Annotated in this window: 40 protein-coding genes (2 of these 40 only partly in view); 18 read left to right on the plus strand and 22 right to left on the minus strand. The window is 43.0% G+C overall.

Features of this window, described 5'->3' with window-relative positions:
* Both IPZ60_RS03945 and IPZ60_RS03950 read left to right on the plus strand, forming a co-directional pair.
* Positions 1–1,997, plus strand: the 3' portion of a protein-coding gene (locus IPZ60_RS03945) for a hypothetical protein (protein WP_194196561.1). 259 nt of this gene lie to the left of the window's left edge; only the last 1,997 of its 2,256 coding nucleotides appear in the window; its start codon lies beyond the left edge, outside the window; the stop codon is at positions 1,995–1,997.
* A gap of 3 nt (positions 1,998–2,000) precedes the next feature.
* Positions 2,001–3,422 carry a reverse transcriptase family protein gene (locus tag IPZ60_RS03950; RefSeq protein WP_194196562.1) on the plus strand — a complete coding sequence of 474 codons (1,422 nt, stop codon included), beginning with the start codon at positions 2,001–2,003 and terminating at the stop codon, positions 3,420–3,422.
* 93 nt (positions 3,423–3,515) lie between these two features.
* On the opposite strand, the gene uvrA is transcribed toward IPZ60_RS03950, so the two are convergent.
* The 5 genes from uvrA to yghU all read right to left on the minus strand — a co-directional run bounded on the left by uvrA (position 3,516) and on the right by yghU (position 12,529).
* On the minus strand, positions 3,516–6,083 hold the full coding sequence (gene uvrA / locus IPZ60_RS03955) for an excinuclease ABC subunit UvrA (protein ID WP_194196563.1): 2,568 nt from the start codon (positions 6,081–6,083) through the stop codon (positions 3,516–3,518).
* A gap of 247 nt (positions 6,084–6,330) precedes the next feature.
* The gene (locus tag IPZ60_RS03960; protein WP_194196564.1) at positions 6,331–7,575 is read right to left on the minus strand and encodes a DUF819 domain-containing protein; all 1,245 of its coding nucleotides are present in this window, start codon (positions 7,573–7,575) and stop codon (positions 6,331–6,333) included.
* Positions 7,576–7,843: 268 nt separating this feature from the next.
* Positions 7,844–9,502, minus strand: a complete 1,659-nt coding sequence (locus tag IPZ60_RS03965; RefSeq protein WP_194196565.1) for a DEAD/DEAH box helicase — start codon at positions 9,500–9,502, stop codon at positions 7,844–7,846.
* A 583-nt stretch (positions 9,503–10,085) separates the two neighbouring features.
* Positions 10,086–11,357: a DUF1176 domain-containing protein gene (locus tag IPZ60_RS03970; RefSeq protein WP_194196566.1), complete on the minus strand. Its 1,272-nt coding sequence runs from the start codon at positions 11,355–11,357 to the stop codon at positions 10,086–10,088.
* Positions 11,358–11,707: 350 nt separating this feature from the next.
* Complete coding sequence (gene yghU / locus IPZ60_RS03975; protein WP_194196567.1) at positions 11,708–12,529, minus strand: glutathione-dependent disulfide-bond oxidoreductase; 822 nt, start codon at positions 12,527–12,529, stop codon at positions 11,708–11,710.
* 222 nt (positions 12,530–12,751) lie between these two features.
* Between yghU and IPZ60_RS03980 the strand changes: the two genes are divergently transcribed.
* Positions 12,752–14,128: a DHA2 family efflux MFS transporter permease subunit gene (locus tag IPZ60_RS03980; RefSeq protein ID WP_194196568.1), complete on the plus strand. Its 1,377-nt coding sequence runs from the start codon at positions 12,752–12,754 to the stop codon at positions 14,126–14,128.
* A 120-nt stretch (positions 14,129–14,248) separates the two neighbouring features.
* Here IPZ60_RS03980 and bfr (IPZ60_RS03985) read toward each other — a convergent pair whose 3' ends face one another.
* The 3 genes from bfr (IPZ60_RS03985) to IPZ60_RS03995 all read right to left on the minus strand — a co-directional run bounded on the left by bfr (IPZ60_RS03985) (position 14,249) and on the right by IPZ60_RS03995 (position 15,871).
* Positions 14,249–14,731, minus strand: coding sequence for a bacterioferritin (gene bfr / locus IPZ60_RS03985; protein ID WP_194196569.1), 483 nt, complete (start codon positions 14,729–14,731; stop codon positions 14,249–14,251).
* Positions 14,732–14,808: 77 nt separating this feature from the next.
* On the minus strand, positions 14,809–15,297 hold the full coding sequence (bfr, locus tag IPZ60_RS03990; protein ID WP_194196570.1) for a bacterioferritin: 489 nt from the start codon (positions 15,295–15,297) through the stop codon (positions 14,809–14,811).
* A 382-nt stretch (positions 15,298–15,679) separates the two neighbouring features.
* Positions 15,680–15,871, minus strand: a complete 192-nt coding sequence (locus IPZ60_RS03995; protein WP_110923492.1) for a bacterioferritin-associated ferredoxin — start codon at positions 15,869–15,871, stop codon at positions 15,680–15,682.
* 325 nt (positions 15,872–16,196) lie between these two features.
* Between IPZ60_RS03995 and IPZ60_RS04000 the strand changes: the two genes are divergently transcribed.
* On the plus strand, positions 16,197–16,520 hold the full coding sequence (locus IPZ60_RS04000; protein ID WP_194196571.1) for a helix-turn-helix transcriptional regulator: 324 nt from the start codon (positions 16,197–16,199) through the stop codon (positions 16,518–16,520).
* A 162-nt stretch (positions 16,521–16,682) separates the two neighbouring features.
* Here IPZ60_RS04000 and IPZ60_RS04005 read toward each other — a convergent pair whose 3' ends face one another.
* The 6 genes from IPZ60_RS04005 to sat form a co-directional block, all read right to left on the minus strand.
* On the minus strand, positions 16,683–17,405 hold the full coding sequence (locus tag IPZ60_RS04005) for a sulfate/molybdate ABC transporter ATP-binding protein (RefSeq protein WP_194196572.1): 723 nt from the start codon (positions 17,403–17,405) through the stop codon (positions 16,683–16,685).
* Between the two features lie 38 nt (positions 17,406–17,443).
* Positions 17,444–18,382: a sulfate ABC transporter permease subunit CysW gene (gene cysW, locus IPZ60_RS04010; protein WP_194196573.1), complete on the minus strand. Its 939-nt coding sequence runs from the start codon at positions 18,380–18,382 to the stop codon at positions 17,444–17,446.
* Position 18,383: 1 nt separating this feature from the next.
* On the minus strand, positions 18,384–19,268 hold the full coding sequence (gene cysT, locus IPZ60_RS04015) for a sulfate ABC transporter permease subunit CysT (RefSeq protein WP_194196574.1): 885 nt from the start codon (positions 19,266–19,268) through the stop codon (positions 18,384–18,386).
* Between the two features lie 210 nt (positions 19,269–19,478).
* Positions 19,479–20,564: a sulfate ABC transporter substrate-binding protein gene (locus IPZ60_RS04020; RefSeq protein WP_194196575.1), complete on the minus strand. Its 1,086-nt coding sequence runs from the start codon at positions 20,562–20,564 to the stop codon at positions 19,479–19,481.
* Positions 20,565–20,814: 250 nt separating this feature from the next.
* The gene (locus IPZ60_RS04025; RefSeq protein WP_194196576.1) at positions 20,815–21,900 is read right to left on the minus strand and encodes a sulfate ABC transporter substrate-binding protein; all 1,086 of its coding nucleotides are present in this window, start codon (positions 21,898–21,900) and stop codon (positions 20,815–20,817) included.
* 456 nt (positions 21,901–22,356) lie between these two features.
* The gene (gene sat / locus IPZ60_RS04030; RefSeq protein WP_194196577.1) at positions 22,357–23,610 is read right to left on the minus strand and encodes a sulfate adenylyltransferase; all 1,254 of its coding nucleotides are present in this window, start codon (positions 23,608–23,610) and stop codon (positions 22,357–22,359) included.
* Positions 23,611–23,961: 351 nt separating this feature from the next.
* On the opposite strand from sat, the gene IPZ60_RS04035 reads away from it, so the two are divergent.
* From IPZ60_RS04035 to IPZ60_RS04065, 7 genes are all read left to right on the plus strand, one after another.
* Positions 23,962–25,647, plus strand: coding sequence for a nitrite/sulfite reductase (locus IPZ60_RS04035; protein WP_194196578.1), 1,686 nt, complete (start codon positions 23,962–23,964; stop codon positions 25,645–25,647).
* Positions 25,640–26,236: a DUF934 domain-containing protein gene (locus tag IPZ60_RS04040; RefSeq protein WP_194196579.1), complete on the plus strand. Its 597-nt coding sequence runs from the start codon at positions 25,640–25,642 to the stop codon at positions 26,234–26,236. The genes IPZ60_RS04035 and IPZ60_RS04040 overlap by 8 nt, the downstream gene beginning before the upstream one ends.
* 71 nt (positions 26,237–26,307) lie before the next feature.
* The gene (locus tag IPZ60_RS04045; RefSeq protein WP_194196580.1) at positions 26,308–26,946 is read left to right on the plus strand and encodes a phosphoadenosine phosphosulfate reductase family protein; all 639 of its coding nucleotides are present in this window, start codon (positions 26,308–26,310) and stop codon (positions 26,944–26,946) included.
* A 357-nt stretch (positions 26,947–27,303) separates the two neighbouring features.
* The gene (locus IPZ60_RS04050) at positions 27,304–28,254 is read left to right on the plus strand and encodes an acetyltransferase (protein WP_194196581.1); all 951 of its coding nucleotides are present in this window, start codon (positions 27,304–27,306) and stop codon (positions 28,252–28,254) included.
* A gap of 271 nt (positions 28,255–28,525) precedes the next feature.
* Positions 28,526–30,163 carry a siroheme synthase CysG gene (gene cysG, locus IPZ60_RS04055; RefSeq protein WP_194196582.1) on the plus strand — a complete coding sequence of 546 codons (1,638 nt, stop codon included), beginning with the start codon at positions 28,526–28,528 and terminating at the stop codon, positions 30,161–30,163.
* Between the two features lie 144 nt (positions 30,164–30,307).
* Positions 30,308–31,885 carry an exonuclease SbcCD subunit D C-terminal domain-containing protein gene (locus IPZ60_RS04060; RefSeq protein WP_227669214.1) on the plus strand — a complete coding sequence of 526 codons (1,578 nt, stop codon included), beginning with the start codon at positions 30,308–30,310 and terminating at the stop codon, positions 31,883–31,885.
* A 93-nt stretch (positions 31,886–31,978) separates the two neighbouring features.
* The gene (locus IPZ60_RS04065) at positions 31,979–35,899 is read left to right on the plus strand and encodes an AAA family ATPase (protein WP_194196583.1); all 3,921 of its coding nucleotides are present in this window, start codon (positions 31,979–31,981) and stop codon (positions 35,897–35,899) included.
* 156 nt (positions 35,900–36,055) lie between these two features.
* Here the strand turns inward: IPZ60_RS04065 and IPZ60_RS04070 are convergent, their stop codons facing one another.
* Positions 36,056–40,903 (minus strand): NAD-glutamate dehydrogenase, encoded by a 4,848-nt coding sequence (locus tag IPZ60_RS04070; protein WP_194196584.1) that lies wholly within the window; start codon positions 40,901–40,903, stop codon positions 36,056–36,058.
* Positions 40,904–41,373: 470 nt separating this feature from the next.
* Here IPZ60_RS04070 and purD point away from each other — a divergent pair, with 470 nt between their 5' ends.
* Together purD and IPZ60_RS04080 are read left to right on the plus strand one after the other, a co-directional pair.
* The gene (gene purD / locus IPZ60_RS04075; RefSeq protein ID WP_194196822.1) at positions 41,374–42,702 is read left to right on the plus strand and encodes a phosphoribosylamine--glycine ligase; all 1,329 of its coding nucleotides are present in this window, start codon (positions 41,374–41,376) and stop codon (positions 42,700–42,702) included.
* 339 nt (positions 42,703–43,041) lie between these two features.
* Positions 43,042–44,436: an AarF/ABC1/UbiB kinase family protein gene (locus tag IPZ60_RS04080; RefSeq protein WP_194196585.1), complete on the plus strand. Its 1,395-nt coding sequence runs from the start codon at positions 43,042–43,044 to the stop codon at positions 44,434–44,436.
* A 139-nt stretch (positions 44,437–44,575) separates the two neighbouring features.
* Here the strand turns inward: IPZ60_RS04080 and IPZ60_RS04085 are convergent, their stop codons facing one another.
* Positions 44,576–45,253, minus strand: coding sequence for an SAM-dependent methyltransferase (locus IPZ60_RS04085; protein ID WP_194196586.1), 678 nt, complete (start codon positions 45,251–45,253; stop codon positions 44,576–44,578).
* A 191-nt stretch (positions 45,254–45,444) separates the two neighbouring features.
* Between IPZ60_RS04085 and IPZ60_RS04090 the strand changes: the two genes are divergently transcribed.
* Both IPZ60_RS04090 and IPZ60_RS04095 read left to right on the plus strand, forming a co-directional pair.
* Positions 45,445–45,636, plus strand: coding sequence for a DNA gyrase inhibitor YacG (locus IPZ60_RS04090; protein ID WP_110923510.1), 192 nt, complete (start codon positions 45,445–45,447; stop codon positions 45,634–45,636).
* Between the two features lie 47 nt (positions 45,637–45,683).
* Complete coding sequence (locus IPZ60_RS04095) at positions 45,684–46,865, plus strand: aspartate aminotransferase family protein (protein ID WP_194196587.1); 1,182 nt, start codon at positions 45,684–45,686, stop codon at positions 46,863–46,865.
* A gap of 244 nt (positions 46,866–47,109) precedes the next feature.
* Here IPZ60_RS04095 and IPZ60_RS04100 read toward each other — a convergent pair whose 3' ends face one another.
* The 6 genes from IPZ60_RS04100 to IPZ60_RS04125 all read right to left on the minus strand — a co-directional run bounded on the left by IPZ60_RS04100 (position 47,110) and on the right by IPZ60_RS04125 (position 55,840).
* Positions 47,110–48,009 (minus strand): LysR family transcriptional regulator, encoded by a 900-nt coding sequence (locus IPZ60_RS04100; protein WP_194196588.1) that lies wholly within the window; start codon positions 48,007–48,009, stop codon positions 47,110–47,112.
* A 234-nt stretch (positions 48,010–48,243) separates the two neighbouring features.
* Positions 48,244–50,148: a DNA polymerase III subunit gamma/tau gene (dnaX, locus tag IPZ60_RS04105; protein WP_194196589.1), complete on the minus strand. Its 1,905-nt coding sequence runs from the start codon at positions 50,146–50,148 to the stop codon at positions 48,244–48,246.
* Between the two features lie 69 nt (positions 50,149–50,217).
* Positions 50,218–51,480, minus strand: a complete 1,263-nt coding sequence (locus IPZ60_RS04110; RefSeq protein ID WP_194196590.1) for a hypothetical protein — start codon at positions 51,478–51,480, stop codon at positions 50,218–50,220.
* A gap of 116 nt (positions 51,481–51,596) precedes the next feature.
* Positions 51,597–53,144 (minus strand): lysine--tRNA ligase, encoded by a 1,548-nt coding sequence (lysS, locus tag IPZ60_RS04115; RefSeq protein WP_194196591.1) that lies wholly within the window; start codon positions 53,142–53,144, stop codon positions 51,597–51,599.
* Between the two features lie 192 nt (positions 53,145–53,336).
* On the minus strand, positions 53,337–54,431 hold the full coding sequence (gene prfA, locus IPZ60_RS04120) for a peptide chain release factor 1 (RefSeq protein WP_194196592.1): 1,095 nt from the start codon (positions 54,429–54,431) through the stop codon (positions 53,337–53,339).
* Between the two features lie 263 nt (positions 54,432–54,694).
* Complete coding sequence (locus IPZ60_RS04125; RefSeq protein WP_194196593.1) at positions 54,695–55,840, minus strand: beta-ketoacyl-ACP synthase III; 1,146 nt, start codon at positions 55,838–55,840, stop codon at positions 54,695–54,697.
* Between the two features lie 278 nt (positions 55,841–56,118).
* Here IPZ60_RS04125 and pnuC point away from each other — a divergent pair, with 278 nt between their 5' ends.
* The 3 genes in view from pnuC to IPZ60_RS04140 are tightly spaced (at most 53 nt apart) and all read left to right on the plus strand, a layout consistent with a single transcriptional unit that may run on beyond the window.
* On the plus strand, positions 56,119–56,886 hold the full coding sequence (gene pnuC, locus IPZ60_RS04130; protein WP_194196594.1) for a nicotinamide riboside transporter PnuC: 768 nt from the start codon (positions 56,119–56,121) through the stop codon (positions 56,884–56,886).
* Positions 56,825–57,448, plus strand: coding sequence for an AAA family ATPase (locus IPZ60_RS04135; protein ID WP_194196595.1), 624 nt, complete (start codon positions 56,825–56,827; stop codon positions 57,446–57,448). The genes pnuC and IPZ60_RS04135 overlap by 62 nt, the downstream gene beginning before the upstream one ends.
* Before the next feature lie 53 nt (positions 57,449–57,501).
* On the plus strand, positions 57,502–57,671 hold the 5' end (the start) of the coding sequence (locus IPZ60_RS04140; RefSeq protein ID WP_194196596.1) for a TIGR00645 family protein. Its footprint extends 355 nt past the window's final position; the window shows 170 of its 525 coding nt (coding positions 1–170); its start codon is at positions 57,502–57,504; its stop codon lies off the right edge, out of view.

A 57,671-nucleotide genomic window follows, 5' to 3' on the forward strand; every position in this document is an offset into this window, starting at 1 on the left:
CATTGTTTGATGTGGTGAGTAGTGACTACCGTTATGTGCCAAAAGACCGCTCAGCATATACGGTATTTATGCAGATGCGCCGTGCTAGCAGCAATAAAAACCTATTTACCGCACAACGTGATTATTTCACGTGGCTATTCGATAACGACCCACTCGCCTTTTGTATTTTAGATCCGATTATTCAGGTGCACGAGCAAGGCGTTAGCTTTGAGGTATTTAGCCGTGATGAAGGCTGCTATGCTCAATTGACATTGACCAATGAGATTTTTGAGCAAAGTACCAAACCTACCATTGGTACCACAAACATTGATTACAGCGCGGCTCTATTTAACGGTATTGAAAAAATTCGCGACCATCAACAAACGATATTAGACATTGGTCATGAAGCGGTCGGCTTACAGCTACTCGAAACCATACCAGAAACAGATGTAGCAGATACTGATAGCGATGTAGCCAACCCTAGCGTAAAAGAGCAGATCATAGAAAAACGTATCAATGTACCAAAAAGTTGGATCAGAGCGCTGTTACAAGTACAGTCTGCAGGCCAATTACCACAAGATACTATTCATCTTGATCCAATCGCATTGTATAACGTATTGTTTGAGCTACGTATGCATGCTGATATCAAAGGTAAGCGCCGTGGTCTACTCATCGAGCTCAGGCCTCAGCAGCTGCCAGTGATTATACTAGAGCCTTTTGACATCACCGTTACCAGCCAAGTGAGTCAACAGCAAAAACCCTATCAAGGGCAACAAGCAAAACTAATTCGCTTGTGGGGTCGCAGGCGTCTGAGTCTACTAAAACGTCTGTTACCACATACTGATAGCGTGTCCGTATCACTACTGGGTCAAGGTATGCCAAGCTACTGGACGCTAAAAGGCAAAGGCTTCCACTTCACCTTTGCTATGACCGGCTTTAGCCAAGCCAATTGGTCACAGTCATTAAACTTTGATTTGTTGCTACCCAAGCGCCCATTGCACAATACATTAGCTGCTAGTGAAGAAAACCTTTCAGACAGCCATAACGATAGTAACGATAGTAACGATGACAATAATGGCTTGTCTGTATTAATTAAAACACTGGCGAGCACCCCTAGTACTTTAGACGATTTGGTAAAGTCGCTGTCAGCAGATGCTTTATTGAAATCTGTGCCTGTTTCCCACTCACAAGTGCAGCAATGGTTACTATCAGGTACGCAGCAAGGGTTGATTCGCTTTGAGATGGCGACACAGCTGTATCATTACCGACCTTTGACTCAAGTGCCGCTTGAAATGGCGCAGTTCGCTTATCACAACGAAGCAGAAAAGCAGGCTTTTGATTTGATTGGCCGTACAGATGCTGTGCAGAAATTCACAGTCGAGACTGTCGCTGTCAAAGGTATCACTATCCGTGCAGATATTCATGTCGAGGAAGACAGGCGCACTTATCACAGCCAGCTGCAATTAGGCGACGAAGGACTGGTGACCAAAGCAGAGTGTAGCTGCCCGCAATACTTGCAACATCGTCTTACTCATGGTGTGTGTGCGCATCTTATCGCGCTGCGCCTTAGATACAACCAGTACGACCCTAATAACACGAGCAATGATAGCTGGCATGATACTCGAGTCTTGAGTAAACGCGTGCCAAGCAAGCGTCTTAATAACCCTAAGAACACTCAAGCAAACGTACAAGAAAGTGCAAAAATAAAATCAGCTAATAGCTCGCTTATGGCATTACCTTCTGCAGCGACGCTTGATTTGACTGCCCTAGCTCAACCAGCTGCTCATCCACATACGAATGAAAACGGTAAGGCGCAGGATTTAGCAGCGCAAGAGAGTTCTATTGCTTATGTTTACATCACTATTGCTCATAAGAAAATCACCATCGAACAAACAATAAGTGGCAAAGATACGCGCCAACAACTGGCGTTTAATCAACCTGCTCAAGCCAAATCCGCTTTTTTACAACATATTGCCAGATTTGAAGCCAAAGGCTTTATCGAAAACCAAGGGATGTAATGTATGACCACTCAAATAGCAAACAATAATGATTACATCAGTCCTGAGCCAACACCCACTCCTTTTGAGCGTCAGTGGCAACAGCTATGGCAAGACATTGAGCAGGCAGGTGGACGTTACCAATATGTGCAACAGCAACTGGTCAGTCAAGGATTTATGGTTGATCGCAAACCTGTCGATAACATGAGTCCAAAAGAACGTGAGCGCTATAAAAAAGCCTTAAAAAAGGAAGCCGCTGAAGAAAAAAGTCTCAAAAAGGCTGCTTGGCAAGCATATAAAGCGCATCACATGGTTTATCTTGGTCGTCATGTATATTGGTCAGATGATACCAGTACTGATAAGTGGGATGTCAAAGACGCCGCCAATCGTCTTATCGAAAACAAATTACCACTGTTAAATAAACACAACGAACTCGCAGAGGCTGTGAACCTTACTATCCCGCAATTAAAGGGACTTTGCTATCAAAGAGAGGTCGCCACCAATCTGTCTTATTCGCATTTTACGATTGCCAAACGCAATGGGACAGCGCGTCAAATATGGTCGCCGATACCGCGTTTAAAGTTTGTACAACGCTGGATTTTGCACAATATTTTGAATAACTTAACAACGCATGGTGCCGCTCATGGCTTCGTACGTGGCAAATCTATCGTGACCAACGCAGCGGTACATAGCAACAGCGAGTTACTTATCAAGTTGGATGTTAAAGACTTCTTTCCTAGTGTCAGCTGGCGCCGTGTCAAAGGTGTGTTCCGTCATGCCGGCTATCCAGAGCAGATTTCTACCTTATTGTCATTACTCTGTACCGAATCGCCTCGTCAAGTGGTGCAGCAAGATGGCAAAACTTATTACGTGGCGCTAGGAGACAGAGCATTGCCACAAGGTGCCCCTACTAGCCCTGCGTTAACGAACATCGTCTGCTTAAATTTGGATCGTCGTTTAACAGGACTGGCTGACAAAATCGGCCTGCGTTATAGTCGCTATGCAGATGATTTGACCTTTAGTATGCCCGCTGTTGCAGACACCAAAACTAAATCAAAAGTTAAAACTAGCACCACAAAAAAACAAACCGATACGCAGCACAATAAACTGATTGGGCAACTATTAGGATCAGTTCATAAGATATTACGCGAAGAAGGTTTTGTATTAAACGATGATAAAACGCGTGTGATTCGTAAAGGCAATCAGCACAACGTTACTGGCATGGTGGTGAATGGCGACGGTGTCCCAAGGGTCTCCCGCCAAATCAAACGCATGTTACGTGCAGCGCTTCATAATTTAGAGGCAGGCGGCAAATTACGTGCTGATGAGACTTTAAATACGCTGTCAGGATATGCCGCTTGGATAGCCTCGGCAGAGCCAGATTTGGGACATAGTTATCTAGATAGAATTGAGCGTTTACAAGTGAAGCAAGAAACATCTGCATAAATATTTATTTATATTTATAAAAAATGAGTATTAGAGAATTCCATTTCTAATACTCATTCAAGTGAAGCATGTTAGCGCAGAATTATATTTTAATTAGACTAATAAGAACGGTGCAGTACGGCTTTCTTTTGATTGGGCAACGTCATATGGCGTACCTTGAGCGACGATTAGCCCGCCAGCATCCCCTGCCCCTGGTCCGATATCAATGATCCAGTCACTATTGCTCGCCACTTGCATGTCATGTTCAACCATGATGACAGTATTGCCCGCATCGACAAGACCGTTTAACTGGGCCATGAGCATGGTCACATCAGCAGGATGTAGACCTGTAGTTGGCTCATCCAATATGTATAGCGTGTTGCCTCGTTGCACACGCTGCAGCTCAGTGGCAAGCTTAATCCGTTGCGCTTCACCGCCTGATAGTTCGGTGGCAGACTGACCCAAACGTAAGTAACCAAGTCCAACTTGTAGTAACGCCTCTAATGCACGCAAAATAGGCGCTTCATCGACGAAAAATTTGTATGCTGCTTCCACTGTTAAGTTCAAGACTTCAGCGATGTTTTTATCTCGATAAGTGATTGCTAGTGTATCATCGTCATAGCGTTGCCCATGACATACCTGACAAGGCGCATAGACGCTTGGCAAAAACAACAGCTCAACACTGACAAACCCTAAACCTTCGCAATTTGGGCAGCGGCCTTTGGTAGTATTAAACGAAAACCTGCCAGCATCATAGCCTTGCGCTTTTGCTTGCTTGATCGCTGCAAACAGCTTACGTACATCGTCAAACAAACCAGTATAGGTTGCCAAATTAGAGCGCGGTGTACGACCAATTGCTTTTTGATTGATATTAATGAGACGACGGACGTGCTCCATGCCAGCGACAATTTCACCGCCAGTTACTGACTCGAGCTCCTGCTCAAGTAAGTCCGCCTCACCGACAGGCGCTTCTGTGACTGTCTTTTGACCCAATGCTTCACTGATAAGCTCTACCAACGCTTGGCTGACGAGGCTTGATTTTCCTGAGCCTGATACCCCTGTGACGCTGGTCATCACCCCAAGCGGAAACTCAACGTCTAATCCTGTGATATTGTTTCGCTCAATGTTGGCAAGCTTGAGCCACTCTGTCGGCTGTCTTGTACTATATTTTGACTGTGCGTTAGACGTAGCATTGGCAAAGAGATATTGGCCAGTATGCGACTGTTTAACCTCACGAAGGCCCTCTATAGGACCACTATAGACAATCTCGCCGCCATGCGTGCCTGCCTTTGGCCCAACATCGACTATCCAGTCAGCATGTCTAATGACACTCACGTCATGCTCAACGACAAACACCGAGTTACCAGCCGCGATTAGCTCATCCAACGCCCCTAGCAATGCTTGAGTATCAGCAGGATGCAGACCTGCCGATGGCTCATCAAGGACATATACCACGCCAAACAGCTGCGAGCGAATTTGAGTGGCTAATCGCAGTCGCTGTAGCTCACCAGGAGAGAGTGTTGGTGTGGTACGCTCAAGCGAGAGATAGCCTAGCCCTAACCTTGTCAGCGCTTCAACACGTGACAAAATATCACTGGCAATACGTTGGGCAACGATGGCTTTTTCGCGGTTTGGTGTCTCATTAGCTACCTTGGTACGTGCGGGTTTTTCCAGTTTTTGTGCCATTTCAGTCAGTGTTAGCTGTGATAACTCACCGATATCAAGTCCTGCAAACTTAACCGATAGCGATTCTTTCTTTAGTTTTTTACCATGACATTCTGGGCACTCAGATATCTGCATAAATTGCGAGACGCGCTTTTTGGTACGTGGGCTTTGGGTCGTGGCAAAAGAGTGCAAAATGAAGTTTTTGGCACTGGTAAAAGTACCCATGTAGTTTGGCTTTTCGCCTTTAGCGATCGCATCGCGCGTTTGCTCAATGTTGTATTCAGGATAGACAGGCACCGTCGGCGTATCATCCGTAAACAAAATCCAGTCGCGTGTTTTTTTCGGTAATGTACGCCATGGTTTATCAATATCATAGCCCAATGTAGTCAATATACGGCTAAGGTTTTGACCTTGCCACGCTGGTGGCCATGCTGCAATCGCACGCTCACGGATGGTTTTGGTGTTATCTGGCACCAGCAGCTCTTCAGTGACCTCAAATACGCGGCCAATACCTGAACAAGTCGGGCAAGCACCATCTGGCGTATTGGGAGAGAACGCATCTGCGTATAGAATCTCTTGATCTGCCGGATACTCTCCTGCTCGTGAGTACAGCATACGCAAACCATTAGATATCGTCGTCACGCTACCCACGGACGAGCGCACTGAAGGCGTACCCCGCTTTTGCTGCAAAGCAACTGCTGGTGGCAACCCTTCTATACTATCGACATCTGGCTCATCAACCTGATCGATCAAGCGTCTAGCATAAGGCGATACAGAATCAAGATAACGGCGTTGTGACTCAGCAAACAATGTACCAAATGCCAGTGACGACTTTCCTGAGCCTGATATACCAGTAAAGACCACTAAGGCATTGCGAGGTAAATCAACATCAACGTTCTTTAGGTTGTGAACGCGTGCACCTCTTACTTGAATGTTTTCTTGGTCAGGGTTATAAAGAGTGTTTCTCACTGCGCTTGTTTTACTTGTTTTTTCTTCTAATTTTTTTGGGTTCGCCATAACGTTATTGTTCCTATCAAATCGTTGTTTATTCCTAACGTGCCTAGTTTTATTTAATTAGTTGTCTTTATTCAATTAGCAGAAAGGTTAACATGTACTAATGCAAGGCTATGGCTAGGCTTACGTATCAATAGCATAGATAGACAAAACGATAACTCAAGTCACCCAATCATTAATAATAAAAAACCCGCATCAACGCGGGTTTTGTTTAGCAAAAAATACTATCAGGATAATAATGACTTGGAGATTAAGACACCACCAAGCGCATCAATTGGGTACTGATATAGCCACCAAATGTCCCTACTGCATAACCTAAAATACCTAAGAATACCCCGACAGGAGCCAGTGACGGATGAAACGCCGTTGCCACAATTGGCGCAGAGGATGCACCGCCAGTATTAGCATTGGAGCCAACCGCCAAAAAGAAAAACGGTGCTCGAATGAGTCGAGCGACAGCAAAGATAATCACGACGTGAATACTCATCCATAACAGACCGATTAGTAATAGTCGCCATTGCGAGACGATACCGGCCAGATTAATTTGCATACCAATAGCAGCAATCAATATAAAGATAAATACGGTGCCGATTTTTGATGCACCCACATGGTCAAGCCGACGAATCTTAGTAAACGAAAAGATAACACCTATTAAAGTGATAATTACCACCATCCAAAAAAATGAGCTGGCAAAGCTATACTGAACTGCCCATTTGTATGGGGCAAAAAATCCTGCAATTTGACCACCGATAAAGTGCGCCACCCCTACCATAGCAAAGCATAAACCAAACATCACCATCAAGTCATTTAAAGTTGCTGGTCGCTCATTATCACGCTCATAATTTTCAACAGCTTTAACCACTTTATCAATACTGCTGGTATCCGCCCGCAAAAATCGATCTATTTTCTCGCTGTGTTTAGCCATGACTAAGATAGCCAATAACCATAATGAAGCATTGGTGGTATCGACCAAAATCATCATGCCAAATAAATCATCACTAACCCCAAACAGCTCTTTCATCGCGGCTTGATTGGCCGCCCCGCCGATCCAACTACCCGCCACCGCTGAAAATCCGCGCCATAGCGTGTCATCTGTGAACATGCCAGGCGATATCCATTTAGCGACGCCCAGACTAATAGGACCACTGATGATAATGGCGATACTGGCCGCGAAAAACATCGCAATCGCTTTCCAACCCAGGCCCAATATTTTGGGCACATCCATCGACAAGGTCATCAGTAGTAAACTTGCTGGTAGCAGATAAGTGGCAGTAAATCCGTAAATCTGTGAGCCAATACCATCAGCGAAGACGCCTAAGCTATTCAGCGTCGCAGGTATAAAGCAGCACAGTACAATACCTGGCAGTACAGCATAAAACCGTTGCCAAAACCTACCGGGTAGACTTTGTGTATAAAACACCAAGCCGATAATGGCCATAATGATGCCAAAGGCCAATGGCAGACTATCAATGGCTAAATGAGAAATGTCGGGCATCCAATGACTCCAGTGCGCACGATAAAAACTTGTCAGTATAGAGAAGGCAAAAAAAACGTGCAAGCCACTATCGAATACAAAGCTAACTTTTACTCTGTTAGCTAAGTTAATCCTATTAATTATGCTCGAAGAGTATTAAGGCGGACAAAAACAAAGTTAGCAGACACAAAAAAGCCAGATAACAAGTATCTGGCTTTTCAATGCTAGGTTATACGATTAAATTAAGTGATTTTATTAAAATCATTATTAGCCGTTAACGATAGCGTTATTACGAGTTGTTACCACGGTTGCCGCCGTTTGGACGACCTTGGCCACGGCTGTCAGAACGACCAGCTGGACGACCTTGGCTGCCGCTTGGACGACCGCGACCAGTTGCAGCGCGCTCACCACGTGGAACGCCAGTGCTATCACCACGGCTAGGGCCACCAGTACGCTTGCCTTGATAAGGCTTGCCACCTGAACGCTCATTTGGCTTACCAGACGTGTCACGTGGCTTACCTTGATAACCGCTGTCATTGCTAGCGCGTTGACCAGTTGATGAGCTGTCGCTTGAACGACCACGAGCATTAGCAGGATTACCTTGATAACCACCGCTTGAACGACCACGGCCTTGACCATTACCACCGCCGTTAGAGCGACCACGACCACGGCCACGACCATTACCTTTGTTTTCGCTAGGTACGTATGTTTTCTTAGGTTCCATACCTTCGATGATGCATACTTCCATTTTGCGATCTAAATAACGGTTGATAGCGTTTAGCTGTGGACGGTCATCCATGCTACATAAGCTGATAGCAATACCAGTACGACCAGCACGACCACAACGACCGATACGATGGACGTAATCTTCAGTTTGGCGTGGAAGATCATAGTTGATAACGTGCGAGATTGCTGGGATGTCTAGACCACGAGCAGCAACGTCAGTCGCTACTAGGATTTTAACTTTACCATTACGCAAATCTTGAACGATACGGTTACGCTTGCTTTGTGGCAAGTCACCATGTAGGAAGCTTGCTTTATGACCAGCTTCTTGTAACTGTTTTGCTAGTTTTTCAGTGCTACGTTTGGTAGCAGCAAAGATAATGATCTGTTCCATATCTTGCTGGCAAACGATTTTGTCAAGTAAACGGTTTTTGTGATCAAAATCATCACAGTAGTACACTTTTTCTTCGATGTGTGCAGATTCTACTTTGATTGATACACGCTCAGGGTTCTTAGTGAAACTGGCAGCGATTTTACCTACTGGGCCATCCCAAGTTGCAGAACACATGATGGTTTGACGATCAGTAGGAGCAGCGCGCAAGATGTCACTGATGTCATCAGCAAAACCCATGTCTAGCATGCGGTCAGCTTCATCAAGTACCAATACTTCTAGGCTTGATAGATCAACACGACCAGCATTGATATGGTCAAGTAAACGACCAGGAGTTGCAACGATAACTTGAACGCCTTTTTTCAAAGCAGTGATCTGACCATTGTACGGTGCGCCGCCAACTAGTGGTACACAGAACAGACCGCGCATATCTTTAGAGTATGTACGAACGCTGTCATGTACTTGCTGAGCAAGTTCACGCGTTGGCGTTAGGATAAGTGCTTTGGTTAATTTGTCAAAGCTAGTAGCGCGGCTTAAACGATCAAGTACTGGGATAACGAAAGCGGCAGTTTTACCACTACCCGTTTGCGCTGACAATAGAAGGTCACGACCTGCTAGAGCAAAAGGAATAGCTTGTGCTTGGATAGGCGTTGGGTTGGTGTAACCACTGCGATCAAGTGCAGTTAGAATAGGCTTAGCGATGCCAAGATCAGTAAAAGTAACTTGATTTTCGTCAACAGCGTCAGTAGTAGCCGCTTGAGTGTCAGTGTTTGGGGTGTCAGTGCTTTCGATGATACCGTTTTCAGCGGCGATTGCAGATAAGATGTCAGTCATAGTAATCCTTGGTAAGTATAAGTTGCTGTAAATTCAGCAAACTTGATGCATACCACTGATAACCGTTCATCACGCTGCCTTTATTAAAGAATCACCGGACCACTGTAAGAGTGTCGATGATCAGAAACCCAGCCAATAGAGCTGTTGTTTCTACAATAAATGCGTTCGTGCTGTCTGACGTATTTTGGTGGTAGTGCCGAGTGTCTTATCCTTGCTTGATATACGCGCATTATCGATGCTTTGTCTAAAGCAGATAAAGGCAAACAGCAACCAATCTAATCCATACTCATGGAACAGTAGATAAGATATGAGTCAAAAATAACGGATATTTTAAAAGGTTATTTAAGTACACAAAATCATCGGCAACAATTACTTATGGTCATCCTAGACCCAAAATCGCAGGCGATGTTATCAATCTCATAATTCACGAAAGCTATAAGCTAACGTGGCGACGTAGTATATCATAATAAAAGTACAGTTGTACCTTTTATTTGATAATGATAGAAATAATCTTGGCTTAGTCTGCAAGGTTAACTTTTAACCATGTATGTTAGCCATGTTTAATATACGCTAAATGTATGACTTATTGTGCTGTTTTAACGTCAGTGACATAGGTCGGTAGTTGCCATGCCCCACCAACTTCAATCATGCGGCACAGCCCAGTACTGCTCTGATTGCTTTTTTCAAACGATTTTCCTGTCCATATCCAATCAGTCTTAGTTAAGCAGTCACCGATACCACGACCTTTTTGTACTGAAGTGACTATACCTTTATCGTAGTCAGTAGCGTTGGTCGTTACCAGTGTTGGATTGTAAGGTTTGGTGTCATTGATGACCCAGGCACCCGCCCCTGTATTATAAGCACTCGTCCAGCAGTCATGCTGTGCTATCAATTTCGAGCTGTTCAGGCGACTAACTCGCCATGGTGATTTATCTGACAAATTTGGGCAGTCACCATCGACATCTTTGATAGTGCCTTTCATCAGTGCGGCCAATTGCGACGACTTCATGACAAACTTTTTCTTATCATTCACGGCGGCATTTGGTTTAGGCGCGACAAAACGTAGGATAGGCGCCGCTTTAGGTGCTAATACTCCGCTATTAGGTTTAACTGCACTGGCATGATCAATAAAAGCGCTCGATGTCCCTACTCGCCCCTGTGCTTCGTCCGCTTTGAGCATAACGGCACTAGCGCCTTTATCAGATAGCTGCCAACGTGAGTTGCGCAGTACCAGTTCGATATTGCTTGATTTGGTCAGCGCCTCTAACAGCGCGGTTACTTGCGCTTTAGTCAGTTCGGCACTACCAGCTGTGGCCGAAAACGGCTGAGTTTCACCATAGTCTTTATCATTAATAAACAATGATATACGGTGACGGTTACCCAATTTCATCAAGGCTTTAGAAGAGCTCTCTTTGGCCCCGCCAATTTTTACTTTGCCATCCACGCTTGCATTCGCACCTGCACGGCGTGTGAGTAATACAGATATAGGGAATTCGCTATTGTTTTCTGCTTGATAGCCTGCCAGTCGGCACGTACGGGTATTGTCACAAGCAACCTGCCAATCTTGGCTGGTCAGCTCAACGCCTGAATGTGCCATACTTGCTGTACTAAATAAAGTGGTGCTGATAGCAGCAAGTAAAGATAATCGTATTTTATTTTTTATCATTAATAAGGGTGTCTTTTTTGTTTTTTTAGAATTAAGTCTTAGACGAGTGGTATCGTTCGGGCGTGAGTATGGAGAGACGTCTATATGTCGATGGTCCTGCGCGGCCTTGATCTGAGAATAGCAAACAGCAAAGCGATCAGGGCTTGTCTGTAGTGATATATCTATCAGCTTACGGTTATCGTCATTCATAGTCATTACTCATCAATAGAAGCAGTACAAATATCTACCCACTAGGGCAGTGTCTGCTATCTTAACGTATCAATGTTTCTATCTGTTATACTAATGTACTATTATGTAAACGGGCAAGTATATGATTATTTTAATATAACCATATATAAATACAGAATAACTGCGAGTTGAATGGTTATAAATGTCTATAAAATAAGGCTGATAAGCAATCTGCTTATCAGCCTTTTGGTTATTAATATATGTATTGTTCAGCTATAGTCAAACTCTAAAAAAGGTACAAGGTAGCCGACTTTAGATTGTACATATAGGAAGGCTAACGCCGTAGCAGTTTAGTCGCTCTCTGATTATAGTTAGCCCATTGATTGCAGTGGCAACTCTACAGCACGCTTAATCGCTGGTCGCTCAGCAATAGCTTCTGCCCAACGTTTTACGTGAGTATAATCATCTACTTGTAAAAACTCTGCTGCGTCATAAAGCTTACCAAGCACTAGCTGACCATACCATGACCAAATGAGCATATCCGCGATATTGTAATCCGCATCATCGTTACCACACATGTACTTATTGTCTTTTAAGTGGATATTAAGTACATCAAGCTGACGTTTGGCTTCCATCGTATAGCGGTTGATTGGGTACTCTAATGGTTCGGGCGCATAAGCATAGAAATGTCCAAAGCCGCCGCCGAGAAACGGCGCACTACCCATCTGCCACATCACCCAAGATAGGCAGTCGGCGCGCGCTTTGCCAGCCGATAAAGGGATAAATTTGCCAAACTTTTCTGCTAAATACATTAAGATGGCACCAGACTCAAAGATCGCAATAGGCTCACCGTCGTTTCTGTTAGAATGATCGACCAAAGCTGGGATTTTTGAGTTGGGGTTTATGGTCACAAAGCCAGAGCCAAATTGCTCGCCCTCAGAAATGTCAACTTTATACGCATCGTACTCAGCGCCTTTGACACCAATTTCGGCCAGCTCTTCTAGTAGCATGTTTACCTTGACGCCATTTGGTGTATTCAATGAATACAACTGTAGTGGCGCATTGCCTACTGGTAGCTCTTTATTAAAACGTGCGCCAGCTGTCGGGCTATTGATATTAGCGAACTTACCACCGCTTTCTTTATCTTGCGTCCAAATTTTTGGTGGTACATATTTATTATTATCCTGACTCATCATTTATCCTCAGTTTATTTTTATGGATATAGCGAGTGTTTACTATAACGAGAACCACTCCCTACATTAAAGTCCTCTCTTGTAATCAATGTAATTGCGGTTAGGTTTTTTATTTTTCCACTTTGACAGCGCACCGTTACCTTGAGTCACTTTTATTATAGTGCTCTAGTCGTTAATATACTTTTTTGCTTGTTTTATAATCAGATATCCAATGAGATTTACATGGTAACGCTAACTCCAACGCAAGATAAATACTTACCTTATGTGCTAGCGGTAGCGCTGTTCATGCAGATTTTGGACGCTACTATTTTAAACACGTCCTTACCGCAAATGGCACAGGCGTTGGGTGAATCGCCACTGAAGATGCAATGGGCAGTGATCAGTTATGCCTTGACCTTGGCTATATTCATTCCCATCAGTGGTTTTTTGGCGGACAAATATGGCACACGTCGGGTATTTCTATCGGCCATTATCATTTTTTGTATTGGCTCGTTGCTGTGTGCCGCCTCACCTACGCTAGATTTTTTGATTGGCTCACGCATCGTTCAGGGTATTGGCGGCGCGATGATGACGCCTGTGGCTCGTTTGATACTGGTTAAGTCTTATCCTCGCAACAAGCTCTTGACTGTGATGAACTTTGCGGTGATACCGGCATTGGTCGCGCCGTTAGTTGGCCCAGTATTGGGTGGTTATATCGTACAATATGCCAGCTGGCATTGGATATTTTTGATTAATATTCCGATGGGTATCGTCGGTTTTATCATGGGCAAAAAGCTAGTGCCTGCATTATTTGAAGATACCAAGCGTCTTGATTGGACAGGGTTTTTATTGTTTGCGGCAGCCGCTTGTGGATTTACGCTAGCGGTAGAGTTCGGCTCACAGGCAGGACGAGAGCTTTATGGATTGTTCTGTGGTCTGGGTGCGGGCCTGCTGATAGGGGCTTATATCTGGCATGCCAAAAAGCGTGATGCACCGCTGTTTCCTTTGAGCCTATTTGATATCCGTACCTTCCGCATTGGTATTACGGGTAACTTATTCACGCGACTCGGTATCAGTGCGGTTCCGTTCCTGCTACCGCTACTATTACAGGTGGTGTTTGAGTACTCACCTTCACAGGCAGGCTGGTTGCTTGCACCTATCGCTGTAGGTGCCATCGGCATCAAACCATGGGTGAGTAAAATCATTCAGCGTTACAGCTATCGCACCGTATTGGTTTATAACACCTTTTTTATGGGTTCTCTTATCATTGTGTTGGCACAGTTCAATGACGCATCACAATGGCTGTGGTTCATACCCATCTTGACTGTCATGGGGGCTTGTAATTCTATGCAGTTCAGCGCGATGAATACCATTACTATTGGCGATTTGCATGGTACACAGACCAGTAGTGGCAACAGCCTCATGGCGGTTAATCAGCAATTGGCAATTAGCTTCGGTATTGCTTTTGGTGCAGCAGTACTTAACTTGCTGCGGGAGAGGTTTGAGCTAGATACCTTAGCCGCATTCCAGACCACCTATTGGATACTTGGTATTCTAACCATACTCTCAGGATTGTACTTTTTACGTCTAAAGCCTGAAGATGGTCGCGGTCTATATTAGAGTATGCCGAATAGAGTCTGTCGAATTTTAGACATAAAAATGCCAGCGTATGTTTTGGTTTGTGACCAATCATAGGCTGGCAAGTTTAGAAAATATGATCTATTTATCTATCACATCATCTTATGGCGCGTCATCATCACTCATTTGTGATTGGATGTATCGTTCTATCCCAACAGTCTTAATCAAATCTTCTTGTGTGTCTAACCAGTCTTCATACTCTTCATTGCCATCTTTTAAGATGACCAATAACTGGCGAGATACGTAGTCAGATTTTGTCTCACATAACGTGATAGCGTCTGTGATAATTGCAAATTTTTGCTTTTCTAAACGCAAATTGCAGTCAATCATTTCAGGCACATCTTCAGCGATGAACATCTTGCCATAATCTTGCAAATTCGGTAAACCGCCTAGCAATAAAATCCGTGCAATCAAATCATCAGACCATTTCATCTCGGCGATAGACTGCTTATAAAAGCTTTCATTAAGGGCTTCTAATCCCCAATGACGTGCAATGCGAGCATGTAAAAAGTACTGATTAATAGCAATCAGCGACTGTCCAAGTACTTTATTTAAAGCACGAATGACCTCTTTATCCCCTTTCATTATCTCTCTCCTTATTCATTTATTATTTAAGCTAAATATTATTCATCTAATTATCTAGGACACACCCTAGCATAATGTTAGATGAGATTAGGAGTGACTTCAGCCATTTGGCTTTGTAGATAATTTGGCAGACCAATCATATCAATTAGGCGCAGTTGTTGCTCAAGCCAATGAGCATGGTCTTCTTCAGTGTCTTTTAGTTGCTCAACCAGCATCTCACGTGTGACATAGTCATGCTCTGCTTCACAGATAGCAATGCCATCCTTTAAGTGCTGCTGTACTTGATACTCTAGGTTAAGGTCAAGTTGAAGCATTTCGGGAACAGTAGCGCCGATATTTATTGCATCAACCGTCATTTTAGGCGTGCCACCTAACATTAGGATACGGCGAATAATGGCTTGGGCATGCAATGTTTCATCAGCCATCTCATGATGGATACGGTCATACAACTTGCCATAATGCCACTCAGCATACATTTCTGAATGAATAAAATACTGATCACGAGCGGCAAGCTCACCACCTAACAAAAAATTCAAATAATCAATGACTTTTGGGCTACCTATCATAACTTATACTCCCCTATTTATACTTTACTGCTCACAGTGCATTCATAATTACCCATATAAGGATAGTGTTATTAGCAAACTGAGTAGTAGATATCAAAACCAACAAAATGCCTTACAGCGTCAGACATATATAGTAGCATACCGGCTCTGATATCGCTTGTAACGTTAGGAACTAAGAATAAGATGCTAATTGAGAATAATAATTAGCTAGCGTCAATCCTGACTATTAAAGGCGACTGAGGTCAATAAAATAGGTGTATTGGCGAAGTTATAAGGACGCTTGCAACTTACTCTTTATATATAATGGTTAAAGAGTAAGTGAAGTATGTTGGATATTTTGTGTGAGGCTAAAGCTCATTGTTGTTTTAAAGATTGATGGTGCTTAAACGGCGTAAGCTAAGACATCAAGTTTAGCATGGTGCTCTTCTAGGTAATCATTGACCATAGGTTCGCAGCAACCACAGCAAGTCGCTACATCAAGCGTGTCTTTCAAACCATCAAGCGTATCAATGCCTGAAGCAATAGCTGCTTTAATTTGCTTTTCTTTTACGTCATTGCAGATGCATACGTACATGAACTAACTCCTACGAATATCGCTATTCAATAACTACTGGCTAATCATTTTTACTGCTTGACCTATAATAACGATAACTATTATCATTTTCAATAGTATTTGACATATTTTAATCACAAAGATGTTTTTTTAAGGGTCGGCTTGACTTGGCAAGAATATTGCATATATTAATCTATGTAAGCGAATATAAATATTTATGTTATGATATAGATGAATGGTAGTAAATTTACGATAAACTGTAATTTAGTTTACTTTTTAATCGATTTTTTAGATAACTACTGCTATATTGACCATCTATCAACAATAACCCCATAGGGATTATTTTATGTCTGATAATAATTTTACGATAAGACCGATTGAATTGTTTAAAGTTCTATCTGATCCAACGCGTTTAAAAATATTTCAAATTTTATTTAACAAAGAATCACGTTGTGTCGGAGAGCTAGTAGAAATATTAGATCAACCTCAACCAACAATATCGCGTCATTTAAATCATTTGAAAAAATTAGGTATTTTAAACTGTGTACGCGATGGTACCTGGATGTGGTATGAAGTTGCCGATGATTTGCCAGAATGGTGCCAAGAGGTTCTAGAGATTACTTATAAGCAAATATCTACCAATGATATTGCTCTGCCAAAAGCAGGCTAGACATAAGTGATATCGATAAAACATAAGGCATCGACTAACGCAAAAAAGACCTATTTATCATAGGTCTTTTTTATGTCTGCTAACAATGTGACTATGAGAATGTGGCGGTAATAATATAACTCTAGCAATGTGACTTTAGTAACGTGGCTATGCCATATTCAATTATGTCAGATCTAAAAATTCACTAATAAAGGCACTGGCTGGCTGGTGTATCAGCTCTTCTGATGTCCCTACCTGCTCTACTCGACCCTGATTCATGACTACAATCTCATCAGATACTGCGCGTGCTTCTTCTTGATCATGTGTGACCATGATACTAGTGATACCCAGCTCATGATGGATATTTTTCAACCAAGTGCGTAGCTCTTTTCTCACCTTGGCATCTAGTGCACCGAACGGCTCATCAAGTAATAATAATTTTGGCTTGACCGCGAGCGCTCGTGCTAGCGCAATGCGCTGACGCTGGCCGCCTGATAGCTGATGTGGATATGCATTGGCAATCTGGGGCAACTGTACGAGCTCTAACAGCTCGGCCACACGTTTATTGATGTCAGCTTTACTTGGTCGCTCATGCTTTGGCAGCAACGTTAGACCAAAAGCGACATTATCAGCGATGTTTTTGTGACGAAATAAGGCATAGTGCTGAAACATGAAGCCAATATGACGTTTTTGCACAGGCGTATTGGTCACATCCAGTTCATCAAACAATATTTGCCCTGAGTCAGCATATTCAAGACCAGCGATGATACGCAATAGCGTCGTTTTACCACAGCCTGAAGGCCCTAGTAAGGTGGTCAGTTTGCCGGTAGGTACTGTGATATTGATATTGTCTAAGGCGGTAAAATTACCGAATTTTTTATTAACGCTGCGAATCTCGATGCTCATAATAGTATCTCTTATTATATCTTTTGTCGTATCGTGACTTATTTATCACTGCTATTTTTAGTCGTAGCAACCGTAGTATTGGCACTCACTGATAGCTCAGGTATATTGGCCAGTCGCTCAGATTTAGCAAATTTACGCTCTTGTAGCTTCGTCATGACTTGCTGAATGAGTAGCGTCACGAGAGCCAATGCAGCAAGTAAGCTAGATAAGGCAAAAGCGGCGGTAAAGTTATAATCGTTATAAGCAATCTCGACTAATAGCGGCATGGTATTGGTCTCACCGCGAATGTGACCTGATACCACACTGACAGCACCAAACTCACCCATCGCCCGCGCATTGGTCAAAATCAAGCCATATAACAGTGCCCACTTGATATTTGGCAAGGTCACATGCCAAAAAGTCTGCCAACCAGTCGCGCCCAACGTTAAGGCTGCTTGCTCCTCACTGTCGCCTTGGGTCTGCATAAGCGGTATCAGCTCACGTGCCACAAACGGAAAGGTGACAAATAATGTTGCCAAGACAATACCAGGAACGGCGTAAATCACTTGGAAACCCATGCTCTCAAGCCAGCCACCAATGGTAGAGTTAAGCCCGAACAGCAATATGAACATCAGGCCTGCGACCACTGGTGATACCGAAAATGGCAAATCAAGTAACGTAGTGACCAACTGCTTACCTTTAAACTGATAGCGGGTGACCAACCATGCAATCGCGATGCCCATCACCATATTAATCGGCAAGACGATGGCAGCGGTAATTAGTGTCAGTTTGATGGCTTGTAGCGCTTCTGGATCGACCAGTGAAGCAACATACAACTGCCAGCCACCTTTAAAGGCTTCATAGAACACTGCTAGCAAAGGTATTACTAGCATTATCATCATGAACAGTACAGCGATACCGATAAAGGTGCGGCGTATCCATGGCGTATCTTTGGTTGCCGCATTACTTTGGTAGTCGTAGCTATTGGATATTTGCATGTTAGCGAGCTCCTACACGGCGCGACAGCTTCCACTGCACAATATTAATGGTTAATAAAATTACAAACGAGATGAGCAGCATAAATAGCGCGACCGCAGAGGCGCCTTGAATGTCAAACTGCTCAAGCTTACTGATAATAATCAGCGGTAAAATCTCAGACTGCATCGGGATATTGCCCGCGATAAAAATAACTGAGCCATACTCACCCGTCGCACGGGCGAACATCATACCCGCACCCATTAATAGTGCTGGTAGCAGCTCTGGTAATATTACTTTACGGAAGGTGGTGAAACGATTGGCACCCAATACGGCTGCCGCCTCTTCAAACTCAACTGATAGCTCAGCGAGTACTGGCTGCACGGCACGGACGATAAAGGGGAAGCTGACCACGACCAGCGCCAACCAAATACCTATCGGTGTAAAGGCCACTTGAATATCAAATTTGGCAAACCACTGCCCTATTAGACCGTTAGGCGCATACAGAGTGGCAAGCGAGATGCCAGTGACAGCCGTTGGTAAGGCAAATGGTAAATCAACCAAGGCATTGATCAAGGACTTGCCCCAAAACTCATAACGTACCAATACCCAAGCGACCAATGTACCAAACACCATATTGGTGAGCATCGCTAAAAATGACATCCATAAGCTCAGCTTGATAGCAGCAGTCACTTGCGGCTGGCTAATGGTTTCCCAAAATCCCGTCCAGCCCATCTGCGTTGTCGTATATGCCATCATGGCAAACGGCAGCACCACCAATAGCGATAAGCTAAAAACAGTAATGCCCATGCTTAAACCAAACCCTGGCAGCACATTGCGTTGACGCAAACGTGTCAGCCAACCTTTCTTAGGAATGGGTTTGCTGGTAGAAGATGTGGGTGCACTCATAGTGATATCCTGTTGCCCAACTGATGGTACTTATCGTAAGACCATGTTATATCGAACTTATTATTAGTATGCTTACGGTATAAAGGACATAGTGCGTACGACCATGTCCTTTATGGAGTTTCTTATGAATGACTACATCACCTGATTCATAGCAAAGTAATCACCTTTACTAAATGGCTACTCAGTGATCATTCTTGTCTTAATAATTTGCTACTGTGGTGCATTGATGGCCAGTTGGTCAAATACGCCACCATCGCTGAAGTATGTACCCATGATGTCATCCCATGAACCAAAGGCATCATTCGGACGGAACGTTTCAACTGGTGGTAATTTATCACCATTTTTATCAAGCACGCTTTGCACGCTAGGACGTAGATAAAGATCGGCGGCTAACTGTTGAGCAGGCTCGCTCCATAAGTAGTCCAAATAAGCTTTTGCTGCGTCCGTTGTACCTTTTTTATCCGTTACTGATTTGACAATCGCCACTGGGCTTTCTGATTTAATCGAGTATTTTGGATAAACGATATCGACTTGACCAGCGCCGAAATCAGTTGCTGCAAGGTTTGCTTCGTTTTCAAAAGTAACCAAAACGTCACCTATGCCACGCTGAACGAACGTAGTCGTTGCAGCACGTCCACCATTCTCATAAACCTTGACATTTTTGAGCATGTCTTTGACGTAGCCTTTAGCCTTGGTTTCATCTTGATTAAAAGCATGCAGACCATAACCATAAGCACCTAAGAATGCATAACGACCATTCCCCGTCACTTTTGGATTTGCCATCACAATCTCAAGACCGTCTTTGGTCAAATCTTCCCAATCATTAATGCCTTTTGGGTTGCCTTTACGTACCAAAAACACGATGGTGCTGGTAAAAGGTACAGCGTTGTCAGGGAACTTGCTTTCCCAATCTGATTCAACCAAGCCTTTTTTCTCTAATAGCTCAATATCAGACCCTTGGTTCATAGTGGCAACGTCTGCTTGTAGACCGTTAGCGACAGACAGTGCCTGTTTGCTTGAGCCACCATGTGACTGTTTGATTAGGATATTACTGTTTGGGTTTTCAGCTTTGTAATGCTCAACGAATAATGGGTTGTAGTCTTTATAAAAATCACGTGCCACATCATAAGAGACATTTAGCAACTCGATATCTTGAGTGTCTGTTGCTGCGCTACCACTTGCATCTGTCTGCTCGCTGTTGCTACAGCCGACCAGACCCAAAGTTAATGCCACACCGGCAATACTTAGGACGTTCAGTGTTTTACTTTTTTGTTGATAGCGCACAGCGTATGTCATAAATCCCTCAAAGATATCTGTTAAGTAATGCAAGTATGCTAACAGCGCCATCTTATTATGTTTAATGATGAATATGCGTATGTTATTGCCAAAACGGAATAACAAGAACGTAACGTTAAACTTATCAATCAGTTGGCAGAATCCTACTAGAAGAGCCTCGTTTATAGAGACTCAAAAGCGGATACGATTGACGGTATTTTTTATCTGACAGCTGGTAAATTAAGTATGACTTTGTAGATTGCTTTATAGATTATTTTTTTACACTTGCCAGCTGATCGAATCGTCCGCCATCGACAAAGAACGTATCCATAATCTGCGTCCAATCACCAAAGACAGCCACTGGCTCGAAAGTTGCAATTTCAGGCAATGTGTCTTTATGAGCAGCCAGTACTTCTGCATTACTAGGACGCATGTACATCTCTGCCATGAGCTGCTGAGCAGGCACATCCCACAGACCTTGTAAGTAAGCACTTGCGGCATCTGTCTTACCGCTCTTATCCGTAACGCCGGTCACGACCGCCACTGGATTGGCAATTACAATAGAGTAGCTTGGATAAACGATATCGACTTGTCCTTTAGCAAATTCCTTGGCAGCCAAATGTGCTTCATTTTCAGTTGTAATGAGCACATCACCTAGCCCGCGCTGGGTAAAGCTAGTCGTCGCCGCACGCGCACCATTGTCATAAGTGACCACGTTTGCCAATAATTTCTTGATAAAGTCATCGGTTTTGGTAGGCGTTTCCACGCTTTCTTTGAATTGATGCAGACCGTAGCCATAAGCACCTAAAAAGGCATAGCGCGCTGTGCCACTGGTTTTTGGGTTCGGTATGACCACATCGATATCATTGCGTGCCAAGTCTGACCAGTCTTTGATGTTTTTTGGGTTACCGCTACGTACCAATAGCACCATCGTACTGGTATAAGGCACCGCATTATTCGGGAATGCCTGCTTCCAATCAGTGGCTACTAGCCCTTTTTCTACCAGCAGATTCATATCGCTTTCTTGGTTTAAGGTTGCCACATCTGCTTGCAAACCATTGGCAATAGACAGTGCTTGCTTACTTGATCCGCCATGTGACTGATTGACCTTGATCTTGCTACCTGGATGCTCTTTTTGATAACTTGCACTGAATAGAGTGTTGTAGTCTTTATAAAAATCGCGTGATACATCATAGGAGACATTCAATAAGCTAATATCTTGCGAGTCTCCCGCTGTCGATGTGTCTTGCGATGTAGATTCATTAGAGTTACAACCTGCTATGAGCACCGTAACGGCCAGTACGCTACCCACTTTTGAAGTGATATTAGACAATTTTGATTGTATGGCTGATTGCATGATTTTCTTCTTAATAGATGGTTGGGCATTGGCAAAATAGTGGGCACTTTATTATTAATATTGCAGCCCAACGTATTTCGAAAATCACCCGATGGATAATAAAAGATATGCTAGCAGTTTGTGTACCGGACTCTTAGTGACGAATTCGCTTATCGAGTGGTTAACTTGGCATAAGCAATTTTTTCGACTATCTTTAACTAACTGTTTTTACTTGTATTTATGAATTATTGTAATGGTGTGAGTTTCTGGATAAGCCTTCATAGAAAAAGGGACCAAACGATAATCGTCTGATCCCTTTCTTTAAATACCGTCTTTTAGATATCGTTAAATATCGTAGTCAGTCAGATGCTGTTATATAGTCGGTTCAATATAATTTGGATACAAGGAAGGCGAGTGAAAGTACTACAAGTAGTAGACTAGCCAGCCTGACACCGTATCCAATTTATAGAGGATTGACTATACCGCAGAAGCACCGGTCAATTTAACTTCAGCACGCTCTTCTTTTGCGATACCTGCATAGTAATCACGCAATATTTGTAGCACTTCTGGGCGACTAAAGTTCTCTGGTACCACTTCGTCTTCTGATAGTGCTTTACGTAGCTTTGTTCCAGATACTTTGACATGCTCAGAGGCATCATGCGGGCAAGTTTTGTCTGAAGCCATTGCATTACAAGCATTACACCAGAACGTCCAGCCAATTTTCAATGGTTGAGTAATGAGGTCATCTTTACCTACGTGGTCAAAGATGGTCTGCGCATCAAAAGCACCATAATAATCACCAACACCTGCATGATCACGGCCCACAATCAGATGGCTACAGCCATAGTTTTGACGGAATAGCGCATGTAACAACGCTTCGCGTGGGCCTGCGTAGCGCATATCTAGCGGATAACCAGCTTGGATCACAGTATCTTGTCTAAAGTAATTATCAATCAAAGTTTTGATCGCTTCTTGACGGACGTCTGCTGGGATATCACCGGGCTTCAATGCGCCTAATAATGAGTGAATCAATACGCCATCACAAATCTCGATAGCAATCTTGGCAAGATATTCATGTGAGCGGTGCATTGGGTTACGTGTTTGGAATGCCGCAACTGTTTTCCAGCCTTTGGCATCCAATATTTCGCGTGTTTCAGCAGGAGTTTTATAAATCTCTGGATATAGCGTTGGGAACTCACCTTCGCTCAATACTTCTACGCTACCGGCGATATTGACGTCATCTTGACTCAATACTTGCTGTACGCCTGGATGCTCGCTATCAGTCGTCGTAAAGACTTGCTGGCACTCATGGTTTTTATCGATGGTATAGGTTTCTTCTACTGTCAAGATACCCATGACTTCACCATCTTGGGCGACCAATGCAACTTTGTCACCTTGGCTTAAGCTATCTGCAGTGGCTTTAGGTGCTGACAAGGTAATAGGAATCGGCCAAAACAAGCCTGCGTTGTCACCGCTTTGCAAGCGCATGTTGTCAACGACACCTTGCCAATCCGCTTGATTCATAAAGCCGTTAAGTGGCGTAAAGCCACCAATACCAAACATAATCAAATCACCGCGCTCACGAGAGCTCAAGGTAATGGTCGGTAATGTGCTGGCAAGTTGCAATGCTTGATCGCGTGCTTCACCGTTTAACAATAGTGGTTTAAGTACATCGCTGCCATGTGGAGGAACGAGTTGTGATGGCTTTTGATTAGAGATAGTAGATGTCATAGTAATTTTAAAACCTCAATGTATAGAAAAAAGAGTTGAATAACAGCAAGTGAATGGCTTAAAAGGTAACTTTATGAACAAGATGCTAACGATCGTCAGTTAAAATCGTGCATTACCAGATATTAAATTTTAGGGGTTAAATTTGATAAACATAGGCTACCTAACTTTCGTTATGAAAATTTATGCTGTGTTTGGATATGTATATGTCTTAAAGGAATTTATGTTTTGAAGCACAAGCTTATATGATGTAAAGCTGAACGGTACACATTGCGATCGACAACAAAATATATTACACACGCAAATCATTTTCGTCGCTGCTTTTAAGTCTAAAAACAAATTTGAGATTACGTCATGTATCAATATAACTACGCTGACCAAAACTTAGTAGAGGAACGAGTCGCCCAGTTTCGCGACCAAACCGAACGGTTTTTGGCGGGTGAGCTGCCAGAAGAACAGTTTTTGCCACTGCGTTTGCAGAATGGCCTTTATATTCAGCGTTATGCGCCGATGTTACGTATTGCTATTCCTTACGGCCTACTAGCCAGCTATCAACTGCGTAAATTGGCAGAGATTACCCGTAAGTACGATAAGGGTTACGGACACTTCACGACCCGTACCAATATCCAGTTGAATTGGCCAAAACTTGAAGAAGTGCCAGATATTTTGGCAGAGCTGGCATCGGTACAGATGCATGCCATTCAAACCTCGGGTAACTGTATTCGTAACACGACTACCGATCCTTATGCCGGTATTCATCAAGAAGAGATTGCGGATCCACGCCCTTATTGCGAAATTATCCGTCAGTGGTCTACCTTTCATCCTGAATTTGCTTTTTTACCGCGTAAATTTAAGATTGCCGTCGTTGGTACTGCCAATGACCGTGCGGCGACGCAAGTACATGATGTTGGATTGCATGTAAAAACCAATGCCGCAGGCGAGATTGGTTTTGAAGTATTGGTAGGTGGCGGTCTTGGCCGTACGCCAGTGATTGGTAAGGTGATTAACGAATTCTTGCCACGTCAGCATTTGCTTAGCTATTTAGACGCTATTTTGCGCGTTTATAACCTGCATGGTCGCCGTGACAATAAGTACAAAGCGCGTATCAAGATATTGGTCGAGAGCATGGGCGGTCTAGCCTTTGCTAAATTGGTCGACGCTGAGTGGGAAGCCCATACCAAAGACGGTCCACTGACGCTAACCGATGCAAACTTTGACACAGCTATCAGCTTCTTTAGTGAGCCTGATTATGTTGGTTTTGATGCCCTACAAGTACAGTCTGACTTGCAACAGCAACTCAATGCGAATAAAGATTTTGCTGATTGGTATAACCAAAATACAGTCGCGCATAAAATAGCAGGCTATCGCGCGGTAGTGATTTCTCTAAAAGCAGGATTGGTCGACGGAACCTATGTACCATCCGGTGATCTCAGTGAATCACAAATGGACGCTCTAGCTGATCTGTCTGATAAATATAGCTTTGGTGAATTGCGCGGTACTTATCAGCAGAATCTCGTATTCTCTGATGTGCAAACCAATCAGCTATATGAGCTATGGCAACAGCTGTCTGAACTGCATTTAGCACGTGCCAACATAAACACGTTAACCGATATGATTGTTTGCCCAGGTTGGGACTATTGCTCACTCGCCAATGCCACAACTCACAATATCGCTGAGCAAATCGAAAAGCAATTTGATGATCTCGATTACCTTTATGACTTGGGTGAAATTCGCCTAAATATGTCTGGCTGCATGAACGCCTGTGCTCATCACCATACAGGTGATATCGGTATCCTTGGTGTTGATAAAAAGGGTGAACATTGGTATCAAATTAGCCTTGGCGGCAACTCTAGCAACGATGCCAAGGTCGGTAAAATATTGGGTAAAGCAGTACCAGCCGAAGATGTGGCGATTACCCTACAAAAAATACTGGACGTCTATTTAGAGCAGCGCGTCAGCAATGAGAACGACGTAGAAGCCTTTAGTGACTTGGTCAATCGCGTTGGCGTGGCACCTTTTAAGGAGAAGGTCTATGGGTAATCATCACGTATTAAATAGCGATGGTATCGATATCAGTCAGACCGATACGTGGCTAGCGCTCACCACTAATGAGCTGCCAGAAGGCGTTGCCCTAACCCACACATCACTGCTTGAACTATTGCATAAATCAGAAAAAACAGATGTGCTATTGCCGCTTGATGATTTGTTAGACGCTACAGGCAAGATTGCCGGCGGACTATTACAACAAGTACGCGAGTTACTGTCCCAGCATACCAGCCGTACAGGCGTTTGGGTGACATCGGATAGCGATACGGATGTATTGGTTGGCTTGTCAGAGTTTTTATTACAGCAAGACTTAATCGTCATTCATGTGCCGTTGTTTGTCGATGGTCGTGGTTTTAGTTTTGCACAGACGTTGCGCCAAATGGGTTACGAAGGCGAGATTCGCATGGCTGGCAAGTTTGGCCGTGACCAAATCGCTTATCTGCTACGTTCTGGTGCAGATAGCTTTGTGCTCAGTGAGCATGATATGCAATCGATTTCTGATATTGGTCAAGCATTTAACGCGCTTGCCAGTAGCTACGATGGTCGAAACGCTGCTGCATTACCGATGTTTGCTAACGCTTAATTTACCACCCATTATTTATTTAATTTTCACCAAATTTATTGTTAAACCAATCCCATTGTAAGGAATGTATCATGAGTCAATTACACCCAAACCTAGATATCGATCAAGCCAACCAAGAGCTAAACGGTAAGTCGCCAGAAGAGATCGTTTCATGGGCACTAAGCCAAGCTAAAAACCCAATCATTACTACTAACTTTCGTCCTTATGAGTCAGCGATTTTACATCTAGTTGCCAAACAGCATCCAGATATCACTGTATTGTGGGTAGATTCAGGCTATAACACGGATGCGACGTATCAATTTGCTAATAAAGTCATTCGTGATCTCAATCTAAATGTCGTTACTTATATCCCTAAGCAAACCGCTGCACATCGTGACGCGACCATGAATGGTATTCCTGGTATTGATAATCCACAGCATGATGAGTTTACTGACCAAGTAAAACTTGAACCATTCCGCCGTGCGTTAGATGAATTGAAGCCTGATGTGTGGTTCAATGCTATCCGTAAAGATCAAACAGAATTCCGTCAAGGCCTTGACGTGCTTAGCCTATCAAAAGACGGCGTGTTAAAAGTAGCACCTTTATTTGAAAAAACAGATGCTGATCTAGACGTATATCTTGAAGAGCATAACCTGCCAAATGAGTTTGACTACTTTGATCCAACGAAAGTAGAAGAAAGCCGTGAGTGTGGTTTGCATACTCAGCTGTAGATAACGACTAAGTTATTAATGGTATCAAGAAGAAAAAGAAGCGATGATTTCAATATCATCGCTTCTTTTTTGCGTTTAATATAGTCATTCATTAAAGAGTTTTCTCATCAGACGATAGCGCATTGTGCAAATGTTAAACGACTGATTTAGTATTTTTATACAACGTTTTAACGTTTTTTGGTATAACATTACGTTATTCTATGAATTACCTTTGAAGGCTGTGCACCATCACTCCATTAAGCCAACCCTTTAAAACCTAATTATGAACGAAGTTACCCTCTTTGCAGATAATCACGCCCATCGTGTCACTCAAGATTGGTAATAGTTTTACCGCACTCATCAATATGGATACCTGTTATGCCCTCTATACAAAAAAATGACTCACTCTACGAAAAGCTCCATAATAAATTGCCTCCTGTCGGTAAAGCGGCGTCTTTTCTGACTGGTGCCAGTGTCCTCACTGCTAATAGCATCTTCGTTGGTCTACCCATCTGGACGTTGGGTGCTGCGAAAGTATTAACCAAGTCAAAATATGCCGATGACGCACTCATTGCGATTACCAAATATTGGATTAATAGTAATAACGCTGTGATCAATCATGCATTACCTCATAAAGACTGGCGTATTAATATGCCTGATGATCTGAGCGAGGACAAACAATACCTACTCGTGAGCAACCATCAGTCTTGGGTTGATACCAGTATCGTGCAATACATTAGTCAAGATAGATTGCCTTTGACGCGGTTCTTTACTAAGTTTAATTTGATTTATATCCCTGTTATCGGTCAAGCCTTTTATTTCTTAGACTTTCCGATGATGAAGCGATTTTCTTCTAAAGCAATGGCAAAAAATCCAGAACTTAAAAAACAAAACTTAATCGAAGCCAAGCGTGCATGTCGTCAATTAAAAGATAAGCCTTTTGCGCTACTTAATTATCTAGAAGGTACGCGCTTCACTAAAGAAAAACATGACAAGCAAGACTCACCCTATCAGCATTTATTAAAACCACGAGCTGGTGGTCTGTCATTGGCGATCAATGCGTTAGGCGATCAGTTAGATTCCATTTTAGATGTCACAATCGTGTACCCAGATGGCACCCCTGACTATGATGACTTATGGAAAGGTAATATCCGTCGTCTGGGCGTTGATGTAACTCGCCTAAAGATACCTGATGAGCTGTTTACCGCTATTATGGATGGTGGTTACGACCGTGATGAAGCCACAAAAAAGATGATGTTTGATTGGTTAGAAGATATCTGGCAACAAAAAGATGAACGCATGACTAAAATGCTCAGTGAGTTTGAGTAGGTTTTAGCATAAGACTGCATATACTATTGCGAACATTTTATAAACGTTATAGCCAGAGCACTTAAGCATATTGCTTCGGCTATAATATTTTGTCCTTCAGCTATCCTTGCTATATATGGATGTATTTGGTTTGTCTATTCCTTTTCCTATCAAAAAACACTCCTCTCATATCAAAAACGAATATACTAATGCCAATTCACCGCATGAGACGTCGCGCACGATACCTCATAATAGTGGTATATTTTACATTGAATGAATTGCTGGTGATGCTATGAACACTTTTCCATTATTTTTTAAATTAGAAGACCGCAAAGTGCTTATCGTTGGTGGCGGTGACGTGGCGCTACGCAAAGCGGATCTGCTTAGTCGTGCTGGTGCAGCAATCACTATCCTTGCCCCCGTTATTAGTGATGAGATACAAGCCTTGCTCAATGATAGTAAGCATCAGCTCATCTATGAAAATTACAATAACACCTATATGTCAGGCGCCCGGGTCATTATCGCGGCTACTGATGACGAAGCGCTGAATCATCAAATTCATGCTGATGCCACTGCACTAAACATACCAGTCAATGTGGTTGATACGCCGCATTTATGCGATTTTATATTTCCAGCCATTGTTGATCGCAACCCTATTGTGATTGGTATCTCATCTAACGGCAAAGCACCAGTACTAGCACGTTTACTACGTGCCCGCCTTGAGACGTTGATTCCACAAGGTTATGGCAAATTGGCCAAATTGGCCGGCGAGTTCCGTACTGAAGTAAAATCCAAGATTCCTACCTTAACGGGACGTCGCCAGTTTTGGGAACGTGCGTTTGAAGGGAAAGTCAGTGAGCTCATGTTTGCTGGTAATGAAGTTGAAGCCACTGAGCAGCTACAAGCTGATTTAGACAATACTGCTGCTCAGATTGCCAGTGCTATTGAATCACCAACGCATACTACTGTGGTAGACGCTCCTGTAGTCGAACACGAAACCTCTTTGGATGCTACCACTCCAGTTGGCGAGGTTTATATTGTGGGCGCAGGCCCTGGTGATCCAGAACTGCTCACCTTTAAAGCACTACGTCTGATGCAGCAAGCAGATATTGTCTATTATGATGCCTTGGTCTCGCCGCAAGTCTTAGACTTGTGCCGCCGTGATGCGGACAAAGTGTTTGTTGGTAAAAAACGTAGCAACCATGCTGTTGCTCAGCTTGGTATCAATGAGCTATTGGTCAATAGTGCCAAAGAAGGTCGCCGTGTGGTTCGTTTAAAAGGTGGTGATCCGTTTATCTTTGGGCGCGGCGGTGAAGAGATTGAAAGCTTGCGGGCACATGGCGTTCCTTATCAAGTCGTGCCAGGCATTACTGCTGCCAATGCAGCGGCCAGCTATGCAGGTATTCCACTTACCCACCGTGATCACTCGCAATCGGTACGCTTCGTCACTGGATTTTTAAAGGCTGGTGCACCAAACAGTAACTTTAAGAGCTTTTTGAATACTGATGAGACGGTTGTTTTCTATATGGGTCTGCACTCTTTGCCTCGTTTGACCGAAGGCTTAATTGATGCTGGACGAGCTGATAGTACTCCTATTGCCATCGTATCCAATGCCAGTATGCCCAATCAGCAAGTATTAACCGGCACACTTGCCAATATCGTTGAGTTGCAAGAGCAAAACCAACTACCAACGCCTGCGCTACTTATCATGGGAGATGTCGTCGCCCTGCATGATAATTTGGCTTGGTACAACTTACAAAATCAGCAGCACAATCAAAACAGTGATGATCTAGCAAAGAACTGGTTGCGCGAAGGGTCAAGAGGTAAAGTAGAAAAACAACTGATAGATCAACAAGCACATGCGCTCTCTATGATATCCAGTTTGGCTACGCAGCAAGAGGAAGGTTTAGAACAACTGATTATTGATTAATTTTTAGTATTAACTTTCAACAATAAAGAGCTCTATCGATAATAATATATTGGTAGGGCTCTTTTTTCACGCATTCCAACAGCGCAAACCACAACAAATCTTGCTAGAATGACAGCTTCCCATTAACTGTCTTTAAGTGCAATTATGTCTACACCTGCCACTTCCAATTCAATGCCCGCTCGACCATTAACCATCCTACATACCTCAGATTGGCATTTGGGTCGTAGGCTCTATGGTCGAATGCGCTATGAGGAATTCGAGGCGTTTTTGAGCTGGCTTGAAGAGGCGATTAGCGCGCAAAAAGTCGATGTATTAATCGTTGCTGGTGATATCTTTGATACCATGACGCCAAGTAACAGAGCCCAAGCATTGTATTTTGAGTTTTTAGGTAGAGTATCCAAGTCATGCTGTCAGCACGTGGTGATAGTCGCAGGCAATCACGACTCCCCTACTTTTTTAGATGCACCCAGTCAGGTACTTAAGTTCTTAAACGTTCATGTGATTGGCACTGCTTGTGACGATTTAAACAACGAAGTATTGGTTTTGGATGATGCAGATGGCACGCCGCATTGCATTATCGCCGCCGTTCCTTACTTGCGTGACCGCGATGTGCGTAGTAGTAGCGCTGGCGAGTCTGCAGATAGTAAAGATGCCAATGTCATAAAAGGTATTCGTGCACACTACGATGAAGTGGCTAGCATTGCCAAATCCAAACAATCTGAACTTATTGAAGTGCATCAGCAATATATTCCTATCATCGCCACAGGGCATCTATTTGCAGCTGGGGGTACCACGACCGATGATGACGGCGTACGTGAGCTTTATGTCGGCTCACTGGGTAAAATATCTGCTGATATGTTCGATGAAAGCTTTGATTACGTTGCGCTTGGTCATTTGCACGTACCGCAGCGGGTCGGTGGTCGTGAGCATATACGCTATTCAGGCTCACCCATAGCTATGGGCTTTGGTGAGGCCAAGCAGCAAAAACAAGTATTGCTAGTAAAGTTTGGTGCTGCAGATAATGTCGTATCAGATCTAGACGTTACCTCTAATGGTCATATTCCTAAGCTTATCAATACAGCTTCTCATGTTAAAACGACCAAGATAGAAAAAACCGTTAAAAAAGTGGCTACTCAGGCAGAGTCTTTTATGGATGACTTGTTTGGTTTTGAAGAGCCATCAGCCAATGATAATAATGAGGTGGCAGAAACTGATATCACAGAGAACCCTCCTACTCAGCAAGACCTAGATAATCAATCAGTACCTACTCATGCTGATACTAACAATAAAATACTGCTTCGCGATAATTTAAGTCAGATGCAAGTAGTCTCCTTACCCATTCCAAAATTTCAGAAATTGGCACAAGTCTCAGGTGATCTAGCTACTATTTCAGAAACCATTAGATCTATTGATCCAACTGAGTCCATTTGGTTAGAGGTTGTTTATACTGGAAATGAGATTATAAGTGGACTAAAAGAACAAGTTAATGAGATGGTAGAAAACTTGTCGCTTGAAGTGCTGATAACAAAAAATGCTAGCTCCTATAATAAAGTCCTTAACCAACAGCAAACCTCTGAGACGTTACAAGACTTAAATGAAGAAGAGGTATTTGAGCGTTGCTTGACTGCCCATAGTATTCCTGATGAGCAAAAATCAACGTTAAGAGATGCATACGATCAAATCGTTTATAACCTACGCTATGCAGATAGCCATGCCGAATAATATAAGTTATTCGATATAATTATTAATTGCTAATAACTGATACCTTTACCTTTATCAGCTTTCAACACTGCCCTATACAAATAAGACTTGCCCATGCGACTAATTGAACTGCGACTCAAAAACTTAAATTCCCTAAAAGGCGAATGGCACATTGATTTTAGTGACCCCGCTTTTCTCAATGAGGGCATTTTTGCTATTACTGGGCAAACAGGTGCTGGCAAGACCACCATACTGGATGCCGTTTGCTTAGCGCTATACAGTCAAACGCCAAGATTGGGTGATATTACGGGTTCAACGAACGAGATAATGACCCAAGGTACGGGCGAGTGCTCAGCAGAAGTTATCATTGAAATAAATTCCAAACGCTATCTATGCTATTGGTACCAACACCGTGCCCACAAAAAAGCCAAGGGCAACTTATTACCGATTAAGCATGAGATTACTGATGTTAAAACAGGCACTATTTTAGAAGAGAAAAAATCTAAAACATCCGCCTATATCCAAGACCTAATCGGCATGGATTTCAATCAATTTACCCGTTCCATCATGTTGGCACAAGGCAGTTTTGCCGCATTTTTGAAGTCTGATATTGGTGATAGAGCCGCCATTTTAGAAAAAATAACGGGTACGGCTATCTATGCCAAAATATCGTTAAACGTGCATGAGAAAAAACGCTCTGAGGAAGAAGTGCTTGGCAAGTTACTAGCAGGCGTTAATAGCTTATCCCTATTAAATATTGAAGATGAAAGACGACTGGCTGCAGAATTAGAAACTCTGAATCAGCAGCAAATCAAACAACGACAAACATTCAAAACCTTGAGTGAACAACTACAGTGGTTGGATAGTGTCTATCAACTACAACAGAACCTCTCGGTTTATCAGACTGAATTTGCAACAGCGCAACAGATACAGAAAGACTTTATCCCAGAAGCACAACGCTTAGATATTGCGACTAAAGCTTTAGAAATTGATAGCCAGTTTCGCGCGCTGTGCTATAGCCGAGAGATGGTCAGTAGGTTGGATGCCGAGCAACAAGCATTGATTAGTAAAATTCCGACACAGCAAGAAGCGCTTAGGCAAGCTTCTAGTCATCTAAATGAGGCAAATACTTTTGAAAAGAACGCCACGGATAACTTACAAACTGCTTTACCCATTATTAAGAAGGTGCGTGAATTAGATGCTGATATAAAACAGCAAGTACATGCTTTAGAAAATGATAACCAACGTAAAGTCGTACTGGTGAATAATACTCAACAATTACGTCAAGAAATAGCTAGCCATAAGCAAACAGAGCAAGATACTAAGGCTCAGTTTGACAGTATCGAAAAATACTTTCATGACTATCCAGAGGTAAACGATCTCGATACAGATATGGCAACCTTTGACAGCAGCTGTAGCCGATTAAAGGCATTGCTAGAAGACAATGTGCGCTTAGCTGCCGATAAACGAACACATGGTCATCAAGCCAGCCAGCTACAAGCAAGTTTCGATCAACTGTCTAAGCAGCAAGACGCCGATACCTCATTAATAATACAACAGCGTGAGCAACTTGCCAGCTTACAGCAACAGCAAGCAGCACTCATCCAAAAAAAATCGCTGGCTAGTATGCGCCGTGATCAAGAACATGTTGATCAAATTAATAACCAAACTGAGCAGGCTCGCTTCAAGTTACAACGACTGTCCGAACTGACTAGCCAAATAAAAAGAACCACGCTTTCGCTACCAGCACTTAGCCAAGCGTTAACGACTTTAGAAGAGATAATCACCAGTCATCAATCAGACATTCAAAATACCAAGCTCAAACGCCAAGATAAACAAGAGCATCTGAATCTATTACAGAAAGTCGCTAAGCTTGAAGACTATATAACAGAACTGCAAGACGGATCGCCCTGCCCGCTTTGTGGTGCTCATGAACATCCTTATGGTAAACACCATCCGTTATTAGACAATCATATCGATGACAATGCCGACCAAAGCCAACTGTCTAAAACACAAAAGATTCAGCAGGAAATGGATACACTAGAAACTGTTATAGACAATCTTGAGCAGACGGTATCAAAACACCGTCTTGAACATGCTACAAAGAAAGAAACGCTTAATAATCAACAACAGCAATTAGTGCCGTTACAGCAAGAGACAGAGACCTTATCTACTGATATTCAGGTTTATCTGGCCTCATTATTCGATGATAAAAATAATTACTCTGAATCCATTGCAGCGACCATTCACCCACTGACTCAGGTTACGGATAACATCAATGATGAGATTGACGTAGATAGCTCTCTATCTCTATTGGATGCCGCCAAACACAATCTGATTGATTACAAGCAGTCTCTACAAACCATGATGGGCCAATACGATGTGCTGACACAACGTATGGCACATATTAGTACTACAATCGAAACCGATGAAAAGCGGCAACAAGTACTTATTCGCGACATCAGTAATTTAGCAACTGATATTAAGCTTAATACACAGAAAATTGAGAGTATTGAAGAAAGTATCGCTGCCAACTTCTCTGAATTAGCACCTATTATGACCACTGTTTCAGCTCTAGCGCATAAATACCCTATAGAGAACCATAAAGAGTATTTATCTGTAGCTGTTAATACAGCAGACATCAATGGTGCACTCAAGCAACTGAATGATAGTGTTACTGAGCAGACTGTAATAGACAACTCAGACTATGACCTTCATATTGAAAGATTGCGTCAACAGCGTGGTGCCCTAAGTCAGTTAAAGCAATATTGCCATAGCCAAAAAAACAAACAACAGCAGCTAACCAATACGATAAGCGGCTTAACAGCACAGATTGAAGCCAAGCAAGCACAGCTTACCAATGACGAAAAATCGCTCGAAGAACTAGAACGCTCAGTTACTAATAAAATCCATACTATCGAGCAATTAAAGCAAGACAGAAAAGAGATTTTCGCAGATAAAGAGGTAGATGCTGAGGAGACTCAATTACGAGGTTTGGTGGATAAGGCTCAAACTAGTAAGATCATGGCACAAAGGCAACTAGATACCATTCAGCAGGTATTAGAGCAATTAAAGGTTAGACAGCAGCAGCTAGCAACAGAGCTACAATCTGCAACTGGTACGCTTAATACACAACAAAGTGAGTTTACTGATTTACTATCAGAATCACAGTTCGCCGACGAAACTGCTTTTGTCAGTGCACGCCTGCCTAAGCAAGAGCGTGAAGCACTACACATACATAAATCAGCTATAGATAATGCCTTGCAACAGGTGAAGTCACAGCTAGATAGTACTCAGCAATTATTAGCGCAAAAACTTGCTGCGCCTATGACAGATAAGGATAGAGAAACGCTTGCTGGCGAGTATCATCAAATACAGACAGATATTGATCAACTAAGTCAGCAGATAGGTGCAATTGATCAAAAGCTGAAAGACAACGACAATCAAAAAGGCGAACAAGTAGCGCAACTCGTGGCTATCGACGAGCAAAAGCAAAAGCTACAAGTTTGGCAGCAGCTACATACGCTAATTGGGTCAGCTGATGGTAAAAAATATCGTACCTTTGCCCAAGGATTAACGTTTGAAGTTATGATTAGTCATGCTAATACGCAACTGCAAAAGATGAGTGATCGTTACCTACTCATCCATGACGATCACAATCCGCTTGAGCTCAATGTGATTGATAACTATCAGGGTGGCGATGTTCGTAGTACTAAAAACCTTTCTGGTGGCGAAGGCTTTATCATTAGTTTGGCACTTGCGTTAGGGTTATCACAAATGGCCAGTCACAATATTCGTGTGGATTCTTTATTTTTGGACGAAGGCTTCGGCACACTGGATGAAGAGTCACTTGATATCGCTCTTGATACGTTGACAAGCTTGCAACAGGAAGGCAAATTGATTGGTATTATCTCTCACGTGCAGGCACTAAAAGACCGTATCTTGACCCAAATTAAGGTCGAAAAACTCTCTGGCGGCTTCAGCCAAATTAGCGGTCAAGGGTGTCGTAAAGTTGTTAGTGAAAAAGCCTCTTAAATCTGATTTTTCATAATAGAGTTTCTGTAATCAAGAGCTAAATACTCTGATTCTTGTTTGATTAGATAATAAAAAACCACCGTTAATGAATAACGGTGGTTTTTTTGAAACAGTATTTTATTTGGTTAGTGACTTATTCAATCACTCATTAGGTATTTACTTAGTAACTAAACCACTCAATTCACTCATCAACACGGATAGTGTCGACAGGCTGATTTGACTGTCTGCATCATTAGCATGAAGCTGATCTAACTTGCTCATCTCTGATGTGACAGACTCTAGATGGTCTAAATGACGTGAGCGCCACTCGCCAAACGCTTGTTTCGCATCCGGTTTAGATAATATGGCATCCATTAACAGACGCAAGCTACGTGACAGCTCATTCATCAATGCATGGCGTGCGCGACGATCCCAGTAATCTTGCTGTGGTAAGGTGGCGATATTGTCCATCATCCAGTCTAACTGCAAGACATGGTAGGCTTCAAAGTATAGTGTTGCAATCTCATCAACAGGACGCTCATACAGCTCTGCTAACAGCGCGGCATCGAGGGCATCCACATGATAAGGTAACATAGCAAACAACGCAGCATCGCTATTAGACAGGTCTTCCTGCATTAAGCTAGTCGTATCTTCTTGCAAGTACGCTGCAAATTGCTGCTCAATGAAACCACCTGGTTTTGTTAGCTTTTCAACGCTATCGCTAAAGCGGCTAATCATATCAGCGACTTGCAAGTCTTGACCAAAGGCATTGATAAACCAAACGACACCGCTCTCAAGTGCATCACGCAGACGTAGCTCGAGATTTAACAGTAACGTAGCATCGACTTGATTGTCCAACGACTCAAGCGTTTTCCAAGCTTTTGACACATCAAAGACATCACGGCTAATCGCATAGCCACGCACGATGGTGGCTAGTGATTGATCAGTCTCTTCGAACAGACGGAACAGTGCTTCGATACCCAAACGGTTGACCACGCTATTGGTCAGATAAGTACTGATAATCTCACGATGTAAGCGATGCTCTGTCATTTCATTAAAGAAGCGTGACGCTAGCTCATCAGGGAAGTACTTACGTAGCTCGTTGATGAAGTATGGGTCATCTGGCAAATCAGAGGACAACAAGTTGTCATATACCCACATCTTACCGTAAGCCATCACGACGGCTAACTCAGGATTGGTCAGGCCAGCATTCGCTTTTTGGCGTTTGGTAATCTCTTCATCTGATGGTAGATATTCGATTGCACGGTCGAGACGTCCCTCGCCTTCTAGCATTTGAATAAAGCGCTGATGATCGCTTAGATTAGCTGATGCACGAATGTGACTCAGTTCAATTGCTTGAGGCTGGAGGTAGTTTTGGCGCAGTACCAACTCTGCCACGTTATCGGTCATGCTCTCTAGCAGCTCATTACGCTGTTTTAAGGTCATATCGCCTTGCTCAACCACTTTGCCCAATAAGATTTTGATATTGACTTCGTGATCTGAACAATTGACGCCGCCTGAGTTATCGATAGCATCAGTATAGACTCGACCACCCGTTTGTGCGTATTCAATACGGCCTTGCTGCGTGAATCCTAAGTTACCGCCTTCACCAATCACCGCACAACGAAGCTCGTTGCCGTCGATACGCAGTGAGTCATTCGCACGGTCACCGACATCCGCATGTGTCTCATTAGCGCTTTTGACATAAGTACCAATACCGCCGTTCCAGAGGAGATCAACAGGCGATTTCAATAACGCACTAATTAAATCATTAGGTGCGAGACTGTCTTCATTGATATCGAAGACTGCTTTCATCTCTGCACTGATAGCGATTTTTTTGTCTTGGCGTGAGAATATACCACCACCTTGACTTATTAATGAGGTTTCATAATCTGCCCATGATGATCGTGGTAATTCAAACAAACGTGCGCGCTCGGCATAAGAGGCAGCAGTGTCTGGATTAGGATCAATGAAGATATGCAGATGATTAAAGGCAGCGACCAGCTTGGTATGGGTTGAGAGCAGCATACCGTTACCGAATACATCACCACTCATATCACCAATACCGACGACAGTGAAGTCATCACGGTTTTGGATGTCCATACCGCGCATACGGAAGTGACGTTTGACCGACTCCCAACCACCACGGGCAGTGATACCCATGGCTTTATGGTCATAACCTACTGAGCCACCTGAAGCAAAGGCATCATCGAGCCAAAAGTTGTACTCTGCTGCTAAGGCATTGGCAATATCAGAGAAAGTCGCTGTACCTTTATCCGCAGCAACAACCAAGTATGGATCATCTTCATCATGTCTGACCGTATTGGCTGGCGGGACAATCACGCCGTCTACGATGTTGTCTGTGACATCGAGCATACCGCGCAAGAACGTCTGATAACAAGCGATACCTTCCGCTTGGAACGCTTCACGACCATCCGCCATGGTTTTGGTTTTGACGATGAATCCGCCTTTTGAACCAACAGGCACAATCACTGCGTTTTTTACCATCTGTGCTTTGACTAGGCCCAGTACTTCGGTACGGAAATCTTCCATACGATCTGACCATCGCAAACCACCACGGGCAACCTTGCCACCACGTAAATGCACGGCCTCAACACGTGGTGAGTACACAAATATCTCAAACATCGGTTTAGGTTTAGGCAAGTTAGGAATGTCTGCTGCCAAAAACTTAAACGACAAACGATCTTTACGCTGACCATCGGTATCGATCTGGTAGAAGTTGGTACGTACCATCGCGTTAATTAAATCCAAGTACCAACGCAGGATACGGTCTTCATCTAGACTATCGACATCTGCTAGCGCAGCAACGATACGTTCTTGAATTTTTGCAGTTTTTTCTGTGCGTTCAGTTTCACTATACTGAGGATTCATGCGAGCATCGAACAGATTGCCGAGTGCCACACTGATATCACTGTTTTTTACCACAGTCTGCTGGATGTAGTTACTAGAGAACGGTGCTCGAGCTTGCATCATATAGCGTGACAGTGCTCGTAATAACACCACATCATAAGTATCTAGATTGGTCGTCAGTACCAGCTCGTTAAACGAGTCACTTTCAACTTTTCCGGCCCAAATCTGCTTGAGACTGTCTTCGAACTGACCGCGCACCACTTGCATGTTGACGGTATCGACATGTTCTAAGGTTAGCTCATACTCTTGCATCCAGATAGGCTGCTCTGGCAGATCAAACTCATAGGTTTGTGCTGAGATAACTGACACACCAAAGTTTTCTAGCATTGGCAGGACTTTTGACAAGATAACAGGCTGCTCACGACCATAGAGTTTTAGATGCAACTGATTGCTTGCATCGCCCGTTGATTGGTATAAATGCCAAATCATTGGTTGCTCTGCGGTCAATCCAGCCAAGCGTTTGGTATCTTCAACCGCTGTACGTGCATCGAAACGCTCTTGATACGCAGCAGGGATATAGTTCAAAAAGCGACGGTTCAGGGCATTGGCTTGCTGCTCACCAACATTATCAAGCAATACTTTCTGATAGTCATCACTCCATGACTCCATCAATGCTGACAACTTGGCTTCTAGCGCTGTCGTATTGACGTCGTTTACTTGACCAGGCACTGTGCGTACATGGACATGCACACGAGCATGTGCAGATTCATTGAACTCAGTGGTAAATCCTGATGAGGTTCCACCATAGGCATCTTTTAGCACATTTTGTACTTTGATACGCAGCTCGGTGTTGAACTTATCACGTGGGATATAGACTAAGCACGAGACAAAACGCTGATAATGATCAATACGGCTGAATAGACGTAGGCTCTTTTTGTCTTGTAATTGACTGATACCAGATACGATTGGATACAGCTCTTCGACGCTGGCTTGAAACAAGTCATCACGTGGCAACGTGTTAATCACATGCATCATTTTATGATGGGCATGACCGTCACGTGGCAACTCTGCCATGGCCATAATCTTATTGGCTTTTTCACGTAATAGCGGTATTTGCTGTACAGTCAGCTGGTACGCTTGTGAGGTCAATAAACCGATGAATCGATATTCACCAACCAGCTTACCGTTGTCATCAAACTTATGAATACCCAAAAAGTCCATATATACTGGGCGATGTACAGGAGATACGCGGCTTGATTTTGATAGCATCAATACGCGTGGCTCAGTCAATAATTGCTTCAATACTTTAGGCAATTGACTAAAGCTTTCTGACAATTTGTCTTCTTCAGCACCGCGCAGTAAACCAAGACCACTATTGCCAATGGCAAATAAATCCAAGTCCACAGAATCGGTATCAACTTCAACAGATTGTCCACCCTCTAGGCGGTATTCGCGATAACCCAAGAATATAAAATGATCGTCTAATACCCAATCTAAAAACGCTTGAATCTCTTGCTGTGAATAAAACACTTCTGGCAATGGTTTTGTAGACAGCTCTGCTTTAATATCGGTCAGCTTCGAGCGCATTTGTGTCCAGTCGCCAACGACTGTATCTAGCGTATCGATTTTAGCCAACAGCATTTGTTGTAGCGCGTCCAAATCTTCGTCATCTTGATAAGCAATCTCGCAATGAATCAAAGACAGATGTGAAATGGCACTTTCATGTGCGCCTTCAATATGCGTAATATCGCCATCATCATTACGATCAACGCTAATAATGATATTGTAAGTACGATGTACATCGATACCTGCCGCTTCAAGACTCATCAGAATCGTATCGACTAAGAAAGATCGGTCATACGCCACAATTTGGATGACTGTGTGCGAACTGTGAAAATGCTGCTCTTCCGCTTTAGGATTGAGCACAGTTAGTTGTGGACTACTGCGATCATAGGCCTTGAGCAAAGTGAAATGATGTAGTGCCATGCCCGCCAAATCAGCATTGCTGATGACTTTTGCCGTTTCTTGATGGAGCGGCTGGTAATAGCTATGAATAAAATGGTCAAACAATGACTTATCTTTTTGTACATAACTGGTCGCAATATCGCTTATCTGACTAATCCGCTCTGTTGCGATACTAAGAGAGTTTGGCATGTTCTTTATCCTTTTTTATAGATCTGGTCTATCTATTATTTATTTGAGTTTATTAATGAGTAACATCACTGGCAGCGCATGAATATATTGAATACTATTGATGCCGCGAGGCAGTATAGCCATTTGTACAAATTATTCTAATTTTTTCTTACTTTTTTAAGTTTTTCTCCTATATTTACTACTATATTTTGCTGACATGCAGCAATCAGGATATAACGCCATTAATCTAGTGAAGTGTAACGCAACTAGGGCGCTAGCTGAAGCGTGCAACATCATTTCATGAATCAGCAACATGTCGATAACATTTGCTAATGAGATAAAATGCACTTTTGCTAGTCTTTGTTATTGATTGGCTGCTGGCATGTGATACTCATGGTAATCAGTACGACTTTTTTGTTAGAATATGCCGGTATATTTGAGAGTGTGTGACTAACTCATTATTAATTTTAATGCTAAGGGCGAGACGTATGATGAATATTTTGGTAATCGGTTCAGGTGGTCGCGAACACGCGCTGGCATGGCAGTGTGCAAAAGACGATAAGGTCAATAATATCTACGTCGCTCCTGGTAATGCTGGTACTGCACTTGAACCTAAATGCCAAAACGTAGTCTTAGAATCTACCGATGATGACGCTAGCGAACATAGCGCAGTGATAGCGTTTTGCCAAAATAACGATATCGACATGGTCATCGTTGGACCAGAAGCGCCTTTGGTCACTGGTATCGTTGATGCATGCCGTGATGCTGGTATCAAAGCATGGGGTCCAACAGCATACTGTGCACAATTAGAAGGCTCAAAGACCTTTGCTAAAGAATTTATGGCGCAAAACAATATCCCAACCGCTGCTTATCAAGGATTCACAGATGCAACAGCAGCCAAAGCCTATATCGATGAGCAAGGTGCACCAATCGTAATCAAGGCTGATGGTTTAGCCGCTGGTAAAGGTGTCATCGTTGCTGAAACGATCGAACAAGCACATGATGCAATCGACGACATGCTAGCAGACAACAAGTTTGGTGATGCGGGTAGCCGTGTGGTTATCGAGCAATTTTTGCAAGGCGAAGAAGCCAGCTTTATTTGCATGGTTGATGGCGACAACATCTTACCGATGGCAACCAGTCAAGATCATAAGCGTGCTTTTGAAGGTGATACAGGGCCAAACACGGGTGGTATGGGCGCATACTCTCCTGCACCAGTCGTCACTCAGGATGTACATGACAAGGTAATGAGTCAAGTCATTCAGCCAGTAGTCGATGCCATGAAAGATGCTGGCCATCCTTATACTGGATTTTTATATGCTGGCCTTATGATTGATGAAGCAGGTGACCCTTATGTCATCGAGTTCAACTGTCGCTTTGGCGATCCAGAGACACAGCCTATCTTGATGCGTTTGCAGTCTTCAATGGTGGATTTGGTGGCTCAAGGGCTTGCAGGTCAATTGCCTAATGATGCCAAGTGGGATGCCCGCCCTGCTCTCGGTATCGTTGTTGCGTCTAAAGGCTATCCAGAAACCTCTTCAAAAGGCGACGTTATCGCTGGCTTGCCAAAGTTAGATAGCAGTAATGACAATGCCGTTAAAGTATTCCATGCGGGTACGGCATTTTTTAACCCTGATGAAGCCAGCACTGAGAATGAAGTGATAACCAATGGTGGCCGTGTACTATGCGTGACTGCACTGGCAGATAATATCGCTGATGCTCAACAAGCTGCATTAGCCGTGACAGGTGCGATTAGTTTTGATGGTGCCCAGTATCGCCGCGATATTGGTCATCATGCCATTGCTCGTGAAAACGCCTAGTAAAGTAAATACCGTTAAATTAGTTAGTCATCTAATTTGGTAAAATTCTACTATTCTATTATTCGACCTAGCAACACGCTAGGTCTTATTTTTTGATACAGCTGCATTTTCTGAATAGCAGCATCTATTGGCATATTTCTACAAAATGATACCCAATAATTTAGCAAAATTAAATGTTAACATAAGTATCAAAGAGGCTATTCAGCCTTAGTATTATCAATAGACTCATCAACCAAATATGCTTTATATGATACAATTTTACCCCTATGCATCGTATCTCCCTTGTATTGTAGGTTCCTAACCCACAAATCAATACCAACCGGATGAATGATTATATTTATGGCAAATGATACGTCTAAACCTTCTAGCAATAAGCAATCAATCGACAACTTAAAAACCTCAGGGTTTGAGCGTCGAATGTCGATTGCCAAAACTTCCTTAAACATTGGTCGTCGTTGGGCAGGTAATAGCGTGTCTGGCATGTTTTTGAATAAAGAGACACGTACAGCGCGTAACCAAGCTTTTATGGAAGAACAAGCGAATTACCTTGCATCAGAGCTCGGTAAGCTAAAAGGTTCTGTCGTAAAGATTGGCCAAATGCTGGCGATTTATGGTGAGCACATTTTGCCACCTGAAATCACACGTGCGCTCCAAACCCTAAACGATGATACGGCCACGTTGTCATGGCCAACGATAGAGCTTACATTACGTCAGTTATTGGGTAAAAAGTTAGATGAACTAGAAGTTGACACTGACCCTATTGGCACCGCCTCACTTGCCCAAGTACATCGCGCAACAGTCATCGAAACTGGCGAGCAAGTAGTACTGAAGATCCAATATCCAGGTGTGGCTGATGCTATCAACTCTGACCTTTCTCTATTTAAGCAGTTATTAAAAGTTAGCAACATCGTTCCCCAAACTCGCTCGCTTGATGCTTGGTTCGAAGAGATACGTGACCTACTCCATCATGAAGTCGATTACGAGGCAGAAGCAGCAACCACAGAACGTTTTTATGAGCGCCTTAGCAGCGATCCACGTTATGTCGTTCCTAAGATTAACCGCAGTTATTCAAAGAAGCGTCTACTGTGCATGTCTTACGAGCCAGGCATCACGGTTGTCTCTGATGCCCTACAATTACTACCTCATGAACGCCGCAATGCCATTGGTCAAGCTGCTATCGAAATCATGATGCAAGAGATTTTTGTTTGGGGTGAAATGCAGACAGATCCAAACTTTGGTAACTATCTAGTTCGAGTTAGTGATGATGAAAACGATATAGATAAATTAGTATTATTGGATTTTGGTGCGATTCGCCAGTTTGATAATAATTTGTTAACCATTGCCCATGGCTTATTAAAAGCTGGCTATCGTCATAATCATCAAGCGATGAATTTAGCAATGACTGGTTATGATTTCTTTGATAGTATGAGTGGCAAAGTACGTTCTGATATAGCCTCGCTGTTTCTGTTGGCAACAGAGCCGTTCAGTGATCCGGCTATGAATCCTGATATTCCGTCTGACTGTCTGGATGAGAGCAACCGTTATATTTGGGCCAATAGTAAGCTGCACTCTCGCCTTTCTACAGAAGCCACACGAGCAATGCAATCTTTCGAATTTAACCTGCCACCGAAAGAATTTATGTTTATTAGTCGTAAATTCATCGGAGCTTACACTTTCTTGACGGTTTTGGATGCTTATACTGATTCTAATAAGCTCGTTAAACCCTATTTATAGTATCGAATAACGACCTACTTTTTGGCCGTCCTTTAGTGACGGCTTTATTTTTGAGCATTTTTATTTGCTTAGGCTATTTTATATTTATTAGTTCTGACTATTCCGATCTTTCTTCAATTTCGCATCATTTTTACTTAGGCTATTCATCTTGGCTTATATTACCAACTTGCCATTCATCAAACCTTGTCTTATATCCTTCTGGCTTACACAGGCTCAGCTCCCAACATGTTTCTCCGCGCGCTAGATACTTCACTTCAAAATGTGTACGCTGGCTATCCGTCGCTACTGTATATCGAGTGTTTGGTAAGCACCATACCTTGGTTGCCTGCTTCTCTGCATTATCCATATATGCTTCTATATTGGTTACGAGAACTACCTCGCCACCTATCTGCAAACGTGACAATAGAAACTCAAAAAATGGCATATTTAACCACTGTTGATTAGGATTATGCTGTTCAGGATTGGGATAAAGAATAAAGATTTTTGCCAAACTGCTTGGCTTGATGGCATGCACTGTCCATGCAATGGCGTCAGCATGGATCGCATCTAGGTTCGGTGAAGATTGTATTGCTGCCAGTTTGGCAAACGCTTCGAATTTGTTGCGTGTACGCTCAATTGCTATCAAATGCTTATCAGAATTCTGTAATGCAAAACCAAGCGCATGCTTGCCCTTCCCGGCACCAATCTCTAATAACAAAGGCAGATTGTTTTCGTTTTCACCAATGATACTTGGCAAGATAAAGTCACGCGGTGCTGAGAGTCTCTGTGGTTGAAATGCACGCTCTTGTTGATGCGTAAGCTCGATATTGTCAGTCATTTACTATCCTTAAAGTATTTGTCTTTTGCCATTATTCGGCTGCATGCTATTATATAGTCAATCCACTGCAATAGTAATATGACGACAGCTAGCAATGCTAAAACCGTCTATTAATCATCACGTAGGCGAACCTACTGACTGTCATTCACTATTAATAATTCAAATAAATCGAGGATGCTTTCACTCTTATTATGACTGACCCTACCCCCAACACACCACCCAAGACCTATCCGTGCCCACGCTGCGGCACCCAAACAGCATGGCAGGATAATAAATATAAGCCGTTTTGCAGTAGTCAATGCAAACTTATTGACTTAGGTTCATGGGCAAATGAAGACTACACTTTGCCTGCGGAAACCACGCCTTTCTCCGACGAGCTATAACCAATTATTTTTCTTTTTACTCACTGATCATCTTAAGGATGTTTTATATGTCTGCTACTTACCTGATGCCTACCTATAACCGCCAGCCAATCAACTTTACGCGTGGTTCGGGCAGTTGGTTATATACCAAAGATGATACGCCTTATTTAGACGCGCTGACTGGCATTGCCGTCTGCGGATTGGGCCATTGCCATCCACAGGTGACCGATGCTATTCAACAACAAGCGGCGACTCTAGTACATACCAGTAATCTATTCGGTATTGACTGGCAAGAGCGTGCAGGAGAGATTCTGTGCACAGCAGCTCGAATGGATAGCGTGTTTTTTGCCAATAGTGGTGCTGAAGCAAACGAAGCCGCACTAAAAATGGCAAGACTATACGCACATAAGCAAGGCTTTAAACGTCCAAAAGTCATCGTGATGGAGCAATCATTTCACGGCCGTACATTGCTATCGTTGTCTGCCACTGCCAATCCAAAGGCGCGTGAAGGCTTTTATACATTGGATGATGACTTTATTCGTGTTCCATTTGGTGATATCTCAGCCATTAAGCAAGCGGCGCTCGATTATGATGACATTTGCGCTATCTTTGTAGAGCCCATTCAAGGTGAAGGTGGACTGAACATCGCTGCCAACGGGTTTACTTACCTTGAAGAGATACAAGCAGAGTGTGAAGCTAACAACTGGCTATTTATGTTAGATGAAGTGCAGACAGGTAACGGGCGTACTGGTAAGTATTTCGCTTATCAACACAGCAATGCTCGCCCTGATGTATTGACAACGGCTAAGGGCTTGGGCAATGGTTTTCCAGTAGGAGCCTGTATGGTACGTGGACGTGCTAATGGTTTATTCGGTGCGGGTAGCCACGGCTCAACGTATGGTGGCACACCATTGGCAAGCCGCGTGGTGCATACTGTCTATGACGTACTCGGTAACAGTAACATAATGGAAAATGCGGTTACTGAAGGGCTATTCATTCGAGAGACACTAGTCGATGCACTAGGACAACACGGCGTGAGCAGTCGCGGCGCAGGGATGATGATTGGTATCGCCTTGCCTGAAGACATGGATTGTAGTCAGCTCGTAGATCGTGCACGTGATGAGCAAAACTTAATCATCAACGTCACTGGTGGCCATGTGATACGTTTGCTACCGCCACTGAATATGAGCCGGGATGAGAGCACTCAAGTAGCTGAACGCTTGGTGGACTTATTAAAACCGTCTTTTTAAAGTATGACTCATAACTATCAATATCATAGTCAACTCACAATAATCTGGATATGTGTAAGTCAGATTAGTGAAAGCCCTATAGATAATGGATTAAGGAATAGCGCGCTTAACACTCTATCTAGTTGATATAAAGCCGAATATCATAAAAAAAAGCCTATAGACATAAACTATCTATAGGCTTTTTGCTGACTGCTAATTACTTAACTTCTAGCATGTCATTAAATTAGCACTTACCACTCAAAACTTAATGAGCGTGAAAATACTTTTTCAGCACCTCTAAGCAACGAGTTATCTTAGCAGGTTGCTGTTCACCATTCAAAGTAACGGCATATAGCACAAAGCTTGGCAACTGATAACCAGTCAACACTTCAACCAGTTCACCACTCTCAAGCTCTTTCTTGATATCCATTTCCAACATTCTAACCAAACCATGACCTTCTTTGGCCAATGTAGTCGCCATAAAGACGTTATTGGTATAAATGCGTGAGTTCATTTTTGTGCGTGTTTTTTTGCCAGTCTCTGTTTGAACCATATCAATTTGATTGGCATCTTTCATAATTTCAATACAAATAAGCTGGTGATCGGCCAAATCTTTAGGCGTCTGAAGCTTAGTATGTTGACGTAGATATTGCGGTGAAGCAACGAGCATTTGTCGCACGTCTGTCAAAGGATGACTGCTCAAGCTAGAGTCATTGATTGATGGGCTCATACGTATAGCAATATCGATACGCGCATCAATCATATCGACATAATGATTGTCTGCCAAGTATGTGATACTCAAATCATCATGTGCTGCCATCCACGTAGACAATGCTGGCAAAATATGATTCACACCAAGCTCAGGCGTCGTCGCCACGCGTAAGCTACCTGCCAACTCATCACGCAATTGATTGACCTTAATTCGGCCTTGTTCAGCAGCACTCACCACATCTTTTGCGGCCTCGTAAAAACTCTCACCCGCTTCTGTTAAGCTCAGCTTACGAGTTGAGCGATGTAATAGCACGACACCCAAATCATTTTCTAATGATCTAATTTGCTGACTAACTGCACTGGTGGTAATACCTAGCTCACGAGCTGAGCCACTAAAAGAACCATGTCCGACCACACTGGCGAACACAGCCATACCGCGTAAATTATCCAACATACTTTCACCTAAGCTACATTTTAGTTTTTAATATAACTTAATCATTATAGAGAATTTTTAATTTCCTTATAGCAATTAAGCATACTTCTATTATTCGAATTGATTTATTTTATAAGCAATAAAAGTAAAAACATCAAGGTGATAGTACAATATCACCTTGATGTTTTATGTAGGAATTGCGTTTGACAACTATATCCAATTTTAAATAATTTTAACAATATTTTTTCTGACTGCTTAATACAAATGTACTTTACCCATCCTTCCTTCACCACGCTCAGTTAAGTATTGCATCACTGGAGTATTTAGCAATTTTGACTCTGCTACTGCCTTAGCTTGTACTAGGCGTTTTTGTTGACGACGTTCAGGCGTCTTATCTTCAGCATGCATGACACTGCCATCAATTTTTAAGTCAATCTCCGCTTGGATAAACTGCTGTTGCAATTTAGCTGCTAACTGCTGAAAGGTCGTTTGTAAATGTCGACTGTCCACACTGGTCACAAAGACTGCCTTACCATCACATAAACCTGTCATCATACCTTGACGAGCAAGCGCTAACTCATCTTGGGCCAAGACATCTGCCTCACGAGCCGTTTGCAACCAATAGTCCCATTTCTCTGGATTCCACTCACCCATTAGCTCTTGTGGTGGGCAACGTAGCAAAGTACGTGGGTCATCAACTTGCGAGGTTAACTGAGAATTATTTACGTCAGGCTCAACGACTGGTTCAGGCTCAACGACTGGTTCAGGCTCAACGACTGGTTCAGGCTCAACGACTGGTTCAGGCTCAACGACTGGTTCAGGCTCAACGACTGGTTCAGGCTCAACGACTGGTTCAGGCTCAACGACTGGTTCAGGCATGGCACTAGTCACTGACTGTGCTATATTTTCATCATAACTAGCGGTTTGCAGTTTATCATAACTTTGCGCTTGATAATCCACATCATATGACTGTAAAGGCGGTGCTGAAGCTTCATGGGTGACAGCACCTGTAGGTTGCGTAGAAGACACCTCACTGTCATAAGTGTTGCTCAATACTTCATCAACTGGCAACGGGCGAAAGGCCAGTAAACGCAAAATACACATCTCAAGCGCTTGCATAGGTGTGCTAGCAAGTTTCACACCTTCACGTGCTTGTACCACGATTTCATAGTAAAGTTGCAACACGTCTGGGCTGATATGCTGCGCCAGTACAGTGATATTCTGTGCCTGAGCTTCATTCACATTGAGCGCGACTTCAGGTAATAACTGTGTCAACGCCAATTGATGAAGTAGCTCAGCTAACCCATCAAACATACTGGTGGCATCAACCATCTGTGCACGCATTTGCTCGATATGAGCAGCAACAGCAGATTTATCATGGTTATAAATATCTGTAATCAAACTGACCAAATCAGCGGCATCAATCAGACCAAGCATCGCATTAACGGTAACGTCGTCGAGCGCCCCTTGACCAAAAGCGATCGCCTGATCGGTCAACGACAACGCATCACGTACTGAGCCTTTAGCCGCACTTGCCAACTGCCAAAGGGCGGGCTGCGTATAGGCTACTTGCTCTTGGGTAAGAACATTCGCCAAGTGTTCGCTCAGCAATGTCTGTGGTAGTGGGCGCAGCACAAACTGTAAACAGCGCGAGATAATAGTGATTGGCAGTTTTTGTGGGTCCGTCGTCGCTAGCAAAAACTTTACATGCTCAGGTGGCTCTTCTAGTGTTTTGAGCAGCGCATTAAAACTGTGCGTAGACAGCATATGCACTTCATCAATGAGATAAACCTTGTAACGACCTTGACTTGGCGCATAAGGAACATTGTCTAGTAGCTCGCGTGTGTCTTCAACCTTAGTACGAGACGCGGCATCAATTTCGATCAGATCAATAAACCGTCCTTGATCAATGGCCACGCAATTATCGCACACACCGCAAGGAGTACTAGTGATACCTATATCACAATTCAAACACTTGGACAAAATACGCGCAATCGTCGTCTTACCCACACCGCGCGTCCCAGTAAAGAGATACGCATGATGCAGGCGATTATAATCAATCGCATTAATCAGCGCTTGCGAGACGTGTGTTTGCCCAATTAACTCGTGAAAGTTTTTGGGACGATATTTGCGAGCTAAAACTTGATATTGCTGCGTCATAGTAAATGCCAATGTAAATAATACAAATATAGATAAAGTGTCAAACCAGTGAGCTATATTAGGTTTAGATTATAACTGCGCTTGAAGTTGTGCTAAACGTTCATATAAACGCTGAGTATTTGCATCAATCACTGAGCCCGTCTGATGAAAGACATCAAGATACACCTCAGTATTTACACTCTCCTGACAAGGTCTGAACTCCACGCCAATCAAAAACAAATCATCCATCACTGGATCTTGTATTTGGGCATTGAGATCTGACAATAAATCCTGATAAGAGAGGCGCACATTATCTGCACTCAACGGACTGCTATCATCTTGCGCATAAAACACCATAAGATAATGGCGTCCAAATACATGATAAGAATGCTCATGTCTAACATAGCCATTCCAGCGAGAGTCTTGATCAATGGTTCTATATGCTAAGATTTTTTCTACTAAACAAGCATAGGTGTACATCGACTCATCTGCCAAAATATCAACCTGCTCCTTTGCCAATGGCTGACCTGTTTCATGATAGCGCTCAATCAAACTGTTGAATAGTTTGTACCACATCCGAGTGTTTTTCTGAACCTCAGCCATCAAGGCATTGGCAAACACTTCTTGATTAGGTTCTGTGGCCTTAAGCAAACGTACTTCTATTTGATCGATTAGTTCACCCTCAAGCAACTGCTCTTGAACCCTGATCGCTCTTTTATGAAAGTCAGGAGACTGTAAAAACTGTGTTAGCAGTGTCGATTCGTTTTGAAACGACTCAAAACCTGTTAACTGACCACGATGAAAGTCTAGGAAAGCCGTCAAATCACTTGGGGTGATTAACTGATTGAGGATATCAGAGAAGTTTTGATGACTAAATACTTGTAATACACTTTGCTCATCGTCCAAGTCTAAAACACAGTCTTCAGCAAAAAACTGACTGCCATATTCGTAACCAACCGTATAAGAGGATGATCCCGATTTATCGTCTTGATGATTGATAGAGAGTGAGGTTAAGCCAACAAAATAAACGGCTTTGCCATCTTTCGAGATACTGCCATCAGCCATCAACTTATCGTTTTTTTGATAAAGCTGAGTGTGACGTTTGATTAATTGATTAACAACTTCTTTCCTCCACTCACGAACTTGGGCGCTATCTACTTCTTGCTTATTCGCTTGCATCACAACATTATTAACAATCAGATAAATAGTCGCGCCAGAAAACTCAAAAACAAAATCGTAACCCTGAAAATTATCAGAATCAGCGATTTTATCATCAGGTAATTCGTACAAAGATAGGAAACATTGCTGAATCATTTTTTGCCAAAGCGAAGGTAATGCTTGCTGAATATCCATAACGTCCCTATAAATGAAATGTCATAAAAAAGCTTATACCCATTCTATGTAAATGAGCAAAAGCTTTTTTATGTTCAATTGAGTATCAGTATGGATTTATAGCAAGCAAATCCACTTTAACCTTCGTGCTTGCGGCGCATGTGTGGGAACAAAATCACATCACGGATACTGGCAGAGTCAGTCAATAGCATTACTAAACGGTCAATACCAATACCTTCGCCCGCTGTTGGTGGCAAGCCGTAAGATAAGGCTTCAATGTATTCTTCATCAAAGTGCATAGCTTCATCATCGCCCGCGTCTTTTTCAGCAACCTGACCACGGAAGCGCTCAGCTTGATCAGCAGGGTCATTAAGCTCACTAAAGCCGTTGGCCAGTTCACGACCACCGACAAACAATTCAAAACGATCAGTAATCTCAGGATTATCATCACTACGGCGCGCTAGTGGTGAGGTCTCAGCTGGATACTCAGTGATAAACGTTGGTTGGCGTAATTGATGCTCAGCAGTTTCTTCAAAGATAATCGTTTGCAATTTACCCACACCAAAACCGTCTTTTACTTGCTGTTTAAGTACAGTCGAAGCATATTCTGCTAGATACTCGCGATCGTTGATGCGCGCCATATCGAGGTTTTCTGCATATTTTGCAATTGCATTAGACATAGACAGACGTTCAAACGGTGCTTTTAGGCTAATAGCTTCTTCTTGATAGGTGATTTCAGTGGTATCTAATATATCCAATGCCAATTCGTTAAATAAACGCTCAGTCAAATCCATCAAATCATGATAATCAGCATAAGCCTGATAAAACTCAATCATGGTGAATTCAGGATTGTGGCGAGTAGAGACACCTTCGTTACGGAAGCTACGGTTAATCTCAAATACTCTCTCAAAACCACCAACAACCAGACGCTTTAAGTAAAGCTCAGGCGCAATACGCAGATACAGTGGCATATCTAACGCATTATGATGAGTCTCAAATGGACGCGCAACAGCACCGCCCGGAATAGGATGCATCATTGGCGTTTCAACTTCCATGAAGCGCTCATTCAACATAAACTTGCGGATACCGCTAACGACCTGACTACGAATCATGAACGTATCACGAGTCGTCTCATTGGTCATCAAATCAAGGTGGCGATTACGATAGCGGGCTTCTACGTCAGCTAAACCATGAAACTTGTTTGGCATTGGACGCAATGCTTTAGTAAGAAGGTTGAACTCCTCAATATGTACGTATAAATCACCCTTACCTGAGCGACCGATGTAGCCAGAGATACCAACGATGTCACCCAAATCTAATGATTTGATAGAAGCAAGTGTTTCTGGTTCTAACTCTTTACGTGCAACATACAGCTGGATGCGACCCGTCATGTCTTGAATGACAATAAATGAGCCACGATTGAGCATCACACGCCCTGCAACATTAACCTGAGTCTTGTCGCCATTCGCGGCTTTTTCTTCAATCTCTTGCTTAGAGATGCCATCAAAATCAGCTTGTAAGTCTTTAGCATAATCAGTGCGCTTAAACTGATTGGGATAAGGCTGTTTACCAGAAGCCGTAATATCATCTAATTTGGCCTGTAATTGAGCAATCAGCTCATTGGCTTCTTCTAGTGTTGGGGCTTGTTCTTCTTGGGCTTGATTATTCTGGTTTTGCTTTGACATAACACTCTCAAATTTTGATAAGTTAAATTGTAGATTTGAAAAATTATATGGTTAATCTATACACCACAACCCTCTTGCTACACTGCTTTGAATAGTCTGACGATAACCACAAGGTTTATCGTCAGCAGCATAGGTTTCAATTAAGTTTTGACTACTGACTTTATGGTTATCGCTTTACTTACTACTAAAGTCCTATTGATCACCGCCGCCGATACTCGCCATTAGATCTGCTTGATGCTCACGTAACAATGCATCAAGAATCTCATCCAAGTCGCCTTCCATAATAGAGTCGAGCTTGTACAAAGTAAGGTTGATACGGTGATCAGTCATGCGACCTTGTGGAAAATTATAGGTACGGATACGCTCTGAGCGATCACCACTACCAACCAAGTCACGACGTATGGAGTCAGCCACATCAACCTGCGCTTGCACTTTGGCTTGTTGGATTTTTGAGACCAGCATCTTCATAGCATGCGCACGGTTTTTGTGCTGGCTACGCTCTTGCTGACACTCTACCACGGTACCCGTTGGAATGTGGGTTAAACGTACAGCTGAGTCAGTCGTGTTAACGTGCTGACCACCAGCACCACTTGAGCGGAAAGTATCCATTTTTATGTCAGCAGGATTGATATCGACGGTATCATCAATCTCAACTTCTGGCATGACCGCAACCGTACAAGCTGACGTGTGAACACGACCTTGGCTCTCGGTTTCAGGGACACGCTGTACGCGGTGAGCGCCTGATTCAAACTTTAGGCGACCATATACACTATTGCCGGATACACGCGTGATGATTTCTTTATAACCGCCATGCTCACCCTCATTGGCTGACAGCACTTCCACCGTCCAACCTTGAGTTTGAGCGTACTTTTGATACATACGAAACAAATCACCAGAGAAAATCGCTGCTTCATCACCGCCTGTACCAGCTCGAATCTCCAAAAATGCTGGTACTTTGTCATTAGGGTCTTTTGGTAGCATCATGACATTGAGTGCTTCTTCCATCTCTACGATGGTATCACGCGCGCTATCAATCTCTTCTTGCATCATCTCTTTCATGTCAGGATCTGAAGCATCGGCCAGCATAGCTTCTGCATCGGCCTGATCCGTTTCTGCACCTACATAGTTCTGCCATAAAGTAGTGATATCCATCAAGTCGCTGTGCTCGACAGACAATTCACGGAATTTATTATTATCGCTGATGACACTAGGGTCTGATAATAAGGCGGTGACCTCTTCATAACGGTCTACCATCTGGTCTAAACGCAGGCGTAAGGATTCTTTCATAAAAGGACTTTTAATTGGATAAGAGGAATAAGAGAGTAATTATAGCAAATTTTTCACTGTAAATTAAAACCTCTGAGTAATCTTGTCGTTATTCTAAGCAATCTAGCCATTATTTTGCTAAACATCTTCACTTATTCCGTAATACCATCACTTTGTACCGTTATTCAAGTTTTGTAAGACGTATATCAAAAAATTTGGACAAAAAAATAGCCAAGATTGCTCTTAGCTATTTTTATCGTCACAACAGATATCTAATGACAGTATTAAACCTTACGAACTAATACCGAACCAATCGAGTAACCAGCACCGAATGAGCAAATAACACCCAGATCACCTGACGCTAGTTTATCTTTGTATCGATGGAATACAATCATTGGACTGGCTGAACTGGTATTGGCAAACTCAGCGATGACGCTTGGCACGATGGCTTTATCTGCTTCTTTACCGACGACCGTACGTAAAATCAAGTCCAGCATATTAGCATTGGCTTGGTGCAGCCACATCATCTTCACATCACTGGCTTGCAATTCATTCTCAGTCAAATGCTCAGTGATAATCTCTGATACTTTTGGACAGACTTCACGGAATACTTTACGACCGTTTTGCAAAAATAGCTTGTCAGTTACTGGTGCTTTGATATCTGGGTACATTTCAGTTTGTGCGGCTAAATACTCTGAGCGATCCATAAAGCCGTATTCGTTTTTGATGTTGGTCGAAAACTGTGTAAATAGCTTAGAGTTCAGAATCTCGTAGCCTTTTGGCGTGTCAAGATCTTCAACGATAGACGCGGTCGCTACATCACCAAAGATGAAATGGCTGTCACGGTTACGCCAGTTAAGATGCGCTGAGGTAATCTCAACGTTGACCACAGCAATACGCTTGGCCAGACCAGAAACGATAGAACCATGCGCTTGTGATAGACCAAACGTCGCTGCACTACATGCGACATTCATATCATAAGCAAAACCGCCAATCATACCAATCTCGTTTTGAATCTCGATGGCGACTGCTGGGTAAGTACGCTGAAAGTTCGAGCACGCAAGGATAATACCATCCAAGTCATTGGCTTCTAATCCAGCATCCGCTAATGCATCTCTTAACGCAGCGGCGCCCATTTCTGCCATAACAGACAGCTCTTCACCCAAATTGCGATAGGCAATCACTGGTGCCATGATTTCAGGGTTTAGAATACCGTCTTTTTCCATCACATAACGTGATTTGATGCCAGACACTTTTTCGATAAATGCGGCTGATGAAGGCTCAAGCGCCTTAACCGTCTCTGCAGCTATCTCTTCAGCATGCTCTGCATTATAATTTTCAACATACTGGTTAAATGATTCTACTAACTCTTCGTTGCTGATGCTATAAGGTGGGATGTATAGGCCTGTGCCTGTGATACAAGTCGTCATGATAAGCTTCCTTGTCTACTACTATAGTGCTTAAAATAAGCATAAAGGTTGAAAAATAATAGTCATTTACTTTCGGTGAATGACTGTAAACTTAAAATCAGTGGCTTTATTATGCCTGATTATTATAATTTTTCTAATACTTTGTTACAAATAACCTGTTTGTTGCGAAAAACAAGCAAAGATTGCCAGAATTTTGCAGCAGCTACGCTATAATTGGCGCTATTTATTATGTTGAACTCACTAAAAGTACATATAAACGCTAATATTTGGAAATGCTAATGGCAGAACTTCTCAACTGGTTATTTGGGCAATACGCTGACTACACCACTTTATTCATTGTTCTCGAATTGATTGCTGTCGTTTTTGGCGTAGCAAGTGTCCTTCTGGCCAGCAAAACCAATGTGCTGGTATTTCCTATTGGACTGGTAAGTACCGCTATATTTGTTTACTTATTGTGGAAATGGCAGCTATTCGGCGATATGTTCATCAATGCCTATTACAGTATTATGAGCATCTATGGATGGATTAACTGGTCAAAAAACAAAGACAACAAGAAACAGCAAGAACAATTGACTCCCACCACTAGCCAGCAGCAAAATAGGCCGTTAAAAGACAGTGATGTTCAGAGTAGCATTCAAGTTGAACGCTTGAACACGAAAGATGTACCTATATTAATCACGCTAGCCACAGCAACTGTTGTCTTTGTCGCTACCGTTTATTACTTCCGCCCAGTGATTAATAATGGCTTTAGCTTCGACGGTGCCGTCCTCGGTCTGCATTTATTTACTTGGGTCGACTATACTGACATGCTCACCACTGCGCTGTTTTTGATGGCGATGTGGCTCATGGCAAGACGTAAAATTGAGCACTGGTTACTATGGATCGTCGCCGATGCTATCTCTGTGCCTTTATACTTCTATAAAGGTTTTACCTTTACCGCACTACAGTATGTGGTTTTCACCCTCATCGCAATCTGGGCTTATTATGAATGGCAACGACGCTATCGTACACAACATCGCAGACAACCTCAGACAGCGTACGCCTAAATCGGTCACTAAAATTGCGGTGTTAGGTGCAGAAAGTACGGGAAAAACTACCTTATGTCGTGATTTGGCAGCGCATTTTAATAGCCCTTGGGTACCGGAGTATATGCGCACCTACCTACAAGCCAAATGGGACAGTGAGCAACTGACTTGTACGTGGGATGACTTGCTCCCTATCTCACAGGGTCAGATAGCATTAGAAAATAAACTTGCTAAACAAGCAGCTGAAATAGCAGCTGAAACATCACAAGGCAACCATTATCTATTTTGTGATACCAGTCTGTTTGAATTAATGGCGTATTCCAACTGGTATTATGACGACTGCCCTACTGCTCTTACTCAGGCCGCATTGACGCATCATTATGACTTAATCCTATTAACCGAAGTGGATATCCCGTGGGTCGCTGACGATTTACGAGATAGCCCACACCAGCGTGATGAGATCAGTGCATATTTTGCAAGCCAACTGACCCATCATCAAAAGCGGTTTTATCGTATCGGTGGTAATAGAGAGCAACGAGTGCAACAAGTGGCTAAACAGCTTGCTCAAATGCATCAAAACTAACACCATGAATATATGACCTATAGTCTTACTTTTAGGAACCTTAAGAGACATCCATGCTAAAAAATATTGAATACTACTTAGAAAAAACCATATTTAACAGCCGCTGGATACTAGCGCCTTTTTATTTAGGATTGGTCTTAGGCATTGTTTTATTATTTATCAAATTCATCCAAAAGCTTTGGGGTATGTTTGCAGATATTCTTGTCGCTTCTGAAGCAAGCGT

Source organism: Psychrobacter sp. NG25, from assembly GCF_015234355.1.
GTDB lineage: Bacteria > Pseudomonadota > Gammaproteobacteria > Pseudomonadales > Moraxellaceae > Psychrobacter.

Excerpts from the sequence above, each read along its gene's own strand:
- IPZ60_RS03950 (WP_194196562.1), top strand. The coding sequence starts at position 2,001 with ATGACCACTCAAATAGCAAACAATAATGATTACATCAGTCCTGAGCCA.
- uvrA (WP_194196563.1), bottom strand. The coding sequence starts at position 6,083 with ATGGCGAACCCAAAAAAATTAGAAGAAAAAACAAGTAAAACAAGCGCA.
- IPZ60_RS03960 (WP_194196564.1), bottom strand. The coding sequence starts at position 7,575 with ATGCCCGACATTTCTCATTTAGCCATTGATAGTCTGCCATTGGCCTTT.
- IPZ60_RS03965 (WP_194196565.1), bottom strand. The coding sequence starts at position 9,502 with ATGACTGACATCTTATCTGCAATCGCCGCTGAAAACGGTATCATCGAA.
- IPZ60_RS03970 (WP_194196566.1), bottom strand. The coding sequence starts at position 11,357 with ATGAATGACGATAACCGTAAGCTGATAGATATATCACTACAGACAAGC.
- yghU (WP_194196567.1), bottom strand. The coding sequence starts at position 12,529 with ATGAGTCAGGATAATAATAAATATGTACCACCAAAAATTTGGACGCAA.
- IPZ60_RS03980 (WP_194196568.1), top strand. The coding sequence starts at position 12,752 with ATGGTAACGCTAACTCCAACGCAAGATAAATACTTACCTTATGTGCTA.
- bfr (WP_194196569.1), bottom strand. The coding sequence starts at position 14,731 with ATGAAAGGGGATAAAGAGGTCATTCGTGCTTTAAATAAAGTACTTGGA.
- bfr (WP_194196570.1), bottom strand. The coding sequence starts at position 15,297 with ATGATAGGTAGCCCAAAAGTCATTGATTATTTGAATTTTTTGTTAGGT.
- IPZ60_RS03995 (WP_110923492.1), bottom strand. The coding sequence starts at position 15,871 with ATGTACGTATGCATCTGCAATGACGTAAAAGAAAAGCAAATTAAAGCA.
- IPZ60_RS04000 (WP_194196571.1), top strand. The coding sequence starts at position 16,197 with ATGTCTGATAATAATTTTACGATAAGACCGATTGAATTGTTTAAAGTT.
- IPZ60_RS04005 (WP_194196572.1), bottom strand. The coding sequence starts at position 17,405 with ATGAGCATCGAGATTCGCAGCGTTAATAAAAAATTCGGTAATTTTACC.
- cysW (WP_194196573.1), bottom strand. The coding sequence starts at position 18,382 with ATGCAAATATCCAATAGCTACGACTACCAAAGTAATGCGGCAACCAAA.
- cysT (WP_194196574.1), bottom strand. The coding sequence starts at position 19,268 with ATGAGTGCACCCACATCTTCTACCAGCAAACCCATTCCTAAGAAAGGT.
- IPZ60_RS04020 (WP_194196575.1), bottom strand. The coding sequence starts at position 20,564 with ATGACATACGCTGTGCGCTATCAACAAAAAAGTAAAACACTGAACGTC.
- IPZ60_RS04025 (WP_194196576.1), bottom strand. The coding sequence starts at position 21,900 with ATGCAATCAGCCATACAATCAAAATTGTCTAATATCACTTCAAAAGTG.
- sat (WP_194196577.1), bottom strand. The coding sequence starts at position 23,610 with ATGACATCTACTATCTCTAATCAAAAGCCATCACAACTCGTTCCTCCA.
- IPZ60_RS04035 (WP_194196578.1), top strand. The coding sequence starts at position 23,962 with ATGTATCAATATAACTACGCTGACCAAAACTTAGTAGAGGAACGAGTC.
- IPZ60_RS04040 (WP_194196579.1), top strand. The coding sequence starts at position 25,640 with ATGGGTAATCATCACGTATTAAATAGCGATGGTATCGATATCAGTCAG.
- IPZ60_RS04045 (WP_194196580.1), top strand. The coding sequence starts at position 26,308 with ATGAGTCAATTACACCCAAACCTAGATATCGATCAAGCCAACCAAGAG.
- IPZ60_RS04050 (WP_194196581.1), top strand. The coding sequence starts at position 27,304 with ATGCCCTCTATACAAAAAAATGACTCACTCTACGAAAAGCTCCATAAT.
- cysG (WP_194196582.1), top strand. The coding sequence starts at position 28,526 with ATGAACACTTTTCCATTATTTTTTAAATTAGAAGACCGCAAAGTGCTT.
- IPZ60_RS04060 (WP_227669214.1), top strand. The coding sequence starts at position 30,308 with ATGTCTACACCTGCCACTTCCAATTCAATGCCCGCTCGACCATTAACC.
- IPZ60_RS04065 (WP_194196583.1), top strand. The coding sequence starts at position 31,979 with ATGCGACTAATTGAACTGCGACTCAAAAACTTAAATTCCCTAAAAGGC.
- IPZ60_RS04070 (WP_194196584.1), bottom strand. The coding sequence starts at position 40,903 with ATGCCAAACTCTCTTAGTATCGCAACAGAGCGGATTAGTCAGATAAGC.
- purD (WP_194196822.1), top strand. The coding sequence starts at position 41,374 with ATGAATATTTTGGTAATCGGTTCAGGTGGTCGCGAACACGCGCTGGCA.
- IPZ60_RS04080 (WP_194196585.1), top strand. The coding sequence starts at position 43,042 with ATGGCAAATGATACGTCTAAACCTTCTAGCAATAAGCAATCAATCGAC.
- IPZ60_RS04085 (WP_194196586.1), bottom strand. The coding sequence starts at position 45,253 with ATGACTGACAATATCGAGCTTACGCATCAACAAGAGCGTGCATTTCAA.
- IPZ60_RS04090 (WP_110923510.1), top strand. The coding sequence starts at position 45,445 with ATGACTGACCCTACCCCCAACACACCACCCAAGACCTATCCGTGCCCA.
- IPZ60_RS04095 (WP_194196587.1), top strand. The coding sequence starts at position 45,684 with ATGTCTGCTACTTACCTGATGCCTACCTATAACCGCCAGCCAATCAAC.
- IPZ60_RS04100 (WP_194196588.1), bottom strand. The coding sequence starts at position 48,009 with ATGTTGGATAATTTACGCGGTATGGCTGTGTTCGCCAGTGTGGTCGGA.
- dnaX (WP_194196589.1), bottom strand. The coding sequence starts at position 50,148 with ATGACGCAGCAATATCAAGTTTTAGCTCGCAAATATCGTCCCAAAAAC.
- IPZ60_RS04110 (WP_194196590.1), bottom strand. The coding sequence starts at position 51,480 with ATGGATATTCAGCAAGCATTACCTTCGCTTTGGCAAAAAATGATTCAG.
- lysS (WP_194196591.1), bottom strand. The coding sequence starts at position 53,144 with ATGTCAAAGCAAAACCAGAATAATCAAGCCCAAGAAGAACAAGCCCCA.
- prfA (WP_194196592.1), bottom strand. The coding sequence starts at position 54,431 with ATGAAAGAATCCTTACGCCTGCGTTTAGACCAGATGGTAGACCGTTAT.
- IPZ60_RS04125 (WP_194196593.1), bottom strand. The coding sequence starts at position 55,840 with ATGACGACTTGTATCACAGGCACAGGCCTATACATCCCACCTTATAGC.
- pnuC (WP_194196594.1), top strand. The coding sequence starts at position 56,119 with ATGGCAGAACTTCTCAACTGGTTATTTGGGCAATACGCTGACTACACC.
- IPZ60_RS04135 (WP_194196595.1), top strand. The coding sequence starts at position 56,825 with ATGAATGGCAACGACGCTATCGTACACAACATCGCAGACAACCTCAGA.